Annotated in this window: 49 protein-coding genes, 2 pseudogenes and 1 riboswitch (1 of these 52 running past the window's edge); of the genes and pseudogenes, 23 read left to right on the top strand and 28 right to left on the bottom strand. The window is 67.7% G+C overall.

Going from position 1 to position 57,671, the window contains the following annotated elements; all coding sequences use genetic code 11:
• Window positions 1-53: 53 nt before the first annotated feature.
• From ACFXN1_RS20055 to ACFXN1_RS20085, 7 genes and pseudogenes are all read right to left on the bottom strand, one after another.
• Entirely contained in the window at window positions 54-224 is a 171-nt protein-coding gene (locus tag ACFXN1_RS20055; protein WP_379398545.1) for a hypothetical protein, read from the bottom strand.
• A 304-nt stretch (window positions 225-528) separates the two neighbouring features.
• A riboswitch (M-box (ykoK) riboswitch) is annotated at window positions 529-698 on the bottom strand.
• A 576-nt stretch (window positions 699-1,274) separates the two neighbouring features.
• Window positions 1,275-1,724: a Fur family transcriptional regulator gene (locus ACFXN1_RS20060; protein WP_379438446.1), complete on the bottom strand. Its 450-nt coding sequence runs from the start codon at window positions 1,722-1,724 to the stop codon at window positions 1,275-1,277.
• Window positions 1,696-2,559, bottom strand: a complete 864-nt coding sequence (locus ACFXN1_RS20065; protein ID WP_379438447.1) for a metal ABC transporter permease — start codon at window positions 2,557-2,559, stop codon at window positions 1,696-1,698. The genes ACFXN1_RS20060 and ACFXN1_RS20065 overlap by 29 nt, the downstream gene beginning before the upstream one ends.
• Window positions 2,556-3,467 carry a metal ABC transporter permease gene (locus ACFXN1_RS20070; RefSeq protein WP_379438449.1) on the bottom strand — a complete coding sequence of 304 codons (912 nt, stop codon included), beginning with the start codon at window positions 3,465-3,467 and terminating at the stop codon, window positions 2,556-2,558. The genes ACFXN1_RS20065 and ACFXN1_RS20070 overlap by 4 nt, the downstream gene beginning before the upstream one ends.
• Complete coding sequence (locus tag ACFXN1_RS20075; RefSeq protein WP_379438450.1) at window positions 3,464-4,150, bottom strand: metal ABC transporter ATP-binding protein; 687 nt, start codon at window positions 4,148-4,150, stop codon at window positions 3,464-3,466. Before ACFXN1_RS20075 ends, ACFXN1_RS20070 begins: the two co-directional genes overlap by 4 nt.
• A gap of 52 nt (window positions 4,151-4,202) precedes the next feature.
• Window positions 4,203-4,370, bottom strand: a pseudogene (locus tag ACFXN1_RS20080) (hypothetical protein); the annotation flags it as partial.
• A complete protein-coding gene (locus ACFXN1_RS20085; RefSeq protein WP_379438452.1) occupies window positions 4,371-5,303 on the bottom strand; it encodes a metal ABC transporter solute-binding protein, Zn/Mn family in 933 nt (310 codons plus the stop codon). It lies immediately after the preceding pseudogene.
• 243 nt (window positions 5,304-5,546) lie between these two features.
• Between ACFXN1_RS20085 and ACFXN1_RS20090 the strand changes: the two genes are divergently transcribed.
• Together ACFXN1_RS20090 and ACFXN1_RS20095 are read left to right on the top strand one after the other, a co-directional pair.
• Entirely contained in the window at window positions 5,547-5,846 is a 300-nt protein-coding gene (locus tag ACFXN1_RS20090) for a hypothetical protein (protein WP_379438453.1), read from the top strand.
• Window positions 5,847-6,054: 208 nt separating this feature from the next.
• A complete protein-coding gene (locus ACFXN1_RS20095; RefSeq protein ID WP_379438455.1) occupies window positions 6,055-6,645 on the top strand; it encodes a DUF4291 domain-containing protein in 591 nt (196 codons plus the stop codon).
• 75 nt (window positions 6,646-6,720) lie between these two features.
• Here ACFXN1_RS20095 and ACFXN1_RS20100 read toward each other — a convergent pair whose 3' ends face one another.
• Complete coding sequence (locus tag ACFXN1_RS20100; protein WP_379438456.1) at window positions 6,721-7,002, bottom strand: hypothetical protein; 282 nt, start codon at window positions 7,000-7,002, stop codon at window positions 6,721-6,723.
• A 2-nt stretch (window positions 7,003-7,004) separates the two neighbouring features.
• On the opposite strand from ACFXN1_RS20100, the gene ACFXN1_RS20105 reads away from it, so the two are divergent.
• The 3 genes from ACFXN1_RS20105 to ACFXN1_RS20115 are packed head-to-tail and all read left to right on the top strand — an operon-like array spanning window position 7,005 to window position 9,285.
• Complete coding sequence (locus ACFXN1_RS20105) at window positions 7,005-8,354, top strand: carboxylesterase/lipase family protein (protein ID WP_379438458.1); 1,350 nt, start codon at window positions 7,005-7,007, stop codon at window positions 8,352-8,354.
• A gap of 29 nt (window positions 8,355-8,383) precedes the next feature.
• The gene (locus tag ACFXN1_RS20110) at window positions 8,384-8,713 is read left to right on the top strand and encodes an SDR family NAD(P)-dependent oxidoreductase (protein WP_379438459.1); all 330 of its coding nucleotides are present in this window, start codon (window positions 8,384-8,386) and stop codon (window positions 8,711-8,713) included.
• Complete coding sequence (locus ACFXN1_RS20115) at window positions 8,659-9,285, top strand: SDR family oxidoreductase (protein ID WP_379438461.1); 627 nt, start codon at window positions 8,659-8,661, stop codon at window positions 9,283-9,285. The genes ACFXN1_RS20110 and ACFXN1_RS20115 overlap by 55 nt, the downstream gene beginning before the upstream one ends.
• Before the next feature lie 223 nt (window positions 9,286-9,508).
• On the opposite strand, the gene ACFXN1_RS20120 is transcribed toward ACFXN1_RS20115, so the two are convergent.
• The 5 genes from ACFXN1_RS20120 to ACFXN1_RS20140 form a co-directional block, all read right to left on the bottom strand.
• Window positions 9,509-10,270 carry an SAVMC3_10250 family protein gene (locus tag ACFXN1_RS20120; RefSeq protein WP_379438462.1) on the bottom strand — a complete coding sequence of 254 codons (762 nt, stop codon included), beginning with the start codon at window positions 10,268-10,270 and terminating at the stop codon, window positions 9,509-9,511.
• Entirely contained in the window at window positions 10,243-12,078 is a 1,836-nt protein-coding gene (locus ACFXN1_RS20125) for a serine/threonine protein kinase (RefSeq protein ID WP_379438464.1), read from the bottom strand. Before ACFXN1_RS20125 ends, ACFXN1_RS20120 begins: the two co-directional genes overlap by 28 nt.
• Entirely contained in the window at window positions 12,071-13,732 is a 1,662-nt protein-coding gene (locus ACFXN1_RS20130) for a vWA domain-containing protein (protein WP_379438465.1), read from the bottom strand. Before ACFXN1_RS20130 ends, ACFXN1_RS20125 begins: the two co-directional genes overlap by 8 nt.
• Window positions 13,733-13,863: 131 nt before the next feature.
• Window positions 13,864-14,952 (bottom strand): KH domain-containing protein, encoded by a 1,089-nt coding sequence (locus tag ACFXN1_RS20135; RefSeq protein ID WP_379438467.1) that lies wholly within the window; start codon window positions 14,950-14,952, stop codon window positions 13,864-13,866.
• Window positions 14,953-15,110: 158 nt separating this feature from the next.
• The gene (locus tag ACFXN1_RS20140) at window positions 15,111-16,562 is read right to left on the bottom strand and encodes a hypothetical protein (RefSeq protein WP_379438468.1); all 1,452 of its coding nucleotides are present in this window, start codon (window positions 16,560-16,562) and stop codon (window positions 15,111-15,113) included.
• Between the two features lie 511 nt (window positions 16,563-17,073).
• On the opposite strand from ACFXN1_RS20140, the gene ACFXN1_RS20145 reads away from it, so the two are divergent.
• The 6 genes from ACFXN1_RS20145 (at window position 17,074) to ACFXN1_RS20170 (ending at window position 23,902) form a co-directional block, all read left to right on the top strand.
• The gene (locus ACFXN1_RS20145) at window positions 17,074-17,754 is read left to right on the top strand and encodes a hypothetical protein (protein WP_379438470.1); all 681 of its coding nucleotides are present in this window, start codon (window positions 17,074-17,076) and stop codon (window positions 17,752-17,754) included.
• Window positions 17,755-17,756: 2 nt separating this feature from the next.
• Window positions 17,757-18,746 (top strand): protein phosphatase 2C domain-containing protein, encoded by a 990-nt coding sequence (locus ACFXN1_RS20150; RefSeq protein WP_379438471.1) that lies wholly within the window; start codon window positions 17,757-17,759, stop codon window positions 18,744-18,746.
• A gap of 86 nt (window positions 18,747-18,832) precedes the next feature.
• Entirely contained in the window at window positions 18,833-20,311 is a 1,479-nt protein-coding gene (locus ACFXN1_RS20155; RefSeq protein ID WP_379438473.1) for a hypothetical protein, read from the top strand.
• Between the two features lie 261 nt (window positions 20,312-20,572).
• Entirely contained in the window at window positions 20,573-21,910 is a 1,338-nt protein-coding gene (locus ACFXN1_RS20160; protein WP_379438474.1) for a hypothetical protein, read from the top strand.
• A 52-nt stretch (window positions 21,911-21,962) separates the two neighbouring features.
• The gene (locus tag ACFXN1_RS20165) at window positions 21,963-22,340 is read left to right on the top strand and encodes a hypothetical protein (protein ID WP_379438476.1); all 378 of its coding nucleotides are present in this window, start codon (window positions 21,963-21,965) and stop codon (window positions 22,338-22,340) included.
• A 407-nt stretch (window positions 22,341-22,747) separates the two neighbouring features.
• A complete protein-coding gene (locus tag ACFXN1_RS20170) occupies window positions 22,748-23,902 on the top strand; it encodes a fatty acid desaturase family protein (RefSeq protein WP_379398523.1) in 1,155 nt (384 codons plus the stop codon).
• A 30-nt stretch (window positions 23,903-23,932) separates the two neighbouring features.
• On the opposite strand, the gene ACFXN1_RS20175 is transcribed toward ACFXN1_RS20170, so the two are convergent.
• Complete coding sequence (locus tag ACFXN1_RS20175; RefSeq protein WP_379398521.1) at window positions 23,933-24,418, bottom strand: peptidylprolyl isomerase; 486 nt, start codon at window positions 24,416-24,418, stop codon at window positions 23,933-23,935.
• Window positions 24,419-24,535: 117 nt separating this feature from the next.
• On the opposite strand from ACFXN1_RS20175, the gene ACFXN1_RS20180 reads away from it, so the two are divergent.
• Complete coding sequence (locus tag ACFXN1_RS20180) at window positions 24,536-25,426, top strand: DUF5995 family protein (RefSeq protein ID WP_379398519.1); 891 nt, start codon at window positions 24,536-24,538, stop codon at window positions 25,424-25,426.
• Between the two features lie 63 nt (window positions 25,427-25,489).
• On the opposite strand, the gene ACFXN1_RS20185 is transcribed toward ACFXN1_RS20180, so the two are convergent.
• On the bottom strand, window positions 25,490-25,912 hold the full coding sequence (locus ACFXN1_RS20185) for a hypothetical protein (protein ID WP_379438477.1): 423 nt from the start codon (window positions 25,910-25,912) through the stop codon (window positions 25,490-25,492).
• A 140-nt stretch (window positions 25,913-26,052) separates the two neighbouring features.
• Here ACFXN1_RS20185 and ACFXN1_RS20190 point away from each other — a divergent pair, with 140 nt between their 5' ends.
• Entirely contained in the window at window positions 26,053-26,850 is a 798-nt protein-coding gene (locus ACFXN1_RS20190) for an IclR family transcriptional regulator (RefSeq protein ID WP_364614864.1), read from the top strand.
• Between the two features lie 83 nt (window positions 26,851-26,933).
• Window positions 26,934-30,278 (top strand): annotated as a pseudogene (locus tag ACFXN1_RS20195) (NAD-glutamate dehydrogenase); the annotation flags it as partial.
• Between the two features lie 4 nt (window positions 30,279-30,282).
• Here the strand turns inward: ACFXN1_RS20195 and hutC are convergent.
• Window positions 30,283-31,038: a histidine utilization repressor gene (gene hutC, locus ACFXN1_RS20200; protein ID WP_379438494.1), complete on the bottom strand. Its 756-nt coding sequence runs from the start codon at window positions 31,036-31,038 to the stop codon at window positions 30,283-30,285.
• Window positions 31,039-31,235: 197 nt separating this feature from the next.
• Here hutC and hutU point away from each other — a divergent pair, with 197 nt between their 5' ends.
• From hutU to hutH, 5 genes are all read left to right on the top strand, one after another.
• Window positions 31,236-32,906: a urocanate hydratase gene (hutU, locus tag ACFXN1_RS20205; RefSeq protein ID WP_379398515.1), complete on the top strand. Its 1,671-nt coding sequence runs from the start codon at window positions 31,236-31,238 to the stop codon at window positions 32,904-32,906.
• A gap of 6 nt (window positions 32,907-32,912) precedes the next feature.
• A complete protein-coding gene (gene hutI, locus ACFXN1_RS20210; protein WP_379438479.1) occupies window positions 32,913-34,100 on the top strand; it encodes an imidazolonepropionase in 1,188 nt (395 codons plus the stop codon).
• Window positions 34,097-35,056, top strand: coding sequence for a formimidoylglutamase (gene hutG / locus ACFXN1_RS20215; protein WP_379438480.1), 960 nt, complete (start codon window positions 34,097-34,099; stop codon window positions 35,054-35,056). Before hutI ends, hutG begins: the two co-directional genes overlap by 4 nt.
• Before the next feature lie 117 nt (window positions 35,057-35,173).
• Window positions 35,174-36,583 carry an amino acid permease gene (locus tag ACFXN1_RS20220; protein ID WP_379398509.1) on the top strand — a complete coding sequence of 470 codons (1,410 nt, stop codon included), beginning with the start codon at window positions 35,174-35,176 and terminating at the stop codon, window positions 36,581-36,583.
• A gap of 64 nt (window positions 36,584-36,647) precedes the next feature.
• A complete protein-coding gene (hutH, locus tag ACFXN1_RS20225) occupies window positions 36,648-38,237 on the top strand; it encodes a histidine ammonia-lyase (protein ID WP_379438482.1) in 1,590 nt (529 codons plus the stop codon).
• 8 nt (window positions 38,238-38,245) lie between these two features.
• On the opposite strand, the gene ACFXN1_RS20230 is transcribed toward hutH, so the two are convergent.
• The 6 genes from ACFXN1_RS20230 to ACFXN1_RS20255 form a co-directional block, all read right to left on the bottom strand.
• Window positions 38,246-39,475, bottom strand: coding sequence for an acyl-CoA dehydrogenase family protein (locus ACFXN1_RS20230; RefSeq protein ID WP_379438483.1), 1,230 nt, complete (start codon window positions 39,473-39,475; stop codon window positions 38,246-38,248).
• 76 nt (window positions 39,476-39,551) lie between these two features.
• On the bottom strand, window positions 39,552-40,931 hold the full coding sequence (locus tag ACFXN1_RS20235; protein WP_379438485.1) for an alpha/beta fold hydrolase: 1,380 nt from the start codon (window positions 40,929-40,931) through the stop codon (window positions 39,552-39,554).
• A gap of 157 nt (window positions 40,932-41,088) precedes the next feature.
• Window positions 41,089-41,895, bottom strand: coding sequence for a class I SAM-dependent methyltransferase (locus ACFXN1_RS20240; RefSeq protein ID WP_379438486.1), 807 nt, complete (start codon window positions 41,893-41,895; stop codon window positions 41,089-41,091).
• A gap of 200 nt (window positions 41,896-42,095) precedes the next feature.
• Window positions 42,096-44,696: a DNA translocase FtsK gene (locus ACFXN1_RS20245; protein ID WP_379438488.1), complete on the bottom strand. Its 2,601-nt coding sequence runs from the start codon at window positions 44,694-44,696 to the stop codon at window positions 42,096-42,098.
• Window positions 44,697-44,912: 216 nt separating this feature from the next.
• Entirely contained in the window at window positions 44,913-47,765 is a 2,853-nt protein-coding gene (locus ACFXN1_RS20250) for a BTAD domain-containing putative transcriptional regulator (RefSeq protein ID WP_379438490.1), read from the bottom strand.
• Window positions 47,766-47,890: 125 nt separating this feature from the next.
• Window positions 47,891-48,508 (bottom strand): TIGR03085 family metal-binding protein, encoded by a 618-nt coding sequence (locus ACFXN1_RS20255; protein ID WP_379398495.1) that lies wholly within the window; start codon window positions 48,506-48,508, stop codon window positions 47,891-47,893.
• 247 nt (window positions 48,509-48,755) lie between these two features.
• Here ACFXN1_RS20255 and ACFXN1_RS20260 point away from each other — a divergent pair, with 247 nt between their 5' ends.
• Both ACFXN1_RS20260 and ACFXN1_RS20265 read left to right on the top strand, forming a co-directional pair.
• Window positions 48,756-49,145, top strand: a complete 390-nt coding sequence (locus tag ACFXN1_RS20260) for a DUF4189 domain-containing protein (protein ID WP_379398493.1) — start codon at window positions 48,756-48,758, stop codon at window positions 49,143-49,145.
• A gap of 38 nt (window positions 49,146-49,183) precedes the next feature.
• Window positions 49,184-49,744, top strand: coding sequence for a hypothetical protein (locus ACFXN1_RS20265; protein WP_364614829.1), 561 nt, complete (start codon window positions 49,184-49,186; stop codon window positions 49,742-49,744).
• A gap of 219 nt (window positions 49,745-49,963) precedes the next feature.
• On the opposite strand, the gene ACFXN1_RS20270 is transcribed toward ACFXN1_RS20265, so the two are convergent.
• On the bottom strand, window positions 49,964-51,949 hold the full coding sequence (locus ACFXN1_RS20270; protein ID WP_379438491.1) for a ribonuclease J: 1,986 nt from the start codon (window positions 51,947-51,949) through the stop codon (window positions 49,964-49,966).
• The gene (gene dapA, locus ACFXN1_RS20275; RefSeq protein WP_379398487.1) at window positions 51,946-52,854 is read right to left on the bottom strand and encodes a 4-hydroxy-tetrahydrodipicolinate synthase; all 909 of its coding nucleotides are present in this window, start codon (window positions 52,852-52,854) and stop codon (window positions 51,946-51,948) included. Before dapA ends, ACFXN1_RS20270 begins: the two co-directional genes overlap by 4 nt.
• 146 nt (window positions 52,855-53,000) lie before the next feature.
• On the opposite strand from dapA, the gene ACFXN1_RS20280 reads away from it, so the two are divergent.
• A complete protein-coding gene (locus tag ACFXN1_RS20280) occupies window positions 53,001-53,450 on the top strand; it encodes a hypothetical protein (protein ID WP_379398485.1) in 450 nt (149 codons plus the stop codon).
• Between the two features lie 4 nt (window positions 53,451-53,454).
• On the opposite strand, the gene ACFXN1_RS20285 is transcribed toward ACFXN1_RS20280, so the two are convergent.
• From ACFXN1_RS20285 to ACFXN1_RS20300, 4 genes are all read right to left on the bottom strand, one after another.
• Complete coding sequence (locus ACFXN1_RS20285; RefSeq protein ID WP_379398483.1) at window positions 53,455-54,501, bottom strand: hypothetical protein; 1,047 nt, start codon at window positions 54,499-54,501, stop codon at window positions 53,455-53,457.
• Window positions 54,488-55,810, bottom strand: a complete 1,323-nt coding sequence (locus ACFXN1_RS20290) for a sensor histidine kinase (protein WP_379398481.1) — start codon at window positions 55,808-55,810, stop codon at window positions 54,488-54,490. The genes ACFXN1_RS20285 and ACFXN1_RS20290 overlap by 14 nt, the downstream gene beginning before the upstream one ends.
• Window positions 55,774-56,472, bottom strand: coding sequence for a response regulator transcription factor (locus ACFXN1_RS20295; protein ID WP_354839345.1), 699 nt, complete (start codon window positions 56,470-56,472; stop codon window positions 55,774-55,776). Before ACFXN1_RS20295 ends, ACFXN1_RS20290 begins: the two co-directional genes overlap by 37 nt.
• Before the next feature lie 76 nt (window positions 56,473-56,548).
• Window positions 56,549-57,001, bottom strand: a complete 453-nt coding sequence (locus ACFXN1_RS20300) for a flavodoxin family protein (protein ID WP_354839343.1) — start codon at window positions 56,999-57,001, stop codon at window positions 56,549-56,551.
• Window positions 57,002-57,567: 566 nt separating this feature from the next.
• Here ACFXN1_RS20300 and ACFXN1_RS20305 point away from each other — a divergent pair.
• On the top strand, window positions 57,568-57,671 hold the beginning of the coding sequence (locus ACFXN1_RS20305; protein ID WP_379443030.1) for a cytochrome P450. Its footprint extends 1,084 nt past the window's final position; 104 of the gene's 1,188 nt are visible here — the first part of the coding sequence; the start codon lies at window positions 57,568-57,570; the stop codon falls past the right edge of the window.

Consider the following 57,671-nt stretch of genomic DNA (forward strand, 5'->3'; position numbering starts at 1 on the left):
GGGACGCCGCTCCCTGTGGCGGTCGCGGCCGAGGCTGTCGACCGCTGCGGGTGTCAGGCGTGGAAGGAGTGTCCGCCCAGGGAGGCGGTGTAGACCGCGCTACGGCCGCGGGCCAGGTGCAGGTTGTGGCGCTCCTGCTCGGACAGCCGGTGCCGCGTGACGTAGCGACGGACGGAATCGGTCAGCGAGACGTAACCCGAACGGGGGAATGCGATGACGGCCATGATGGGGGCTTCCTTTGCGAAAGGCCAACCGCTGCAATACATTCTGGGCACGACAAGGCACACCGAAGGCACGCATCGACCACGTCACGGACGACCGGTGTCGCCGTGGTCGATGCCTGATTTCGGGATGTCAGGCGGTTACAGTGTCGCAGCAAGCTGGGAACGAATGTTTTCGAACCGGACTCGGATACGGACTATCACCGGACTTCATGTCGTCCCTCACCTCCTTGCTGCCTGGACGCGCACGTCACTACGTTGAAATGTCAGAACATCAAGGGGAGAAAACCCGAATAAACTGTTCGGATTGGCACCCCTCTCGTCAGAGCTTCGGCACTGCACGACGTGATCCCTTGCGGGAAGCCACTTCGGGTGACCCCTTAATCCGGGGAAACCTGTCCTAACCCTGGGCGTCTCTCGACGTCGTCGGATCAGTGGCCTGTGTTCGTGCAGGAGCCTCGCCTAGCGAGGTGCTGACCGGAGAATACTGGGCTGTTTTCCGGCGAAAGTCAAATCGGGGCCGGTCGGTTTCTGTACGCGCCGGCCAGGACCGCGCCGGGCGTGGTCGTGCCGAAGCGAAAGCCGCAGTAGCACAAACACGTTCCAACTCAGGCCGCCGGCACGTCTACGGGGCCGGCCGGAGTATTGATCCGATGGAAGAACCGGATCAAGGCCATTCAGCGCTCGGTCGCGGCTGCGACCGGCCGATCATCGGCCCCGTCCACGTCCCGGACGGGGCCGTTTCCGAGATGTCTGCGCACCCGTGCCACCAAGGCCCCGGAGCAGCGCGATCAGCAAGATCACCAACACGATCGCCGAACCAACCCACACCTCGGTGTGACTGTATGCCGGGACATGGCCCGTACCGGCCCCGGCGATGATCGCCCACCCTGTGGGAATGCCCACAGCTTTCAGGCTAGCCGACCGGCGCGGGCCGCCATCGCTCACGCGTCGGTCGGCTGTCTCGGCGGCGGTCGGTTCGTTGAGGCACTGACCCGCACCGACTGTCATCCGCTCTCGCTCCCGGGCGAGGTCGTCGAGTCCGACTCCCGATCAGGGTTCTGCGAGCGGGTTCGCGGCCGCACAATCTGGGCAGGTGCCATACAAGTCGATGTGGTGTTCGAGGTCGATGTAGCGATGTTGGTGCGCGATGCGCTCGGTGTGGTGTTCCAGCTCGCTGACGGCGAATTGTTCGGCGCGGCCGCAGATTCGGCACAGCAGGTTGTGGTGGTGGCCGGTGGTGCGGCGGAGGCGGTAGAGGAATTCGCCGTCCTCGGCACGTTGCGTTTCGACCAGTTGTTGCTCGGTGAGCCGGTGCAGGATTCGGTACACGCTGGTGAGGCCGAAGCTGATGGACCCGTCGGCGCGTAGTTCGGCGTGCAGTTGCTGGGCGCTGCGGAAACGGTCGTCGCGGCCCAGCAGGGCCAGCACGGCACGTTGCCGCTTGGTGGTGCGGGGAGCGGCCCGATCGATGTCAGCTGATGGAAAGTTCCGTTGTCGCATGTGCTCGGTGGCGTCGGAAGCGGTCGAGGAGGAAAGCGCACAGATAGCAGCAGGTTGCGACGGCCATGATGGTGAAACTGGCCGGCGCGGCGGGTATTTCGTAGGAGAGCGTGATGCCCGCCCAGACGGCCAGGACGGCCAGCGCCGCGGACAACCAGAATGCCGTCCACGGCCGGCCCGTGAGCCGGGCCGCGGCGGCCGCCGGGGCGGCGAGCAGCCCGAGGACGACGACGGACCCGACCAGCGGGGTGGCCTCGGCGACGGTTGTTCCAACGATGGCCAGGAATACCGCGCCCAGCAGGCACGTGGGCACACCCGCCGCCCGGGCGACAGCGGGATCGATGGTCGCGAACAACAGCGGGCGCGAGACGCTCAGCAGCAGCGCGATCGCGACCGCGCCGACGAGCGCGGCAGTCGCGGCCGCCGCGGCATTGATCCCGAAGATGCTGCCGAACAGCACGTTCACGTTCGCATTGCCGTTTCCGCCGCTGCGGTGCGTGGTGTCGTAGGTCAGGAACAGCACGCCCAGACCCAAGATCCAGGAGAAGAACGACCCGATCGCGACATCGTCCGTGCCGCCGCGAATTCCGCCCAGGCCCAGCGTGAAACCGGCCGCGATGGCCGCCGCGAAGAGTCCGGCGCGAGGGTTCAGTCCCGCAGCCAAGGCCGCCATGGCGCCGGTGTAGGCGACGTGGCCGAGCGCATCGCCGGCGAAGACCTCGCCCCGTCGCACGAGGAAATATCCTGTCAGGCCGCACAATACGGCCACTGCGGTCCCCGCGAGGAACGCGTGCGCGATGAACGGATGCGCCAGCATCGCTGTCACGGCGTTCATGCGGCGACCTCCCGAGGCAAGTCGGCGGCTTGCGATGCGAGCCTCCGCAGCGGCACCCGGTCGCGCCATTTTCGCCAGGTCAGGCAGACCAGGTAGACACCGAAAGCGAAACTGCTGACCCAGAATCCGATCGGATACGGCGAGAAGAACGCGAAACCCATTCCCACCCAGGTGACCACGAGCGCGATCGCGACCGACGCCGCGATCCCTCGGCCCGGGTGACCGGTGAGCTGGTGTGCGGCCGCGGCCGGGGCCACCAGGAGAGCGAAGACCAGCAGACTGCCGGTGACCTGACTGGTGCCCGCCGCAGCGACACCCAGCAGCACCATGAAGGCTGCGGCCACAAAATGAGACGGAATACCCTGCACGGCAGCAGCTTCCGGGTCGATCGAGACCCACAGCAGGGGCCTGCCGAGCACCGCCAGCAGCAGCAGGCACGGCACCGCGGCGACCAGCAACAGCACGACCTGCTCATCGGTGACGCCCGCGATCGTGCCGAACAGCAGGTTCGTCAGCCCGGACAGAAAGCCCTTGTACAGGCTGACGAACAGCATTCCGGTGGCCAAGGCGAACGCCTGCACGATGCCGATCACGGCCGACTGTTCACCGCCACCGCGGGTCCGGACCGAGCGGGGCAAGGCGGCGATCACGATCGCCGCGCCGACACATGCTCCGAAATACCCATATCCGGAGGCGATTCCGAGCCACGTGGCCGCAGCCGCACCCGGAAACCCGACCACGGCCAAGGTATGGCCTGCGAAGCTCTCCCGACGCAATACCATCACCCAGCCGGCAGCACCCGCCACCACCGCGACGATGGTGCCAGCGCGCACGGCATTCACCATGAACGGATACGAGAGCATCTCGCGCAGATCCTGCACCAGATTCCAGGATGCCGCCGGGTTCATCGGGACTCCCCCGTATCGGGATTCGCGAGCACATGCCCGGCCGCGACATCGGGCTGCCCGACGACCACGAGCCGCCCGGTGCTGTCGCGCAGCACCTCGATCCGGATACCGTAGAGCGCCGACAGCCGCTCACCGGTGATCACTTCCTCGGGTGTACCCGTCAAGGAGGTGCCGTGCGCTAGATAGATCAGCCGATCCAGGTACGGCAGAATCGGATTCACGTCGTGAGCGACCATCATGACCGCGACTCGCTCCTGCCGGCAGACATCACGGATGAGCGCGCTGATCCCGGCCTGACTCGGCACGTCGAGACTGTCCAGTGGCTCATCGAGCAGCAGCAATCGCGGACGGCGAACCAGTGCCTGCGCGATCAGCAGCCGCTGCTGCTCGCCGCCGGAGCACTGTCCGATCGGCCGGTGCGCGTACGCGCTCGCGCCGACCAGCTCGATCACCTCCCGCAATCGCCGTTGTGTCGCCTGTAAGCGCTGTGGCGCAACGATTCTCGACAGGAACGGGATGGGTGTACCCCAGCGTGCGCCGTCGAGGCCGAGCCGGACGATGTCGATGCCACGGATGCGGACACTCGCGTCGAAGGCCCGACGCTGCGGCAGATATCCGATCCCGGCGTTGTGCCGGCCCGGTCTGCCACCGAGCACCTCGAGTGTCCCCGTATCGGTCGGCACCAGGCCGAGAATCGCTTTTCAGCAGTGTCGATTTCCCAGCACCGTTCGGGCCGAGCACCGCGACGAAATCCCCCGGCTCCACGTCCAGCGAAACCTTGGACCAGATCCGCTTACCGCCAACCGCTGCCGCGATCCCCCTCATATGGACCACGGTTTCCGGGTTTGACGGCGCCGGGTCCGCGACGGGGTCCGCCGCGGCCCGGGCCTTCACGGTGGTCATTTACTTGCCTGTCGCCTTGTGCAGTGCGTCTTCCAACGTCTGCAACTGAGCGGACTGCCAGTCCTGGAACGTCGCATCGGCCGGGGCGAGCGTCTCGGTGACGGTGCTGACCTCGATGCCCTGCTTCTTGACCGCGTCCACCTGGGCCTGGACGTCCGGGGTGCTGTTCTGGGTGTTGTAGACGTAGACCTTCAGCGCCTTGGTGGCGATCTGCTGATCGATGGCCGCCTTGTCCGCCGGCGCGGGATCGGTGCCTTCGCTGATCGCCTTCAGGAACGCGGCGGGCGTGATCAGCTCGAGCCCCAGCGCATCCGAGAGCGGCGAGAAGATCGATTCGCTGGCGCCGACCGGGGTGCCCGCGTACTTGGCCTTGATGTCGGCGACCAGGCCGTTGTATTTCGCCAGCGCAGTGCCGACGAACTTGGTGCGCTGATCGTCGAAGTATGCGGCATCGGCCGGATCGGCCTTCTTGTAGTCGGCGGTGATCGCATCCACGATCTTGGTGACCGAGGCCGGCGAGTACCACTGGTGCGGATTCCCGTCCTCGGCCACCCCTAGCTCCTTGCCCACGGTGAGCTCGGTGCGATCCTGGCCCGGGTTGGCCGCCAGCAGCTTGTCCGACCAGGCGTCATAACCGATTCCGTTGGAAATGAACACCTTCGCGCCTGCGACCGTACGCGCGTCGGCGGGCGAGGGCTCGTAGTCGTGCGGGTCGGTGTCGGGGTTGGTGATGATGCTCGTCTCGTGCACCTTGTCACCGCCGAGCTGTGCCGCGATGCTGCCCCAGGCATTGATCGTCGCCACCACCTCGAGCTTGCCGCTCGACGACTCCGACGACTTCGACGACGTGCTGCACGCCGTCGCTACCCCCACCACCGCCACCGCGCACGCGGCCGCCGCCATCGCGCGTTTGCTGAAAACCAGACCAGCCATCTTACAACCTTCACCAGCTCTTGAAATTGAAAATCATTAGCAACAACGTAACAGCCCTCCACCCCTTTTCCAAGCCGAATCCGAACCGGTCATCCATGCGAATCGGCAGGCCGCCGAGCACATCGGGCCACCTGAGAAATAGCTACCTATCAGCACATACGCAAAAGGATGCGCACATTATGATGTGAAATTGACAGCGGAAGGGAAGCACTCAAAGAGAGGCACGAGAAAGGAACGAGGATCATGACCACACCCGAGCATGCGGCGCACACCGAGCACGACCACCATCACGGCGAAGGTTGCGGACATGTAGCTGTTCCACACAACGGCCACACCGACTACGTACACGACGGCCACCTGCACCGTGCACACGGCGATCACTACGACGAGTGCGAACCGGCCGCGCACACCGCGCACGAAAGCCACGATCACGTTCACGGCGAGGGCTGCGGCCACACCGCCGTGCCCCATGGCGACCACGTCGACTACATCCACGATGGGCACCGGCACGCACCCCACAACGGGCATTACGACGAACACTGATGATCGTGCTCGGCGGATGCGGTTCGAACGTCCGGATATCGACAGCCGTAGGTGATCGGCGGACGTTCAGCCCTGAAAGCTGTTGTGGCGCAGGGGTGGCGATGGGAGGTCAGATGCAGCGTGGCTTCAACACCCTGCCTCGCAAACGCCAGTCCTGCGGGTAAAGCAGTGGCAACCACGGCGTGCACGGTCATACTCTGCGTTCGTTATGAATCAGTACGAGATCCGCGCAGACTTCGACCGCGACACGATCGTCGTCTACCAGGCCTTCAACGACGCCATCGCCTCCGCGGCTGTCGCAGCGCAGCGCTTGGTCGAGCCCTTCTCACTGAACCGCATGACGTGGATCAAGCCGTCCTTCCGATGGCTCATGCAGCGCAGCAACTGGGCCCGCAAGCCCGGTCAGGAACGCATTCTCGCCGTCCGGATCACCCGGACGGGATGGGAGGAGGCCCTCACTCACGCTGTCCTCACAAGTCCCGAGCGGCGTGTCTACGCTGACGCCGCACAGTGGCGGGCGATGTTCAAACAGGCGCTCGTCCATGTCCAATGGGATCCGGAATACTCGATCCACGGGGCGAAGCTGGACCACCGCAGTATTCAGGTCGGCCTGTCACGAAACATCGTCGAACGCTACGTCAGCGACTGGCCCGTAGAGATACGCGATTGCACTCCCCTCGTGCACCGGATCTCCGCACATCTGCGCGAGGGGCGGGCCGACCGCGCCAAGCGCCTCATCCCTCCGGAGAAGCTCTATCCACTCGGCGAAGAACTAGCGAGAATCCTTGGGGCCCTGTGACTTACATTCGAGCACAGGTGGGCGAACCCGGCGGCACCGCGACCGAGCTTTTGCAGCGACGATGTGAGACCAGCGTTAGCTTCGCCGGTGCCGTCGCCGCCTCCACCGTGGCGGTCGGCTGACCCGACCTGCCGTCGCCACCCGGTGCGCGCCTTCCACGAAGGCGCGCACGGCTACCCTCAACTGTCCGAGGCTCTCCCCCTCCTCGATCGCGTAGCCGGAGTCGTAGCCCAGACCGATCACAGTGTCGACCACACCGGCGACGGTGATCATCGCGCCGTCGTAGGAATGACCGGCCAGCACCGGGTTTGGGTCTGCGATTGTTTCCTTCGGCGGCACCGGCAGATTGGAGTTCATCGATGATCACAACGACGGACACGAAGAACGGTGTGCTGCGCGGGGCGGCCGAAGAGGGTGCCGTCGTGTTCCGGGGTGTGCCCTATGCGGAAGCCGTTCGGTTCTGTGCGCCTGGCCCCGTTCAGCCGTGGCGCGGGGAGCGGGACGCCACCCGGGACGGGCCGATCTGTCCGCAGTTGCCGTCGCGGCTGGAGGCGGTGATGGGCGTGCAGGAGGATCACGAACAGTCCGAGGATTGCCTGAACCTGACGATCACCACTCCGGCGGTCGATGATTCGCTGCGACCGGTTCTGGTGTGGTTCCACGGCGGCGGGTTCGTCACCGGGGCAGGTAATTTGGGCTGGTACGGCGGACATCGGCTCGCCCGTGAGGGCGATATCGTGGTCGTTGGGGTCACCTATCGCATCGGAACGCTCGGGTACCTGCGTGCGGCCGGAGTATCGGACGGGAATTTCGCTCCCGCCGACCAGCTCGCCGCACTGCAATGGGTTCACGAGAACATCGCGGCCTTCGGAGGCGATCCGGGTGCGGTGACGATCGCGGGTCAGTCCGCCGGGGCCCACAGTGTGCGTTGCCTGCTCGGAATGCCCCAGACCCGTGGGCTTTTCCGCCGAGCCATCATCCAGAGCGACCCGACCGGCGTGGTCGGGATCGGCAACGCCCGCATGGCGAGCCGCAGCGGCCGGCGTTTCGTGAACCATCTCGGTAGCGACCCGCGTCAGGCATCGATCGCCTCGATTCTCGGCGCACAGGGCAGGCTCATTGCCGAGTCCGGGGGCAGGCTGAAGCTGATCCCTGCCTCGGGTCACATGACCGTTCCCGGCGTCGGCGTCATGCCCACCCAGGCGCGATGGAACTCCGAGATCGATTCCCGTGCACAGGATCTGGACGTGATCATCGGCACCACCGCGCAGGAGATGACCGCCTTCCATCGACAGGTCCCATGGATGCAGCGACTGCGTGCTATTCCCGGCATCGGCCCGGCCCTGGCCACTGCGATCGAACAGACGATCAGGGCCCTGATGTTCGGAATCCCGAGCCGCCGCTTGGCGCGTCGGCTCAGCAGAGCCGGTGCCCGCGTATGGATGTACCGATTCGACTACCGCGCACCGGATTCCGGCTTCGGTGCCACACATTGCATCGAACTGCCGTTCCTCCTCGGCAGCGATGCCGCCTGGGCCGACGCGCCGATGCTCGCCGGAGCGGATCGACGCGAGCTCGACACCATCGGACGGCAGACACGTGCCGCATGGCTGAGCTTCGTGCGCACCGGCGCCCCCAGCGCCGACCCCGAATGGTCGCCGTTCACCGCGCCCAAGCCCTTCGTCCGGCACCTGGGCGTAGCCGGCTGAGCTTCACCTCTCGCGACAGACGGCGGTAATTGTCAAACTCGTGGCCGGTCAGGACTTCGGCAGGTGGCAGCCGGGGCATCGGACTGACCATCGGCCGGCGCGCCGCCGCCGACGGCGCCAACATCACCTTGATCGCCAAAACCGCTGTCCCGCAGCCGAAGCTGTCCGGCACCATCCACACCGCCGCCGCGGAGTTGGAGCGGGCCGGCGGCCGCGTGCTGAGTTTCGTCGCCGATATCCGCTTCGACGACCGGGTCGAAGCTGCGGTCCGCCAAACCGTCGACCGGTTCGGCGGAATCGTATCGTGGTCAACAACGCCTCGGCGATCGACCTGTCCCCCACCGATGAGATCGCCATGAAGAAGTACGACCTGATGCAGGACATCAACTGCCGCGGCAGCTACCTGCTCGCCCGGACCTGCCTGCCCGCCGTGCACGAATCAACTGTCGCCGAGCGCAATCCGCACATCCTGACGCTGTCGCCGCCGATCGATACGAACCCGCGCTGGGCCGGAGCACATCTCGGCTACACGATCGCCAAATACGGGATGTCGCTGACCGCCCTGGGCCTGGCGCACGAACTGCGCCCGGCGGGGATCGCCGTCAATTCCCTGTGGCCGCGCACCACCATCGCCAGCGCGGCGGTCGAGAATGTGCTCGCGGCAACGAGATGCTCTCCCGCTCACGCACTACCGAGATCTGCGCCGACGCCGCCTATACGGTGCTCACCTCCCCCCGCCGCCGAGACCAGCCGCAACTTCTTTCTCGACGAGGACGTCCTGGCCGCGGCGGGCGTCCCCGACTTCCGACAGGTACCGTGTCGCGCCCCGGCGGCGGCGACCTCCAGCTCGACCAGTTCCTGGACTCCTGACTCCGCCACGTGTCGCTCGCGGCCACTGTCCGCACTGTGCGCGGGCCGGGTCAGCAGATGATCCATCAATGCCCGCACCGCCGGGCCGCGCGGAGGTGTAGGTCGGCTCGTTGGAGAGCGTCGTAGGCGGCCTAGCGGAGGTGGGTGTGCAGGGCCGGGTGTGTGAGCGAGTAAACAGGTAAGCGTATCTGCAGTGGCCATAGCCGGGCTGGGCCGATCCCGCTACGGCCACCGGTGCAATCGCCAGCCTTTTCGATTGAGCCGACCGTACTGAGACCGGTCTGTCATGGCCGTTCATACCGCATATACAGAGGAGACGCGAGCACAACAGGAAAGGGCAACTGCGGGGGGTGAACGACCCCGGTGACTCGAGCGTGGCCCCCCAAGTAGGGCGCAAACTCTCGAAAGTCGGCACTGCACGCGACTTCTCGGAAGAAGGTAGTCAAGTTCTGGCGAAAGTCGGTGTCTTCGTTGGCCGGAGGGTTCAAGAAATGCCGGAGGCTGCGGACTGTGCCCGAGCCGCGCGCGGCGAAAAGTGCTTCGAGGATCTCTTTCGTGGCACCGAGAGATACCGAATAGCCTCCCGGCCGGTCAGCGGTTTCGGGCGCCAACCGGCTCGACGCGACGTGGCGCGCCGAGCCGTGCAACATGATGCGTGGCGTGGTGACCGTGATTGGTTCGGCCTCGCAGAACAGCGCAAGACCGGGGACCAACGGCGCGTCAAGGTGGGCGATGCCGATTCGGCCCTCGAACACGACCCATTGGCCGGGTTCGATATCGATATCGGTGTAGTCCACGGACGACTCTTCGAGATACTCGATAAGCTGCCGAATTCTCTCCTCACTCGCAACGACATCCGCAAGATCAACATCCAGGCCCACCTCGACCGGGGTGAATTTCGCTTTCGCCGATATCTTTCGCATTCGCATACGTTGCCACCACGAGGCCTTGACCGGAACGAACTGCTTCACCTTCGGGTCGGACAGATAGAGGAATTCGTGGTACAAGTCAGCACCCTTCATCTCGAGATCGCGGTCGTAGACCATCGACCGGCGAAGTCTTCGGCAGCGATCAAGACACGCCCTTCAGCGATCGCCCCGAGTTGTATACGCCACGCAGCGCCTACGGTCATCGCCACTCGGTGGCAAGGCCGGCCGGTAAGATGCTTCCAGTCGGGATCCGCACCGTCGAGCCAGCTGGTGACCCACAATCCGGTCGCACCTGCAGCAGCGAGTGTCATCCCGTCTCGTTGCCCGACGCAGGCCACGTCGATCACTTCACCGGGAACCGGAATTGTGCAGGTTGGCAACCACTCCCCGTACCGCCGTTCAAAGCCCATCAATTCACGGCGATCGGTCACCGAGGCAAAGCACACCGGCTCGCCCAGCGTATTCAAGCCAATGGTCGCGGACCGAATGTTACTGAGGCCCAAGCGTTTCACGGAGTCATCGACGATCGATAACAGTTCGCCGGTCGCGGAGACCGCGACAACCACTATCGTCCCGTCATGGTCCGCCAGAGCGGACAGCACCCGTCGCAGATACGGTCCAGAGCTGTGCCGATGAATCGTCCCGTCCACTGAGATCTCCACTGCGGTCAGGCGATCACGTATCGGGTCGACCACCTGCGCAAGCGCAGAGCCAGCTGCCGTGCGCGCCACCGCCAAGCCTGCACCCACCGACGCGCTACCGATATCCTGCCAGGCTCCATTCCGAGCGAGCATGAGCCGTCCCGCTTTGTCGATGACAAAGTCGACGTGGGTGCCCCTGCCATCGACCATCGATCGAACAACGACAGGGGCCGGGGGCGCACCGGCATCCGGCACCAGCGCCCACAGTGCGCCGGGGCCCAACCGCGCGTGGGTTATGGCCATGCTCGCGAGCGCACTGACCGTTGTGGTGTGTAGACCGTCGACCGCCACATCGAGATCGATGTACCGCAGTACAGCCGATGCGGGTCTCCCGAGATCCGCCAGCTGAGATGCCCAGCGCACCAACGATTCCGGCCGCGAATCGGGGTCCTTCGCCAGCAAGGCGGTCACGTGTGCAGCTAGTTCACTGGGGAAGCTTCGCCGGACGAGTTGGTCGTAGCACTCGATCGCGGCGGCCGCCGGCGGCGGGTTGCTGCCGGTGAGCAGGAAGAAGATTACTCCACCGAAGGAATACCGGTCGGCCGCCGGGCTGCCATGCCCCGTTACCGACGCCTCGGGCGCGGTGTAGCCCTTGTTGACGATGACGGTGACGGGACCGCTGCGGGTCGGCACGGCGTAGGTGAAGTCTATGAGCGACACGGTGTCGGCCTGCGGGTCAAACATGACATTCGACGGCGAGATGTCCCGGTGTACGACCTCCATTCTGCTGCACGCGATTCCGTCGACGATCGCGGCAAGCTTGGCGGCGACGGAGCACACCTGCTCGAAAGCGGGGTTCCGCTTGAGCCATTTGGTCAGATCCAGGCCATCGACCCAGGGCGAGACCACGTATAACGTACGCACCTCACCAGCCCGGCCCGGCGGATGCGGTGAGGGACCGGTGAAGACCTCGGCCGCGCCAACTACGCCGGCCACCTCACGTTGCAGCTGGCTGGTTTCGTCCCGCGCCTCCTGGGCACGCTGGTACAACCGCTCGAGCGCGTCGGCGGGCGATTCGTCGTGCGCCGCGGCCAAGTTCTCGGCGTGCTGGATCTTGATCGCCCAGCGGTGCTTGCCACCGTTGCGCCGCGGCGAGGTGGCCAACCATACGGATCCCTCGCCGCCCTGCCCGATCTCCTCCTCCAGCAGAAATTGATCAGGGTTTTCCGCGTTACCGACCCGGAACCCCGGTTGTGCGTCGAGGCCGTACGCGAGTTCAGTCACGGTAGGTGAATCTGCTTGTGACACTGGGCCTGTCCGGTTCGTGCTCATCTCGGCCCTCCGGTCGCATGTCGGCCAAGCGAACGCGCAGCTCGTCGGTCAGGTCGTGCACCCGTTGCATGAGAAGGACCTGGGCGCTCATGGGCGAGTCGACCGCGGCTCCGGTCAGCGTGCTCAACGCCTCGTAATCGATATCGGTACCGGCCAATTCGCCGAGCAATCCGCATAACGGCGCGAACTGCGGTTCGGTTCGGGTGACGGCCAGACCTCGCGACAGACTCGAGGCGAACGCCTTGACGTCGGTGACAGGCCGACCGAGTTCGCGACTAAGCAACTGCTGCAAAGTCAGAGGGCGCCAGATCGGCCGGCCGTACACGCGGGTCGCTTCGTCGTTGCAACCGATGAAGAGATCCGAGAGACGATCGCGCAGCTCGTCGCGCCGCCGGTCCCACTCGATCGTCTCGATCGCACGCAGACGCTCGAGCGCTGCCCTGGTCCGTTCGGGCAGGGGTCCCGGCCGGGCGGGCTCGGTGAGCCGCTCACCGACCCGGTGCAAGATGCCTGCGCCCAGCCCCGCGAAGTAGTCGGCCAACACGTCCAGGCCACCGACAGTTGTGGGATCGCCCCCGCCGACCTTGACCAGCTCCTCCAGAAGAGCATGGTTTGGGACAATGGCCTCATTGGGCTGGTATATCCCGCGTCGGTAGAACAGCTCGGCAGTGCTGATTCCTATGGCGTGCAGCCGAATCCCGACGTCGCGATGCAGGTGGGCGACAAGGCTCACCGGTTCCTGCACAGTGTGCACGACTTCGCCGGTGCCCTGGTCGCCCGTCGGCGTCCAGTTCGCTCCGTCGCTCACTAGCACGATGAGCTTCTCGTTGCCTGGGTGACCGTCCTGGTACAGCACATTCGCCGCGGCGTGCAGCGCATTGCCGATATCGGTGACGCCGTCCGGCCGCAGCACCGCGACGGCGTGGCGGAACTCCATCACCAGAGCTTCCGGTGAGCTTCCGTCCAGCTGCGTCATTCCGCCGGTGCGCGGGAATTTGTGCTGCACATTCTGATTGAACTCGAGCAGTGCCAGGCGCGAAACACGGCCCGAGACCTGCAGGCGGATGTCGAGCATGTCCAGCAGAGCACGTTTTAGGGCGTCTATCCGGGTAATCCAGTGGTTCGGCCGGCTGTAGTATCCCGGGCCTTCCTGGGCGGCTGGTATGTCGTCCACGGTCATCGAGTTGCTGATATCGGCGAGCACCACAATATCCACACCAGCACGCACCGAGGAGGCATACAGCTCTACGACGGAATCCTTGGTCAGGCATACCAGTCCGCCGCCACGGCTGATATCGATCTCCCGTACTCTATGGGGCACCCCATTGACCGGCACGAAGACGTCCGCACCGGTATCCGGTATCCACAGCAGCGCACCGGCGAGACCAGCATGCGCAACCTCTCGCGCGGCATCGACCGGGTCGCGCTCGGTAGGCAGTTCCAGCACGATTCGCCGGACCGGTTGGGGAACGACAGGATCAAAGCGCCACGGCCGCCGTTCCGCTGGATCGATGTCCCACATCGACGCGAGATCATCGCCGATGACCACGTGGTCGGCCGGTACATCCGGAACTTCGCTCGCGTACACGGCGATCCGGGTCGGCACCGGAGTGGATTGTATTTGCAGCAGGCCGGGTCCACCGGGCACGCCGACGGGCAAACCGATGCGGCACCCGGCGATCGGGCCGCCTGCCGGTACCGCCGCCAACCGGTGGGAAGTCGAATCGACCGGCACGGTCATCGTCGCCTTCCTTCGATCTGCACCTTGACGCCGAGCTCCTCGGTGTAGCGCTGGATGCTCTGACCGCGGGTACCGATGAAATGTCCGCGCAGGTGCTCCGGAACCTTCACGAAGAGCATTGCGGCCCTTACTTTTCCGTCACGGATGCTCGCCGCCTTGAATTCGGCCAACTCGATGACCTCGGCGATTTCGGGCCCGAATCGAGGGTTGTTCTCGACCACCAACTCCCGAAGCCGCTTCACCAACCGCTCCCCCTCCAGCGATGTCTGTGCTACCGCCTCGGCCTGCCGTTTCCATTCCGCCCGAGCCCGGTCGAAGGCGTTGGCCGACGCCTTGTTCCCGCGCACAGCGTGTCCTTCCGCTTCGAGCAATCGCTGAATGCCCGGATAATCGATGGCCAGATTCAGGTGACCGCAATTGCGCAGAGTGTGAGCGAAGCCCTGCAGGCTGGGCAACCGCTCCCGCCACCGGCGGCCCGACGCGCCGGCTATGATCCGGAAGATCAGCTCGTCCGGGGGCAACCCGCGCACCCGGGAATGAATTGCGCACAGGCCCAGTCCCATTCGCTCGCCGCCGAAAACTTGCCAGCGTGTCGCGTGCCGGGTGCACATCCGCAGGGAACACTGGGAGAACGATCGCGATACACACTCGCAACGAACGGTGCCGATGTCCTTGCATCCTGGCTGCTCACAACGAGGGAAAACATCCCCGTAGCACGACGGGCAATAAGCAACATCAGGGTCTCGCGGATGACGGCGGCGGTGCGCCCCGCACCACGCCTTCTCGCGACGGCAAGCCCTTCCCGCGCAACGGAATTCGGCCGGGTTCGCACACGTTTGGCAGGGCGGACGGTGGTCCTGGCAGGTCGGGGTCAGCGCACCGTCGAGAATCGCGACGTGGCGGTCGCAGACCCGATTGTCCTTGGCGTCGGGCGGGCAAGCCGAACAGATGAAAGGCGCGTACGCCTCGCAGTGCCTGCACCGGTATTGCACCCGTGGCCGCTCTCGCACGGCGACGATGCTGAATCGGGTTCCAGCGTCGATACTCCCGAGGCCCGGGGGCATCCACACCACCTCCAGCCGCACCTCACCGTCCGGGCTGTTGAGGGTGTGCACCGGTCCCTGACGCAGGGGGCGGCCATACAAGGCAGGCTCCAACTCCTCCCACAGCGCCGCGAACTCCTCGGGCGTCCCGGGTACGGCACGGAATTCACGCAGGTCGAGTATCAGTTCGACGGGCTCATTCATGATCGAGCAGTCCCCTCATCACCGCGCCTCCGCTTCGCGCCATGACCCCGAGCGCCGTCTTTCCTACCGCCGTTGGGGTCACCGCCCCGACGTCTGCCGTCCCGGTCTTCTCCTTGTTTCGTACGCCGATCCACTCGGGGCCGGCTGCCCGAAGTCTCGTCTCTGCTCTGACGGGGTCGTCCTTTGGTCGAGGTGGGCTGTGCATCGGCGATACGACTTCGCCAGGAGCCCAAAACGATCGAGGTCCGCCCAGGGATGGAATGTTGCAGCCACTCCAACAACGGGCCACCGGGGGTGGCGTCGGCCAATGCGCCGAGACATCGACCGAGTAGTTCCCCCTCGCCGTCGCCCGCCCAGCGCGTCAACATATCCGATTCGGTCGTTTCTCGTTTGACCCCGAGCTCCGGCAGATCGAGGGGTAGTAATACGGGGGCGAGTTCTGCGACGTCGGCATCGAGATTACGTAGTTCCACCGCCGCCGAGCGGATCAACGACCTTGCGACATCTCGCGCGTCCCGCATCGGCGGTTCGGACGCTTCCCGACGGTTCGCGACCTTCGACCGATCGGTCGCGCCATTCGGCCCTTGCCGCGCCGGTTGTCCCTCGTCAACGGCCAGTCGCGCGCGCAGTCCCTCTGCAACCGCACGAGCGCGGTTGTCCTCCAGCACTCGCTGCTGCGTATTACCGACCCGCCGACCGTCGCGAACCAATCGCCTGGCCTGCATTGCCAACGCCGCCAACAATAATGCTTGCGCACGGATCCCGGCCAGTGTCGCCGCCGCGTCCAGGCAGCGCACAGAAACGGTCAACGTGCCGTCCGGCTCGTGCGAGGGATATACGTCCATGCGGTCGAGCAACTCCACGCCGTCCCGGCGGCGCAATTCAACCTTGACTCGATCCAAGTGCTCGGGGGCTGTCGAGGCGAGGAACCTGGTCGCCAGATGCGAAGCCGAGCCTGCGAGCCATCGCGACCCGATGCGGTCCAGCGGCGCACCGGCCACAGTGATGCCACGTCCGAACAGCGCGACCAGCGCGGGTATCTGAGAGCGCAGCAGGTTACACAACACCTCCTGCTCCGCCGAGGAAAGTACCGCAAGGGTATGCAGGTCACCGCCGGAAATCGCTGTGCGCCATGATGTTCCGACCCCCGTCGGCACCAGCATGCCCCCGTTCCCTCGCACGCGCTCGGCCAACTGCCCGAAGGTGACCGCCAGCGCCGAGAAGGTTTCGTCGCGTGCGATACGCGTACCGAGCCAGACCATCGGCACACTTACCACGAATAGCCCGGGTTGCCCAGCGACCGGCAGAACCCGCGCGCCCGGTATCGAAGCAAAGGCATGATCCATGAGGGTCGGCTCCACACCGTGGATCGCGAATGCCTTGTCGAATCGCTGCCGTGTCGCCCCGATTCGGGTCAAACTCACAAGCACATGAATATGGTCGCCCAAGACGGCCACCTTTGTTACGCGTTTGCGCACAGCACACAGCCGACAGCTAAAGGCTCACAGCGCAGGAGGATTGGACCAACAAACAGACCGATAGTTACGTTGCTACCGAATACGGCTCGCCGACGAGTCTGGGATGGCCTACGAATCGTTACACGGAGCGGAGGTTCGAATCCTTTCGAGCACACGGTATTTCCATCCAACCGGCCGGTTTTACCTGTCCGCTTGGTCGGACGGTTCGACGAGAATTCAGGTGCAGGACCGGTTTCCCCGCGTTCCGATCAGCGAGTGGCCCGCCGCACGATTGGCTCCGTCGCCAGTGCGTGATCACCTGAAGGCGGGCACAGTTCTGGCAAATGCTCTCTGCCGGGAAATATTTCGACATCGGTTAGGCAACAAGGCTGTGTAATCCACCCGTCTAAGTCTGGATGGCGGGCCTACCGTATAGGTATCGATCGATCCTCGGGGTCTCGGGTAGGAGGGGCTCGCGAGAGAGCATCCGAAGGGGGCCCTCATGCCCGAAATCAAGGGAGTGTTGCTGCCCGCCTATGTGCTGGCCGACGAGTCGGGCTCGATGGGTCCGTTTCGCAGGGACCTGTACAACGGGCTGGTCTCACTGTGCGAAGGATTGCGCGCCGAGCCCATGATCGCCGCGAAGCTTCGGCTCGCGATTCTCGGATTTTCCGACGACGTGCAGGTACGCCTGGCCATCGCGGACATGCGGGTGCAGACTGCGCTCCCTCAGGTCATCATTCGCGGATTGACCAACTATCAAGCGGTGTTCGACGACCTACTACGCCGGATCCCCGACGATGTGCAGTGGCTTCGTGGGGAAGGCTACAAGGTTCACCGCCCAGTGGTGTTCATGCTCAGTGACGGCCAGCCGACCGACGGCGGCGCCTGGCGCGGCCCGCACAGCGTGCTGACCGACAAGTGCAGGACTCCCGCCGCCCCCAACATCATCATGTGCGGCATCGGGGACGCCCAGCCCACCACGATGGTCGAAGTAGCCACCCGCCCCGAGTTCGCGTTCATCGCCAAACCTGGAGTCGACATCGGCCAGGCAATCGCGGAATTCTTCCACGCACTGACCGCCAGCCTGGTCGCATCCGGCATTGCGCTGAATTCCGGTACGCCACAACTGGTTATCAATAGGCCTGACCAGTTCACCATGGCAATCGACGAGGTCGGCTAGCGATGTCGCCGCTCTGGCAGCGCAAACCCGCGGCAGACATCGGCCTCGCCGACGACAGCGACATCGGCCCCGCCACACCACATCCCGCCTCGGTCACCGCGGCGCAGGAGCCGTGGGAACCGATTGAAGTGGACGAGGCCGGTCCCGTTTTCGAGGCTCGCCCGCCGTCTGGTCCCGACTGCTTCGGCTTTCCAGACAGCGAATGCGATGGCTGGTCCACCACTGACCTGACCTTGCGCTATGCCACCGTCCGTGGCGCCCGGCATCGTTATCACCGCCAACCACGCCAGGATTCGGTGCGCGCCGCGCTGGACGAACGCTCCGGCACGATCGTGTTCGCGGTGGCGGACGGCGTATCCAGCGCCACACTGTCACATCGCGGTGCAAAGGAAGTATGCGAGGTCGCTGTCGGCCGGATGCTGGACCGTCTGTCCGATGACCCGCGCTGGGCCGACTTCGACGACCTGGCAAGGTGTGGCGCCGAGCGGCTGGCAGAAATTGCACGCTGGTGGCTGGGTGAAGCGCGGCCGACGCCAGCACAGGTCGCGCAACTCTACGCGACCACCCTGGTGGCGGGCCTGATCTGGTCACATCCGGAGGGGCCCGTGGCGGAACTTTGCCGGGTCGGCGACTCGGGGGCTTGGATCCTGGACCTCGCCGATGGGCGCTATCACTCGCTGTTCGATTCCGAAACCGACGCGCAATCCGACGTGGTGTCCACCGGTGTCACACCGCTGCCACATGTGCCGGATCGGATGGAACGAGTCAGCCGGCAACTGACTCCGTCGCAAGTTCTGCTGGTGGGCACCGACGGCTTCGGTCTCCCGCTGGGCGACGGCGACGGCCGGATCGGCGGTCTTTTCGCACACCATCTCGGGTCACCGCCGACGCCGACATGGCTCGCCCATGTGCTGGACTTCTCCCGCGCGACATTCGACGATGACCGCACTCTGCTTGCCGTCTGGCCCCGAATCCCGTCGAGGACACGATGACGTCGGCACCAGCACACACTGTCGACCACGCGAACCTCGTGCTTGGTCGGCGGGTCGGCCAGGGTGGGCAAGGCGCGGTCCACGAGGTGACCAACCGGAAGATCACCATCGGTGGCGGCCCTGGCTGGCCGGTGGTCTTCAAGGAATACGGCGCGGCATTGCTGCCACAGCTCGATGCCGCCGCGCTGATCGAGATGGTGAACCTACTGTTCGGGCTCAGCGCGACCGAAGGTGAATGGTTGTGCGAGCACGCAGCGTGGCCCTCGGCGGTCGTCGAACGCCACGGCCGGGCGTGCGGATTTCTCATGCGCTCGGTGCCCGACCGATTCCGGTTCGATCTGCGCAGCCTGTCCGGGACCACGTCGACCACCCGGCGGCTGACGAACTTCGAGTATCTGCTCAACGATGACGCCTACATCGCCGGAATCGGGTTGAGAATCAACGACACGGACCGGCTGCGACTGCTGGCCGACTTGGCCGCCACGCTGACCCGGCTGCATCGGCTCGGCATTGTCGTGGGAGATCTGTCACCGAAGAATCTGCTGTTCAGCACCATGCCGGACCCAGCCTGCTTCCTCCTCGACTGCGACGCCATGCGGCTGTATGGGGCAAGTGTGCTGCCACAAGCCGAAACCCCTGACTGGCAGCTACCGCGAGGCGAGGAGAAGGCTACTCGGCCCGGTGACGTATACAAGCTCGGGTTGCTCGCGATCCGACTATTCGAGCGCAACCAGACCACCACGGACCCGACGGCGCTCGACGCGATCACACCTGCCCTCGGCAATCTCGCGCAGACCAGTCTCTCCCCCGAACCCGAACGCAGACCGAGCCCCGCGCTGTGGACCGAAATGCTTTCTGCCGCAGTCCCGACCGTCCGCACAGCGCTGCCGCCCCCACCGGCCGTGGCGAGACAGGTGTCGAGCGTGGCCGGGCTACCCCGGACCCCCGCAATCAAGTGGCCGACCACTGGGATCCTCAGCGCCGCAGTGCTCGCCATCGCGGTGGTCGTGATTATCGCACTGGTGGTGGCGCTGGTGAACAAAGGTCCGAATTCCACCCGCGATACCAGCCTGCAGGCCGGGACGACAACCGACGAGCACAGCCTCTATTCATCGACAACAACGACCCGCGCTCCGGTAACCCAGGTCGGCGTCGTAACCATCGAATCCTCGCTAATCGGCGACCCGCGAGCGGTCGCGGTGGCCACCACGCTGAACACCTACTTCAGCGGGATCAACAGCCACGACTACGACGCGGCGCTGGGTGCGCTGGACCCGTCAGGCCCCTTCGACACCAGCAACCAACGAAGCCGGGCCAACTTCGCCGACAACCTGTCCACGACCTTCGACCGAAATATCGAGCTGATCGACCTCACACCCAATGGCGGGTCGACCGCGACCGCGGCCAGGATCACTTTTCAGAGTACCCAGGCCGCTGGCATGGGCCCCAAGGGACAGGAGTGGGAGACCTGCACGAATTGGGATCTGATGGACAGTCTCACGTCCACAGGCAGCACATATCTGATCTATCGCACCGCCACGGTCGTCCCGCCAAGCTCGTGCTGAGGCCGGAATTCCTTATACCCCAGAAGAATTAGCGAAATCGGAGGGGAGATGCCGACCTGGAGCAACAATCCGAACGGAGCCCTGCAGCCCACTTCGACCGGGGGCGCGGCGTCATCCGGCGGACCTGCGGCCACTTACGGCGGCGCTTCGACCCCGGCGGCCCCGGCTGCGCCACCGGGCACGCCCGGGGCGTCACAAGCCTCGGCACGAATATCCGCCGCGACCAGATATCTGTGTGTCGCCATGCATCTCGATAGCCGAATGGCACGGACGGTCATCGAATCCGTGCTCGAAGAACCTCGGCTGGCGGTGACCCGATCGCCGGCGGTGGACATGGTCACCGTCTGCTTGCACGCTGTGGCGGCGAGCCACAGACAAGCCATGCGCGACGGGCTGCTCGTCTGCACGTTGGTACTGGCGGCATTCGCGATATCCGGGTTTCCGGAACGGTTGCCATTGGTCGGGCTCGCGCTGGTGCTCGCCTGGGGCACCGTCTTCGCCGAAGCGTGCATCGCCTACTGGGGCGCCACGGCTCAGAGCCTTCGGAAGGACAACTTCCCGACCACCTCCCCGCCGCCCGCGCCGACCGTCCGCATCCGGCAGCAGATCGCCCACGTGGCGGCCCATGCCGCGGGCAATGTGACGGTTTATCGCGGGTACAACCCGTTCGGCGGTCACGGGTGGATCCGGGGCGGCTGGTCGCTCGCACTGGACACGACCAAACCGCAGGATCCGGCCGTGCCGATCGTGCCGTTCACGGCCGTGGAATTGAATGCCCGACTCGGCGCGGATCTCGGTAGGCTCGACATCCCCGACCTCACTGTCAGCAATCGACTGCTGGTCAATGGTGCTGACGTACACGACGATCGACGCTTCGTCCCCGATCCATATGGTGCACCGAAGCCGTGGACGGATCAGGCCACCCTCGCACAGTTGATGACTCGGCCCGAAGATCGTGCTCGACCATATCTCACCGTCGAGATCATCTGCTGGGACGGCGAATTGGTGTGGTCAGCGTTCATCCGGCTGGTGCTGAACGACAATTCGCTGTTCGTCGAGACGAACTACACAGTGCTGCCGCCGTACGCTCCCGACTACTACGCGATCGACGATCTGCTGGCTCGGCCGACCGCGGGTCAGATCCTGCGGCTGGGAGTGCGCTGCGGGGGCAGGTTGCCAAGGGCTTTGCTCGACTCCGTCCCCGGCGTCTCCTACCAGGCGTTCGCCGGGCTGCGCTGCTGGCGCAAGGACCGGCGTCAGCAGCGTCTGATCCGCGAACTGTCCCGTTTTCACCACGGTGCGCTGACCAGCCCCCGTGAGAACGCCGCGAACCGCGATGCGCGGGGCGGGATCGTCTATCACCGCTATTTCCAGAGCCTGGATGAGCAGATGGTCATGAAGATCGTCGACAAACGCATCTTCAACACTCTGGTCACCTTCCTGTCCGAGAAGAACGTCGATCCCGACGAGTTGAAGCGGCGCAGCGAGCACATCATCAACAACAGCGTCGCGATCGGAGGCGACGTGCACATGGTCAACTCGGCACTGGGCGGCGCGGCGGCCACGGTCAGGTCGTCAACTTTCTCAGGCGCCGTCTAGCCGTCGAAATACCAGCAGCACAACCGAATCCGTTCCTTCGAAAGGCGGCACGATGCAGCGGGACGAGCACTCCGCGGTGAACATCGGCGGCGACGTCACCATGACCGGTTCGGCATTGGCCGGCCGGGACGCGCATGTCGTGCAAGCAGGTCCCGGCGCAGCGGTCACAGTCGCGTCCGATCCGGCGGCCATTCGCCGCGCGTTACTCGACCTCGCCGAACAAATCCGCAGCGGCGAAACGGATTTGCCGGATCGAGATGACATAGCAGACACCGTCGACCGCGCCGCAACCGAGGTTGCCCAGGAGCGCCCCAATAGAACCTATCTCGCCGGACTGATGCAGGCTGTGGGCCGTGCCGTCGAGACAGTCGGCTCGTTGGCACGAGCCGTCACGGCCATCCAAGGCGCGATCGACGGTCTTTTCGGCTGATTTCCTGGTTCTCGCACCGATTAGGGCAAGAGCTCGCGCATCGTCGCCTCCCTGCCGATATCCGGACTCGCAGGGCCGTGCCGAGTTGAGCCCGAAGCCGACACCACGCACACACCCGATACTTCTTCCAGGACAGCGCCTTCCCGGCCTCGAGGACCAGCTGATCCGCAGCGGACGGTCGGCGTTCGGCCGCTGGATCGTGAACGGTCGCGAAATCGTCATGCAGATGTGTTGGTGCTTCGTATGTTCGTTCACCTGATGGTGGCCGCGGCGCGACACGCTGGTGCCGGGTGCGCGGGCCCGCTGGCGGTGCCGTGCGCGGCCCGGGCCGAATTCGGAATCCCGTGCGGCGGCGGGCGCTCGCGGAGCGATCGCTGGACACCACGACAGCAGGATGTGCAGAACCCTTGGTAATCGAGACGGTACGACACCGGCCGGCGGTGCAGGAGATCCCGCCACCGGTGATGGCCGAATCCGCGCCGACGCGTGGTAGTGAGTACGCGGCCTTGTTGCGGCAGGTACGGCAAGCGGGTCTGCTCGACCGGCGAATGCGGTATTACGGGTGGAAAACCGCGTTCACCGCAACGGCTTTCGCGGCCGGATGGGCGGCACTGTGGGTGATCGGCGACTCGTGGTGGCAACTAGGCACCGCGGTCTTCCTGGCCGCTGTATTCGCGCAGCTCGCGTTCCTCGGACATGATGCCGGGCACAAACAGATCTTCCGAACCCGTCGTGCCAATCATCTGTACGGGCTCATCGTTGGGAATCTCGCCACCGGAGTGAGCATCGGCTGGTGGACCAGCAATCACAACCGTCATCATGCGCACCCCAACACCGAGGGCGCGGACCCCGACGTCGCGGGAATCCTGGCCCACTCCGGCGAACGAGCGATCACCGGAAAAGGCTGGCGGCGCTTCGTCTTCCGCTACCAGGCCTGGCTCTTCTTCCCGATGCTGTTCCTCGAGGCGGGCAGCCTGCACAACTCGAGCGTGCGCGCCGTGTTGAAATGGCCCATCCCACACCGTATCCGGGAGGCCGCGTTGCTCTCCGCACACGCGATCGCCTACCCGACCGCGGTCTTCCTGGCGCTGTCACCGGTCAAGGCGCTGGCCTTCATCGCTGTCCAGCAGGGCCTGTTCGGCTTCTACATGGGCTGCACCTTCGCGCCCAATCACAAAGGCATGGCCGTTCTCTCCGCCGACGACAACACCGACTTCCTCCGCCGGCAAGTCCTGACCTCCCGGAACGTACGCGGCGGACCCCTGATCGACCTCGCGCTGGGCGGACTCAACTACCAGATCGAACACCACCTCTTCCCCTCCATGCCCCGGCCCGCCCTCCGCAGCGCCCAACCCCTGGTCCGAGCCTTCTGCGCCGAACTCGCCATCCCCTACGCCGAGACCTCCCTCCTCACCTCCTACAGCCAAGCCCTCCGCCACCTGAACACCGTCGCCCGCCACACCCGCTCCGCGAATAGCGCGGACCGATCTATCCACCCGCTTTCGGACGAGGCCCTGGCACAGGCGGCAGGTTCGCGTCTACCGGCGGACACCGCGGGGTGACGGTGGCAGACAGCGCGCCTACTTCGTACCTCAGTGGTCGTGGTCGTCCTCGCCGTGCGGGTGGCCGTGGGCGAGTTCGTCCTCGCTGGCGTCGCGGATGTCGACGACCTTGACGGTGAAGTGCAAGCGCTGACCGGCGAGCGGATGGTTGGCGTCGATGGTCACCTCGTCGCCGTCGACCTGGCGGACGGTGACGATCTGCGAATCGCCGTCCGGCGCCTCGGCGTGGAACTCCATTCCGGGCTCGAGCTCGTCCACGCCCTCGAACATGTCGCGGGGCACGGCGCTGACCAGTTCGGCCAGGTACTCACCGTAGGCGTCCTCGGGCTCCACCACGACGACCAGCTCGTCGCCGGTGTTCTTGCCCTCGAGGGCCTGCTCCAGGCCCGGCACGATGTTGTCCGCGCCGTGCAGGTACACCAGCGGCGCCTCGCCGACGGAAGTGTCCAGCACCTCGCCGTCATCGGCCTTCAGCGTGTATTCGATGGAGACAACCTTGTCAGCGGCGATCGACATGGCGGTAACCCTTTCACAGAGGAATCCGGACCGCGCAAATGTATCCCGTCAACTTTCCGGCGCCTGCTCGGCGTGTCCGCCGGGCGCTCGCGGGCCGCCACTGCTAAGAACCCCATCGTGCCCGATGCATTTTGGCATTTCGTTGCCGCACTGTCCGTTTCCGCCACCGCAGTGGTCGCGCCCGCGACCGCACTCGCCGCACCACCGTCCACGCCGGAATGCGCGACCACCCTGTCCGCCGCCGAGAACGACGAGATCGCCCGGCTCGCCGATACCGGCACACTCGCCGGCGACGACGAACTCGCACTGCTCGAGGACGCCGTGTCCCGCGACCACCTGATCACCCGGATCCTCGAGCAGCACGCGGACCGCCGAGGCAGCTTCGCCACCGGTCTGGACGTCGTCGAGCAGCAGGCGGTGCTGCCGCTGCAGCGCGATCCGCAAGCGTTCGCCGACCCGGAGTACGCCCACCGGGTCAGCTTCGATCTGTTGCGCCGGTTCCTCGACAATGTGCATGCCGAGTTCGGCGGCGGCACGCCGGAACCACACTGGGCCAACTACTTCGCGCTCGCCGCGGACTGCGCGGCCTCACCCGGCCGCGTCGCGCTCGCCGGCTACAACGCGCATCTGATCGTCGATCTGCCACGGGCGGTCGCCGAGGCCGGATCGACACCGGCCGACGCCGGGGACTACTTCAAGATCGTGGCCAGCATCGCCCAGACCGGCGATGTCATCACCGAGCGGACCGACCGGATCTACCACGCGAACATGGGCCCGCTGTGGCGGTTCTACTTCTTCGGCGAAGGGCTCGATCAGGTGCTCGGCCAGGGCGTCGCCACCAAGCCGCTGCTGGTCGCCGCCGACCTCGGGGCCAATGTGACGATCTTCGCCAACGGACTCGCCCTCGCGAATCCCGCACTGACGACGGCGACGGCCGCGGAGATCGAACTGGAGCGACAGACCACGGAACGCGCGTTCGACATCCTGGCCCGGCTCAACGGAATCTGAGATCCCATCGAGAGGCGAAAGCAGCTGCCCGGCAGCGGCTTTCGCCTGGCTCGCGCTATCGGCTCACTGGGCCGAGAGGCTGCTGAGGAGTCCCGAGAGGGGGTTGGACGCGGAGGAGCCGGAGCCGCCACCCGACGGGGTGCAGTCGACGACGTTCACGGTGGTGGTCTTGGTGCTGACCACCTCCTGCGTCGCCTCGAGCGTGCGGGAACCGGTGGTGGTGGGCGTCCAGCTGAAGGTGGCCTGGCTGTTGGACACCTTGGAGTTGCCGACCTGGGTGTCATTGTCGGTCAGCGATACGTCGAACAGGAACGAGGTCGCGGTGACGGCGACGGTGACGGTGGTGGCCTGGTTGACACAGACCTGGCTGCCGCTGACCGTGATTCCGGTGACCAGCGCGCTCGCGTCGGGGGCGGTCAGGGCGGCGACGGCGGCCGCGGCGCCGAACGCCGTCGCGCCGATTCCGGCTCGGCGGGAATTCTTCATGGTGGTGCTCCTCACGTATCGCTCACGACAGCGTGAGCAATGAGAAACGATAACGCTTCACTGTTGCGATCGGAGTGGATGCCCGAGACCCACTTCGCCGTCGCCACTGCCGATTCGGCGTCGCTGGCAGAATCCGGGGCATGGCCCAATCTTCGGTTTCGACCACGTCGCCGGCGGTCGGTCGGGCGCTCGACATCCTCGTCCGATTGGCCCAGGGTCCGGGCCCGGTCCGGGCCGCGGCACTCGCCCGCGATCTGGGGCTACCGCGCTCGTCCGTCTACCACATCCTGTCGGTGCTGGTGGACCGCGGATTCGTGGTGTATGTGCCGGGCGAACAGGCCTACGGGCTGGGCGTGACGTCCTTCGAGATCGGTTCGGCCTACCTGCGCCACGAACCGCTGGAACGGCTGGCTCAGCCGATTCTGCACCAGCTGGCCAGGCAGCTCGGGCAGGCCGTGCATCTGGGCATTCTGCACGGCAACGAGACCGTCTACCTACTCAAGGAACGCCCCGGCTCCGGTCCGGCCGCGGAGGTCTCGCTGATCACCGATATCGGGGTTCGGCTGCCGTCGCATCTGACCGCGAACGGGCGGGCGATTCTCGCCTCGCTACCCGATGCCCAGGTGAAAGCGTTGTACGCCAAGCGTTCCGACTTCATCACCCGCACCGGGCGCGGACCCCGGACCTTGACCGAGCTGCGCCGGGACCTGGAACAGATCCGCGCCCGCGGCTGGGCCGAGGAGGTGGAACTGGTGACGGCGGGCCTGCGGTCGGTCGGCACGGCGGTGTTCGACCACAACAGCCGTCCGGTCGCGGCCCTCAGCACCACATGGCGCACGCTGTCCTATCCCGAGCCGGAGGTGGTGGGCCAGGCCCTGCGGTGGGGCGCGGAGCGCCTGACCTCGCGAATCGCGGGTCAGGCACCGGTAGCGCGGTGACTCGGCACCCCTGCTTGTGAGGCCCCTCACAGCGGTTGTATGTTGTTGTATATACAACCGCCGCAACGGGGAGATTTCCGACAATGACGCAGGACTGGGACGACGACCTCTACGCACGCATGGCAGACCACACCCTGGCGAAGGCGTACTCCCGGTCCCTGCCCGAGTGGTACAAACACGATTTCGACCCCGGCCGGGCCGCCGCCGACATCGCCCGCATCGAAACGCTGCACCCCGATTCGTGCGACGTGGCTCTGCACCCACCCACCGGACGGGCGCGCGGACGATTGCGGCTCACGCTCTACATCGCCGGTGCGGCCGTCTCGCTCAGCCGCATCCTGCCGGTCATCCAGTCCCTCGGCGTGGAAGTCCTGGACGAACGCACCTACCCGGTCGACGATGCGGCCGGAAACCAATGCTGGATATACGACTTCGGCCTGGCCTTCGACAGCGAACCGGCACCCGACGACGGCACGCACACCCGCTTCACCGAAGCCTTCGCCGCCGCCTGGCGGGGCGACGCCGAGAGCGACACCTTCAACCGCCTGGTGCTGGGCGCGGGATTGGCCTGGCGTCCGGTGTCGGTACTGCGGGCGTACGCGAAGTACCTGCGGCAGAGCGGATTCCCGTACAGCCCGGAACGGATCGCGGAAGTCCTTGCCGCACACCCCGAATCCGCGCGGCTGCTGGCAGACCTGTTCCACACGCGGTTCGCGCCGGACGGGCACTCCACATCCGCCGAGGCCGACGTGACCGACCGGCTCAACGACGCCATCGGCCGGGTCGTCGGGCTCGAAGCGGACCGCATTCTGCGCGCCCTCACCACGCTGGTGCGGAACACGCTGCGCACCAACTACTTCGTGCGCGACGGCCATGCGACGGCACTGTCGATCAAGCTGGACCCGCAGCGAATCGACGAACTCCCCCATCCCAGGCCACGATTCGAGATCTTCGTCTACTCGCCCCGGGTCGAGGGCGTGCATCTGCGGTTCGGCGCCGTGGCGCGCGGCGGCCTGCGCTGGTCGGACCGCAAGGAGGACCTGCGCACCGAGGTCCTCGGACTGGTCAAGGCGCAGGCGGTGAAGAACGCCGTCATCGTGCCGGTCGGCGCCAAGGGCGGATTCGTCGTCAAACAACCCCCGCGGCCCACCGGCGACGACGCGGCCGACCGCGCCGCCCACCTGGCCGAGGGCATCGCCTGCTACCGGCAGTTCATCGCCGGCCTGCTCGACGTCACCGACAATATCGACGCGGCCACGGGAGCCGTGCTCCCGGCCCGCGACGTGGTCCGCCACGACGGCGACGACACCTACCTGGTGGTGGCCGCGGACAAGGGCACCGCGACCTTCTCCGATATCGCCAACGATGTCGCAGCGGGCTACGGTTTCTGGCTCGGCGACGCGTTCGCCTCGGGCGGATCGGTCGGCTACGACCACAAGGCGATGGGCATCACCGCCCGCGGCGCGTGGGAGAGCGTCGAACGCCACTTCCACGAAATGGGCCGCGACACCAGCACCGCCGACTTCACGGTGGCCGGGATCGGCGATATGAGCGGCGACGTCTTCGGCAACGGCATGCTGCTCAGCGAGCACATCAGGCTGGTCGCCGCGTTCGACCACCGGCACATCTTCCTCGACCCGCAGCCGCGGGCAGCGATCTCCTACGCCGAACGCCGGCGACTGTTCGAACTGCCCCGCTCGTCCTGGGCGGACTACGATCCCACCCTCATCAGCGCCGGCGGCGGGGTGTGGCCGCGATCGGCGAAATCGGTGCCCCTCAGTCCCGAAGTCCGTGCCGTACTTGGGCTTCCGGAGTCGGTCACGGCGGCGCCACCGAACGAGGTGATCCGCGCGATCCTGCGCGCACCCGTCGACCTGCTGTGGAACGGCGGCGTGGGTACCTACGTCAAGGCCGCCGCCGAATCACACGCCGACGTCGGCGACAAGGCCAATGACGGCGTGCGGGTGAACGCCGCCGACGTGCGGGCCACCGTGGTCGGCGAGGGCGGCAACCTCGGATTCACCGCGCGCGGCCGCATCGAATACGCCTGCGGCGGAGGCAGAATCAACACCGACGCCTTGGACAACTCGGCCGGGGTCGACTGCTCCGACCACGAAGTGAACATCAAGATTCTGCTGGACGGCATGATGTCGGCGGGCCGGGTGGACCGGGCCGAGCGCGACGGGCTGCTGGCCGACATGACCGCCGAGGTCGGCCGGATCGTCCTGCGGGACAACCGTTCCCAGAACCGGGTCCTGGGCGTGAGCCGGGCCGACGCGGCCGCCCGCATCGGCGTGCACGCCCGCATGATCGCGCAGCTGGAGGCCCGACGCGGACTGGTCCGGGCCCTGGAGGCGCTGCCCGACGAGAACGAGCTCACCCGGCGCGCCGACAGCGGCCGCGGTCTGACCTCCCCGGAACTGGCGACCCTGCTGGCGCACGCCAAACTCGCGATCAAGGACGAACTGCTCGCCGGCGACCTGCCCGACGACCCCACGATGCACGATCACCTGCTCGCCTACTTCCCCGCCTCACTGCGAGAACGTTTCGGCGACAGCGTGTCCGAGCACCCGCTGCACCGCGAGATCGTGGCGACACAGCTCGCCAACGATGTGATCGACCACGGCGGAATCAGTGTCGTCTTCCGGCTGGCCGAGGACTCCGCGGCCGGCGGGCCGGACGTGGTGCGCGCCTATCTCGTCGCCGCCCGCATCTTCGGACTGCACCGCCTCTGGGACGACATCGCCGCCAGCGGACTGCCGGCGGCGGTGACCAACGGGCTCGTCCGCACCACGCAGCGGGTGCTCGACCGGGCGGTGCGCTGGCTGCTGGCCAACCGCCCGCAGCCGCTCGACATCGCCACCGAGACAGGCAGATTCGCCCCGCGACTGGCGGCACACGCGCACCTGGTCCCGGAATGGCTGCGCGACCGTGAACTGGCGGACCTGCACGGCCGCATCGCGGACTCGATCGACGCCGGGGTGCCGCACGAGCTGGCCGCCCGGGTGCACCTGCTGCTCGACCAGTTCGGGTTGCTCGACATCATCGAGGTCGCCGACGCGGGCGGTCACGAGGTGGCCGACGTGGCCGGGCTGTACTACGCGCTGAGCCAGCATCTGGGCACAGTGCGCCTACTGCAATCGGTTTCGCGACTGTCCACCGAGAACCGCTGGGGTTCGATGGCCCGGCTGGCCCTGCGCGACGACGTGTACGGATCCCTGCGCCTGCTGTGCCTGGCGCTCCTGGCGGACCGGCCCGATCCGGCCGAGCCGCCCGCCGACACCATCGCCCGGTGGGCGACCCGCAACGCCACCCGCATCCACCGGACCAGCTCCACCCTCACCGAAATCCTCGAGAGCCCGACCGCCGATGTGGCCGCCATGTCCGTGGCGGTGCGTCAGATCCGCGGCCTGGTCCGCACCGGGTAATCCCTCAGGAAGTCTGCGCGTCGAAGGTTCCCGCGAGCCGGTAGCGGGAACCGGGATGCAGCAGCCGTGCCGAACTGACCAGCCGGTCCTCCGACCAGGTACGACGGCGGATCAGCAGACACGGCTCCGACTCGGCGAGCCCGAGCAGGGCGCACTCGTCGGGGGTCGGCAGCACCGCCTCCACCACATGCTCGCCACGACCGAGCGGAGCCACCGACACCAGGTAGGTGTTGGGCGTCGTGGTCGTGAAGTCCTGTTCCAGATAGCGCGGCGCGAACTCGGGATTCACGAAGCGATCCTCCAGCTGGATCGGCAGTCCATCCTCGAAATGCACCAGCTTCGAATGGAAGACGGGACTGCCCTCGGCGACGCCGAGGTCCTGCGCGATCACCGAATCCGCCCGGCGCTCCTCCAGCGACACCACCTCGGCCCGATGCCGGTGGCCCCGGTCCCCGATCTCGTCGGCGATATTGCGCACCTCGACCAGCGCCGAACTGACCTTCCGCTCGGCCACGAACGTGCCGACACCGGTCAGCCGGACCACCAGACCGTCCGCACTCAACTCCCGCAGCGCGCGATTGATCGTCATGCGCGACAGTCCCAGCGCACCGACCAGCTGATTCTCCGACGGCAGCAGCTCGCCCTCCCGCCAGCGCCCCGAGACGATCTGCTCGGTGATCAGATCCTTGACGCGCTGATACGCCGGGGCTGCTCCACGGCCGCGAGCCCGATACAGCGACGCGATATCCACCTCGTCCATCGCCACATTCGTCACCTGTTCCACATCCTGCCCATCGGTGGACACCCGCCCGTTCGGGCCCAAGTGTATCGGCGCTCCGGCGACGCCCCGCAGCGGTCAGGTGTCTCGGATCCGAGAATCTCTCGCGCCGACGCTGTTCCAGGCGTCGAATCCGGGGTGTTATGGGCGTCACGATCAGCCCATACACAGGAGTCCCGATGACCACCAACCCCACGTCCGGCCCCCGCCCGGTCCGTGCGCCGCGCGGCACCGAACTGAACTGCCTCGGCTGGCAGCAGGAGGGCGCCCTGCGCATGCTGATGAACAACCTCGACCCCGAGGTCGCCGAGCGTCCCGACGATCTGGTCGTCTACGGCGGCACCGGCCGCGCCGCCCGCAGCTGGGATGCCTACGACGCCATCGTGCGCACGCTGACCACCCTGAAAGACGATGAGACGCTGCTGGTTCAGTCCGGCAAGCCGGTCGGCGTGATGCGCACCAGCGAATGGGCGCCGCGCGTCCTGCTGGCCAACTCCAACCTCGTCGGCGACTGGGCCAACTGGGAGCAGTTCCGCAAGCTCGAGGCCGAGGGCCTCATGATGTACGGCCAGATGACCGCGGGTTCGTGGATCTACATCGGCAGCCAGGGCATCCTCCAGGGCACCTACGAGACCTTCGGCGCGGTGGCGCGCAAGCGTTTCGGCGGCACCCTCGCCGGCACCATCACCCTGACCGCCGGCGTCGGCGGCATGGGCGGCGCGCAGCCGCTCGCGGTGACCATGAACGACGGCGTGGCGCTGTGCGTCGACGTCGACGTCACCCGCATCGATCGCCGCATCGCGCACGGCTACCTCGACACCAAGGCCGAAAGCCTCGAAGCCGCACTGGAACTGGCCGTCCAGAAGCGCGACGCGCGGGAACCGCTGTCCATCGGCGTGGTCGGCAATGCCGCGGAGATCTTCCCGCGCCTGCTCGCCATGGGCGCGCCGATCGACATCGTGACCGACCAGACCTCGGCCCACGACCCGCTGTCCTACCTGCCGATCGGCGTCGACGTGGCCGACTGGCACCGCCGCGCCGCCGAGGATCCCGCCTGGTTCACCACCGAGGCCCGCAAGTCCATGGCCGCTCACGTCGAGGCCATGGTCGGTTTCCAGGACGCCGGCGCCGAGGTGTTCGACTACGGCAACTCCATCCGCGACGAGGCCCGCAAGGGCGGCTACGAGCGCGCCTTCGAATTCCCGGGATTCGTGCCCGCCTACATCCGGCCGCTGTTCGAAGAGGGCCTGGGCCCGTTCCGCTGGGCCGCCCTGTCCGGCGACCCGAAGGACATCGCCGCCACCGACCAGGCCATTCTCGAGCTGTTCCCGGAGAACGAGCACCTCGAGCGCTGGATCACCATGGCCGGGGAGAAGGTCCACTTCGAGGGCCTGCCCGCCCGCATCTGCTGGCTCGGCTACGGCGAACGCCACCGGGCGGGACTCAAGTTCAACGAGATGGTCGCCTCCGGAGAACTGTCCGCGCCGGTCGCCATCGGCCGTGACCACCTGGACTCCGGTTCCGTCGCCTCCCCCTATCGCGAGACCGAGGCCATGGCCGACGGCTCCGACGCCATCGCCGACTGGCCGCTGCTCAATGCCCTGGTCAACACCGCGTCCGGGGCATCATGGGTGTCGATCCACCACGGCGGCGGAGTGGGCATGGGCCGTTCCATCCACGCCGGGCAGGTGTGCATCGCCGACGGCACCGAACTGGCCGCCCGCAAGCTCGAGCGGGTGCTGTCCAACGATCCCGCCATGGGCGTGATCCGCCACGTCGATGCCGGTTACCAGCACGCGGCAGATGTCGCCGCCACGCGCGGCGTCCGAATCCCGATGCAGGAGAACTGAACTCACATGCACAGCGAATCCGGGCAGTGGACGGTCATCGACAATATCGGCACCCTGGTGACCAATGATCCCGAGATCGGCGCGGGCCCGCTCGGCGTGATCCGGGATGCGGCGGTGGTGCTCGGCGACGGCCTGATCCAGTGGGTCGGCCCGCGGACGCACCTGCCCGAGGGCAGCGCCGGCACCCGGGTGAACCTGGAAGGCCGTGCCGCCCTGCCCGGATTCGTGGACAGCCACGCGCACCTGGTGTTCGGCGGTGAGCGGTCGGAGGAATTCGCGGCCCGCATGACGGGCGCGCCCTACAGCGCGGGCGGCATCCGGACGACCATCGCCGCGACCCGGGCGGCCACCGACTCGACGCTGAGCGCCAATGTCGCCCGGCTGGTCGCCGAGGCCCTCCGGACCGGAACCACCACGATCGAAACGAAGTCGGGCTACGGGCAGACCGTTGCCGATGAGTTGCGGAGCCTCGAGATCGCGGCCCGGCACACGTCGGAGACGACCCTGCTGGCGGCGCATGTCACGCCGCCGGAATTCGCCGGGCGCACCGACGATTACGTGCGGCTGGTCATCGACGAGATGATTCCGGCGTGCGCCTCGCACGCCGGCTGGATCGACGTCTTCTGCGAGGAGGGCGCCTTCGACGCCGACCAGTCGCGTGCCGTGCTCGAGGCCGGTATCGCGGCCGGGCTCACGCCGCGGGTGCACGGCAACCAGCTCAGCTACGGCGCCGGCGTCCAGCTGGCGGCCGAGCTGGGCGCGGCCTCGGTCGATCACGTCACCTACACCACCGGCGAGGACATCGAGGCGCTGGCGGCGAGCAGCACGGTCGCCACCCTGCTGCCGGGGGCCGACTTCTCCACGCGCAACAAATATCCCGACGCGCGGGCCCTGCTCGACGCGGGCGTGACCGTCGCGCTGGCCGCCGACTGCAATCCGGGCACCTGCTACACCACGAGCATTCCGTTCTGCATCGCACTGGCCGTGCGCGAAATGCACATGAGCCCGGACGAAGCCGTGTGGGCGGCGACCGCGGGCGGCGCGGCGGCCTTGCGGCGCAACGACATCGGCCACATCCGGGTCGGGGCGCGCGCCGATCTGATCGCACTGGACGCACCCTCGCACCTGTACCTGGCATACCGGCCGGGAGTGGCGCTGGTGCGCGAGATCTGGAAGGACGGACACCGGCTGTGACCGCTGTCGATCATCCGCCCGCCCCCTGGTCCGGTCGCGACGACGGCCCGGGCCCGGCACATCTGCGCTGGCACAGCGCGATATCCCCGTTCACCCCCGAAACCCCGCCCGGGGCAAGCGTTCTGGTCGGATTCCGCAGCGATGAGGGGGTCCGCCGCAACAAGGGGCGGACCGGAGCTGCCTCCGGCCCGGCCGCCCTGCGGCAGGCACTGTCGTCCATGGCGCTACCCCGCCCGGCACGCGTCATGGACGCCGGTGACGTGGCGGTCGAGGACGGGGATCTCGAATCCGGTCAGCGGCGACTGGGCGCGGTGGTGACCGAATTGCTCGACGGCGGGCATTTCGTGACGGTGCTCGGCGGTGGCCACGAGGTGGCCTACGCCAGCTATCTCGGCATCGCCGGCGGGGCCGCGGTCGCGGCCGGGGCGCGGCTGGGGGTGCTCAACCTCGATGCCCATTTCGATCTTCGCGCCGACCCGACGCCCAGTTCCGGGACACCCTTCCGGCAGATGGCCGAGGATGAGGCGGCAGCGGGGCGGGCGCTCGACTATGCGGTGCTCGGCATCTCGCAGCCGAGCAACACCGTGGCACTGTTCGACACGGCCGCGGCGCTGGGAGTGCGCTATCGGCTCGACGAGGACTGCACCGTCGCGGATCTGCCCGGGGTGCGGGGTTTCGTCGAGGAGTTCCTGGCCACCGTCGATGTCGTGTATCTGACCATTGACCTGGATGTGCTCCCCGCACCGGTCGCGCCCGGCGTCAGCGCTCCGGCCGCGTACGGCGTGCCGCTCGAGGTGATCGAGCGGGTGTGTGACCTGGTCGCGGGCAGCGGCAAGCTGGCGCTGCTGGATGTGGCGGAGCTGAATCCGGAGCTCGATATCGACCACCGGACCGCGCGCACGGCCGCTCGGCTGATCCACCGGATCGCGACTCGGCGCGACGGGCAACTAAATTAGTTGCCGTTGTGTAACTACCCGCTCTTGACACAGTTGTATAGACAGCCCTATACATATGTGAACGCACTCACAATCCCTGTCGGGCTGCGTTATGAACAACACCAGGGAGTCCGATCCGTGAAAGACATCTCCTCGACCCTGACCCGGGGTCTCACCGCCCGCCACATCCGATTCATCGCACTCGGTTCGGCCATCGGCACCGGCCTCTTCTACGGATCGGCCGAGGCGATCAAACAGGCCGGCCCTTCGGTGCTGCTGGCCTACCTGATCGGCGGCGCCGTGATCTTCATCGTGCTGCGGGCGCTGGGCGAAATGGCGGTCCGCAATCCGGTGTCCGGGTCGTTCGGTGAGTACGCCAGCCAGCACATCGGTCCACTGGCCGGGTTCATGACCGGCTGGACCTACATCTTCGAGATGGTCATCGTGCTGCTGGCCGACACCACCGCCTTCGGTGTCTACATGGGGTTCTGGTTCCCGGATGTCCCCCGGTGGATCTGGGTGCTGGCGATCGTCTTCTTCATCGGCGCGATCAACCTGCTCAACGTCAAGGTGTTCGGCGAGCTCGAGTTCTGGTTCAGCCTGATCAAGGTGGTCGCGATCATCGCCATGATCGCGGGCGGAACCGCCGTACTGATCTGGGGATTCGGCATCCATGACACCAGCACGGGCCTGTCCAACCTGCACGCCGGAGGCGGATTCTTCGCCAACGGCGTGGGCGGCTTCCTCGGGTGCTTCGCGATCGTCATGTTCGCGTTCGGCGGTTCGGAGATCATCGGCGTCACCGCGGGCGAGGCGGAGAATCCCGAGCAGACGATTCCGCGGGCGATCAATACCGTCCCCGCCCGCATCATGCTGTTCTACGTCCTGACCCTGACCGTGATCATGGCCGTCACGCCGTGGAACCAGATCGGCGACGAGGGCAGTCCGTTCGTGCAGATCTTCAAGAGCCTGGGCCTGGGGTCCGCGGCGACCGTGCTGAACGTCGTGGTGATCACGGCCGCGCTGTCGGCCATCAACAGCAATATCTTCGGCGCGGGCCGGATGATGTACGGCATGGCCCTGCGCGGGCAGGCTCCGGCCGTGATGCGGCGGGTCTCCCGCAACGGTGTGCCGTGGATGACGGTCGTGATCATGGTGTCGGCCCTACTGGTCGGCGTGATGCTCAACTACCTGATCCCGGACCGGGTCTTCGTGGTCATCGCCTCCATCGCCACCTTCGCCACGGTCTTCGTCTGGCTGATGATCCTGGTGTCCCACTTCCGCTCGCGGCAGCAGATGAGCGCGGAAGAGGCTGCCGCGCTGAAGTTCCCGGTGCCGCTGTGGCCCTACCTGCCGATCTTCGCCATCGCGGGCCTGGCCTTCGTGATCGTCCTGCTCGCCTTCGACGCCGACACCCGGGTGGCGCTCGTCGTCGGAGCCGTCTGGCTGGTCCTGCTCACCGCCGCCTATCGGCTGTGGGTCCGGCCCGCAACGCAACCCGCACCGGTGGCCCTCACGGACCCGGCGCCCGAAATCGCTCTTCCCTGACCGCACAGCTCTTCCTGAGCGCAGAGCTCTTCCCTGACCGCAGATTGGATTGGACAACAACACGATGAACGCGAACACCCTCCGACTTTCCGAGCAGCACGCCGCGGCGGCATCCGACACCGAAGTTGTCGTCGGCGTCGGCGCCCTCACCCCCGAGGACGTGGTCCGGGTCGCCCGTGGCAATGCCGCCGTGCGGCTGTCGGAGGACGCGCTCACCGTGATCGGGGCGAGCCGCACCCGGATCGAGGCGCTGGCGGCCGACCCGAAGCCGGTCTATGGCGTATCGACCGGTTTCGGCGCCCTGGCCACCCGGCACATTCCGCTGGAACTGCGAACTCAGTTGCAGCGCAGCCTGGTTCGCTCGCACGCGGCCGGTTCGGGGCCCGAGGTCGAGCGTGAGGTGATCCGTGCCCTGATGCTGCTGCGGCTGTCCACGCTGGCAACCGGCCGGACCGGCGTGCGCGTGGAGGTCGCCCAGGCGTACGCGGCGCTGCTGTCGGCGGGGATCACGCCGGTCGTGCACGAGTACGGCAGCCTCGGCTGTTCCGGCGACCTGGCTCCCCTGTCGCATGTCGCCCTCGCGGTGATGGGCGAGGGCATGGTCCGCGATGCGGACGGCACGCTCATGCCCGCCGCGCAGGCGCTGGCCGCGGCCGGCCTCGAGCCGATGGTGTTCGCGGAGAAGGAGGGCCTGGCGCTGATCAACGGCACCGACGGCATGCTCGGCATGCTCGTACTGGCCTGCCACGACCTGCACCGGCTCTTCCGCCTGGCCGACGTGACCGCGTCGATGAGCGTCGAGGGCCTGCTCGGCACCGACAAGGTGTTCGCCGCCGACCTGCAGGCCCTGCGCCCGCAGCCGGGTCAGGCGCTCGCCGCCTCGAATATGGTTCGGCTGCTGCAGGGTTCGGGCATCGTGGCCAGCCACGCCACCCCCGACTGCACGGTGGTGCAGGACGCCTACTCGCTGCGCTGTGCCCCGCAGGTCGCGGGCGGCGCGCGCGACACCCTCGCGCACGCCGAACGGATCGCGTCCTACGAACTGTCCAGCGCCGTGGACAATCCGGTGGTCACCCTCGACGGCCGGGTGGAGTCCAACGGCAATTTCCACGGTGCGCCGGTGGCCTACGTGCTGGACTTCCTGGCCATCGTGGTCGCCGATGTGGCCAGCATCAGCGAGCGCCGCACCGACCGCTTCCTGGACCGGGCCCGCAACCACGGCCTGCCGCCGTTCCTGGCCGACGATCCCGGCGTCGACAGCGGCCACATGATCGCCCAGTACACGCAGGCCGCGATCGTCTCCGAGCTCAAGCGCCTGGCCGCGCCCGCGAGCGTGGACTCGATCCCCTCCTCGGCGATGCAGGAGGACCACGTGTCGATGGGCTGGTCCGCGGCTCGCAAGCTGCGCCGCGCCATCGACGGCCTGACCCGGGTGCTGGCCATCGAGGCCCTCACCGCGGCCCGCGCCCTGGATCTGCGGGCTCCGCTGGAATCGTCCCCCGCGACCGCCGCGGTCCGCGACCGGATTCGTGAGGTGGTCGAGGGACCGGGCGCCGACCGCTACCTGGCACCGGAGATCGAAGCGGTCGTGCAGCTGGCGGCCTCGGGCGAGTTGCTGGCCGGCGCCGAATCCGTGGTGGGCCCGCTGTCCTGAGTGCGGGGTTACCCGCCGAGCAGGCCCTTGGCGATGTGGGTGACCTGAATTTCGTTGCTGCCCGCGTAGATCATGAGCGACTTGGCGTCGCGGGCGAGCTGCTCCACCTTGTACTCGGCCATGTAGCCGTTGCCGCCGAAGAGCTGCACGGCCTCCATGGCGACCTCGGTGGCCGCGCGCGAGGAGTACAGCTTCATGGCCGAGGCCTCGGCGAGGGAGACCTTCTCGCCCGCGGCGGTGCGCTCGATGGCGTTGAACACCATGTTCTGCACATTGATTCGCGCGATCTCCATCTCGGCCAGCTTGAGCTGGATGAGCTGGAACTGGGCGATCTCCTTGCCCCACAGCTTGCGTGACTTGGCGTAATCGACGCTGAGCCGGTGGCATTCGTTGATGATGCCCAACGCCAGCGAGGCGATGCCGATGCGCTCGGCGGCGAAAGACTCCTTGGCACTGTCCTTTCCGTCGCCCTTGGCCGGATTCTCGGTTTCGCCGAGCAGCCGGTCGGGGGTGATGCGGACATTGTCGAAGAACAGTTCGCCGGTGGGCGAGGAGTTCATGCCCATCTTCTTGAAGGCGGCGCTCTGGGTGAAGCCGGGCATGCCCTTGTCGAGCACGAAGGTGAGGACCTTGCGGTCGCGGCGGTCGGTGCCGTCCTCCTCGTCGAGCTTGGCGTAGACGACGGTGACGTCCGCGTACGGGCCGTTGGTGATGAAGGTCTTCCGGCCGTTGAGGATGTAGTCCTCGCCGTCGCGGCGGACGTAGGACTTCATGCCGCCGAAAGCGTCCGAGCCCGAATCGGGTTCGGTGATGGCCCAGGCGCCGACCTTCTCGAAGGTGACCAGCTCGGGCAGCCAGCGCTTCTTCTGCGCCAGGGTGCCGCGGCTGCGAATGGTGCCGACGGTGAGGCCGAGGCTCACGCCCATCGAGGCCACCAGGCCCAGGCTGATGCCGGCGAGTTCACTGTTGAGGATCACGCCCATGCTGCCCGATCCGCTGAACCCGCCGCCGGGCTTGCCCGGCTTGTTCTCGGCGCCACCCTCTTCCCGCGCAAAGGCCTTCTCCAGCCCTTCCCGGGCGAGCTCGTCCAGGCCGAAGGTCGCGTACAACTTGCGAATGGTGTCGAAGGGCGGCAGCGCACCACTTTCCAGCTGCTCGACGTTGGGTTTGATCTCCTTGTCGATGAATCCGCGCAGGGCGTCGCGGAACATCAGGTCTTCGTCGGACCACTGGTACATGTAGTGAACTCCCGAGGGCTCGCCGGAACGGTTACCCCCGAATATAGAACACGTTCTACTTCGGGCGTGGCGGAGCTCAGCCCGGGACTTCCGTGGGCGGGTTGGGGGTGGTGATGGCGGCGGCCGGAGCCGATGTGACGGCGACGTCGCCGGATTCGAGATAGCGGACAACCGCATCGTCGACGGGCGCGTTGCCGCGGCCGAACCAACCGTGGTCGGTACCGTCCACCCAGACCAGGGTGCCGTTCAGGGCGGCGGCCATGGCGGGACCGCCCGCGGCGGGGGTGGCGGTGTCGCGGGTGCTCTGCAGGATCAGTGGGCGGGTCGCCAGGCCGGTGCCGTCGACACGGATGCGGTCGGACGAGGCGGGCCAGGCTCCGCAGAACGCGCCGGAAGCCTGCAGGCGGGAGAAGAAGGCGAAAATGCTCGCGCCGGAGACGAAGTCACCGATCGCGGCCGGGACCGCGGCCGGGTCCGGGGTTCCGGTGTCCTCGTTGCAGGTGATCGCGTCGTACATCCACTGGCCGGTCGGATCCAAGGCGGTCCTCTTGGTCAGATAGGAGAGGAATTCGGTGTGTTGGGGGTCGGCGCGGTACCGGCGCATCCCCTCGGCGAGATCCGGCCACAGGTTGCGCGAGTACACCGCGGTCGAGGCGGCGGCATAGGTCGGACTGGTCGTGCCACTCGGATGCCGCACGGTCTGTACCAGATTCGCGATCCGCCCCGATACCTCGTCCGCACTGGGCGTCTGCCCCGGCGCAGTGAGCGCACCGCTCGCACCGCCGAGCGCCGGATCGAGCCGGGCCAGCCAACCGCCGCCCTGCGCATCAACCTGCCGAACCCATTCGGCGGCAACAGCATTGCGCGAATCGCCCAACCCGTAGACGGCGTCATTGGCGGCGATCCAATCGAACAGTTCGGTGAACCCCGCCTCCCGCGCCTGCCATCCCTGCGCGAACTGCTCACGCCAATCCCACTGCGGATTCACATTCCCGTCCAGCACCATGTGATCGACATGCGGACCGAACAGAGTCGCGTACGCGGCCCCCAGGAACGTGCCGTACGAACCGCCGTAGAAATCGATCCGATCGACACCGAGCGCCTGCCGCGCCTGGTCCAGGTCCCGCGCCAGGGTCTCGGTAGTGATAGTGCGCGGATAACCGGGATCAGCACTCTCACATGCAGATCGATCGGTCACCGGGATGATCACCGCCGTGGTCGTCTTACACCGCAGCGGCGTCGCCCACCGCAACCCACGCGGCTGCACCGCAATCTCATCGAACTCCCGATGCAACTCAGGCGCCGTCACATTTCGTGGCCCCCAAAACCCGAGAGCATCCGCCCCCGGCCCACCCTGCCCCGCAAACAACACCCCACGCTTGTGCACCGAATCGCCGGCCGGAATCCGACTCACCGTAATGTCGATACGCCGCCCATCCGGCACCGCATAATCCATCGGCACCGACAAACTCGCACACTCGGCGTCCCCCGCAAGACGCTGCTGCTGCTCGCCAATGGTTTCCTGGCTCGCCGCGGGCTGAAGAAAGCGCGACGGGAGGGACTGCTGGAATCGCTGTGACCGAGGGCCTCCCCGCGTCTTCCGGCAAGATGGCTCACTCCGAGAATCGGAGCAGGGTGAGTGAGGGCCGCAGCGCGCGCACGACCGGGGCACTCGCGACCCGGCGCAGCAGTGGAGAGGCCCATCGGCCCCGCCCGGGCGGCGGGATGAGGTCCTCGGACGCAACGACTCCCGGAATTCGGGTGGGCAGCCGGCGCGCCTGACGGAGGGACTGGCTGGACGGCATCGGTGGGGCGGTATAGCGGTCGCTGAGGCGCACCCTGCCCTTCATCGTCAGCGCGCTCATTAGGCGTGGGATGGAGTCGTAGAGGAGGATGCCGCCGGGAAAATGTCCGGCCAGGTCCGCGATGAGCAGGTGGACCTCGGCGGGCGGGAGGTACATGAACAGGCCTTCGGCGGTGACCACCGCGGGGCCGGATGGCACTTCGTCGAGCCAGGACCGGTCGAGCACCGAGCGGGCCAGGCGGGTGATCGCGGGGGCCGGAGGTAGCAGTCGCTGCTGGGCGGCAACCATTTCCGGCAGGTCGAGGGAGAACCAGGCGGCCGCGGGTTCACCCAGACGCCAGTACGTTGTTTGCAGGCCCTCACCGAGTGCGACCACCGGCCCAGCGGGGTGGGTGGCGAGGAAGCCGGCGATGATCTCGTCGATCACCATCGCGCGCAACGGGTGGACCTGGCTGGGTGGCCCGAATCGCTCGAAGTCCTCCCCGGCCAGCGCACGGTAGAGCCGGACCGCCTCGTCGTCGGCGTAGCCGGAATCCGAGCGCAGCGCCTCCTCGGCCCGGTTGCGCAACGTCCACAACGCTGTCTCGGGCACGCCCGTCAGTTCGGCTTGGGTCATCTGCCTTTCCTTCCCACCGTGCGTGTTTCGCAATGAAGGCCGAGAGGGGGTGCCGTGATGAGCGGCAGTGGCCGCATCAGCACCGCGGCGGCGCGTAAGTTATTGCCGGAAACAGTCATACGTGCACTATCCCGGCCGAGGTGTGTCGGTGGATTGGACAAATGTTCCCGGAGGGCCGGCGATCATGGCCTGCGCCGCGGCTAAACGCCCTCGGGCTCAGCGTCATCCGAGGCGGGCGGCGCGCCGTCGCCGCCTCGGATGGTCCAGAGGAGGCCGTCGAGTTCGTCGGGTTTGATGAGGACGTCTCGGGCCTTGGAGCCTTCCGACGGGCCTACGACGCCACGGGTTTCCATCAGGTCCATGAGGCGGCCGGCCTTGGCGAAGCCGACGCGGAGTTTGCGTTGCAGCATGGAGGTGGAACCGAATTGGGAGGTGACGACCAGTTCGATGGCCTGCAGGAGGAGGTCGAGGTCGTCGCCGATGTCGGGGTCGACGTCCTTCTTCTCGCCGGCCTTGGCGGCGGTGACGCCCTCCTGGTAGTCGGGTTCGGCCTGGGTTTTGGCGAAGTCGACGACGGCCGCGATCTCCTCGTCGGAGATGAAGGCGCCCTGCAGACGGGTCGGTTTGCTTGCGCCCATGGGCAGGAACAGGCCGTCACCCATGCCGATGAGCTTCTCCGCGCCCGGCTGGTCCAGGATGACGCGCGAGTCGGTCAGCGACGAGGTCGCGAAGGCCAGGCGGGACGGGACATTCGTCTTGATCAGACCGGTGACCACGTCGACCGAGGGCCGCTGGGTGGCCAGCACCAGGTGAATGCCTGCGGCACGGGCCTTCTGGGTGATGCGGACGATGGCGTCCTCGACATCACGCGGCGCGGTCATCATGAGGTCGGCGAGCTCGTCCACGATGGCCAGGATGTACGGGTAAGGGCGGTAGACCCTTTCGCTGCCCAGCGGCGCGGTGATCTGGCCGGACTTCACCTTCCGGTTGAAGTCGTCGATATGGCGGACCTTGTTGGCCTGCATGTCCTGATACCGCTGCTCCATCTCCTCCACCAGCCAGGCCAGCGCCGCCGCGGCCTTCTTGGGCTGGGTGATGATGGGGGTGATCAGGTGCGGAATGCCCTCGTAGGGCGTCAGTTCCACCATCTTGGGGTCGATGAGGATCATGCGGACCTCATCGGGGGTGGCCCGGCACAGCAGTGAGACCAGCATGGAGTTGACGAAGCTGGACTTACCCGAACCGGTCGAACCGGCCACCAGCAGGTGCGGCATCTTGGCCAGGTTGGCCGCCACGAACTCGCCCTCGATGTTCTTGCCCAGACCGATCACCAGCGGATGATGGTCGTTGCGGGTGCTCGAGGCCTTCAGCACGTCGGCCAGGCGCACCAGTTCGCGGTCCGCGTTCGGCACCTCGATGCCGACAGCCGACTTGCCCGGAATCGGCGCCAGCAGACGGACATTCTCGGTCGCCACCGCGTAGGCGATATTGCGGGCCAGGGCGGTGATCTTCTCGACCTTCACGCCGGGACCCAGCTCCACCTCGTAGCGGGTGACCGTCGGGCCGCGCACGAAACCGGTGACCGCGGCATCGATCTTGAACTGCACCAGCACCTCGGTGATGGCTTCGATCATGGATTCGTTTGCCGCACTGCGCTTCTTCGGCGGATCGCCGTCGGTGAGCAGCGACAGCGACGGCAGCGTGTAATCGCCGTCCACCTCGCGGTCGGTGACGAACTCCAGCTGCTGCGGCTCCGGCGGCGGCGGAGTCTGATCGACGACCTTCGCGACGGCCTTGCGCGGCTTGGGCTTCGGCTTCTCCTCCGGCGCGGCGATGTCCTTGGCGTCCTGCAGCGGCGGCTCGCCGATGATCTCGGTGACCGCGTCGGAACCCGAGAACTCGTCGGTCGGATAGTTCTCCGAGGGGGTGCGGCCGCGGCGCTTGCGCACCTCGGGACGGTGCATCGGGAAGCCGTCGGCGTCATAGCTGTCGGCGTCGTAGAGGCCGTGTTCCTCGGAGTAGCTCTCGTATTCGTCGCCGCCCGCGCCGGTGCCGAAGATCTCCCGCAGCCGGGCGGGCACATCCCGCACCTGGGTGCCGGTGATCAGCAGCAGCCCGAAACCGATGGCCAGCATGAGCAATGGCACCGCCAGGAAGGCGCTCAGCCCCTCACCCAGCGGACCACCCACCACATAGCCGACGAATCCGGCAGCATGCGCGCGACCGTGCGCGTCGGACGGCGAACCCGCCGCCAGATGCCACAGACCCAGCACCGGCAGCCCGGCCAGCAGACCGCCCAGCACCAGCCGGGGCCGGATCTCCGGCTGCGGCTCGGTCCGCATCAGAATCACCGCGATGGCCACCGCCACGAACGGCAGTGCCGCCGAGGCGGATCCGGCCACCGCGCGCACCACGGCATCCACCCAGTGCCCGACCGGACCGCCCGCCGACATCCACACGGCCGCCGCGATCACGAAGGCGAAAGCCACCAGCCCCAGCGCGATCCCGTCGCGCCGATGCCCGTGCTCGATCTCCCCGGCCCGGCTGACCGCCCGCGTCGTCGCGCCCAGCCCCCGCGCCATCACGGTCCAGCCGCTGGTGACGCCCCGCCGAACCACCGCGAGCGGTGCGGTATTCGACCCGCGCCGCGGAGCGGGCCGCCGTGCCGGCGCCTTCCGTCCCGCTCCCCCGCGCCCCTTCGCGGGGGTGCGTGGGCTGCGAGCGCGGGCCTGTGCAGGAGCCTGCCCCCGCGTAGCCGCCGCTCGCGAACGTGACGTTCCGGTGCGGGCCTTACCTGCCATGCGTCCCAGGCTAGCCGCAACAGCACCACCCGGACCATCCGCAACACCCGGCCCACCCGAATCAGAAACTGTGGCGCTCACAACCAAAAACCCGCGCCGACGGCGCGATCACCCGCCTCGAAGCGGCCCGAAACCACCCGTCACACTACGTCGCGCCCCGGCTGTACCGGCCCATTCGCGCGGCGGAAAACCGCCACGGCCTGCAGCGCGGCTGGATCAGCGGGTCGCGGGGAGGGCGGTCCAGGTGGTGAGGGCGGTGTCGAAATCGGGGATCTGAGTGCTCGCGGTGCGGTAGCACTCGGCGGCGTCGAGAGTGCGGCCCAGGCGGCGCAGGGCCGTGTAGCGGACCAGCAGGTTGTGGGTGTGGGCTGCGCCCCCGGCCGAGATCCGGGTGGCCTCGGCGCGTTCGGCGTGCTCGGCGGCCTGGGCGTAGCGACCGGCTGCCAGGTCGGCGCGGGCGGCCCGGGCGTGGATCACCGATTCGAAGCGGGTGTTGCCGAAGCGGCGGGCGGTGACCAGGGCGGCATCGAAAAGGCGTGCGCCGCGCTCGGCGTCGCCCTCGCTGCTGAGAATCCAGGCGGCCTCGGTCAGGCCCCACACCACATTGCGGCGCACCCCGGACTCGTCGTCGCCGACCACCGCCCGGGCCGCAGCGGCCAGGGAGTCGCGGTTGCGACCGGCCGCCGAATAGGCCCGGGCGAGCAGCGAATACGCGACGCGGACGCACTCGGAGCTGTCGGCGCGTCGGTAGTAGGTGAGGGCGGTCGCGAAATGGGTTGTGGCGCGGGCCGGGTCGCCGTCGTGCAGGGCGAGCACGCCCGCGAAGCCCTGAATCGCGCCGGAGGTCCAGGGATCGATATCCGGATCGTCGTCGGCGAGCAGCCCGCGCACGTGCACGGCCGCCCCGTGCGGCTCTTCCAGTTCCGCGGCCAGCGCGAAGACCAGCGCCAGCCGGGCCCGGCGGGCGGCCACGATGTCACCGTCGGAGGTGATGGCCTGCACCAGCTCTTCGAGGACCTTGACCAGGTCGACGGTGGCGTCACAGGCCAGTCCCGTCTCGGCCACGGTCAGTGCCAGGTCCGCCGCCAGCACCCGATGCCGGGGCGTCCCCGCGACCGCCAGCCGGTAGACCGCGGCCAGATTACGGCGCTCGATGGTGAGGAAGTCGCGGGTCGAGTCCAGATCGCCGAGGCGGGTGCCGGGGTGCCCGGTGGGCGCGAGACGCAGCCGCAGACCCGGATGCCGCACGCGCAGCACCGTTTTCATGGTGGCCAGGTAGTAGTCGAGCAGGCGGGCGGTGACATCGAGTTCGCGCTCGCGGTCGGGCCGGCCGAGCGCGAACAGGCGCATCAGATCGTGATAGTGGTAGCGGCCCCGGCCGACCGATTCCAGCATGCCGCGGTCCACCAGCTCCTCGCACAGGTCCTCGGCCACCGATTCGACGGTGTCGAGGACCGCGGCGGTGGCGGCCAGCGAGAGCTCGGGCAGATCGGCGACGGCGAGCAGCCGGAAGGCGCGCGCCGTATCCGGCGGCAGTTGCTCGTAGCCCGCGCGGAAGGCGGCCGTCAGCGCCAGGTCCCCGGCCCGGAAGCGGTCCAGGTCATGGCGTTCGGCCGCGAGCCGGTCCGCCTCGGAGACCACCGTCCACTGCGGCCGGGCCGCCACCCGCGCGGCCACGATGCGCACCGCCATGGGCAGCAGGCCGCACAGCTCCACGATGCGGCGTGCCGCCTCGGGTTCGGCCGCCACTCGCACCGCGCCGACGATGCGGGTGAACAGGGTGACGGCCTCCTCGGGTTCGAGCACCGTCAGCGCCGCGGACCGCACACCGGGGAGGGCGGTGAGCGGACCGCGCGCCGTCACCAGCACCGCGCAGCCGGAGTCCCCCGGCAGCAGCGGCGCGACCTGCGCTGCGTCGCAGGCATTGTCGAGCACGAGCAGCAGGCGGCGGCCGCTACTGGCGGACCGGAACAGCGCGGCCCGCTCGGCGACGCCGACCGGAATCTCCTTCTGCGCCACCCCCAGTGCGCGCAGGAACGCGCCCAGCACATGCTCCGGTTCGGCCGGCGTCGCACCGGCGCCGAACAGATCCACGTACAGCTGGCCGTCGGGGTACAAGTCCCGGATCCGGTGTGCCACATGCAGAGCCAGCGCCGTCTTGCCGACCCCGCCCATACCGGAGATGGCCACGATCGGCCGGGTCGCGCCGAGCACGGCGCACAACTCCCGTACCAGATCATGACGGCCGGTGAAATCGGCTGTGTCGGGCGGCAATTGGGCCGGCCTGGGCGCGACGACGGCGATCGGCGCGGTCTCCGCTGCCACGGTGGGCAGCTCGTCGGCCAGGATCTGACGGTGCAGCTCCGCCAGCGCCGGACCCGGCTCGATGCCCTGTTCGGCCACCAGCAGCCTGCGAATGCGCTGGTATTCCTCGAGCGCCTCGGTGCGGCGGCCCGCCCGGTAGAGGGCCGTCATCATGAGCCCGCGCAGCCGCTCGCTGTGCGGATCACCGGTGATGAGCGCGGCCAATTCGGCCATGGCGTGCGAGAAGTCGCCGCGTTGCACGGTGAGCTCGAGAAGATCCTCGGTGAGGACGCGATGCAGCCGCCGCAGCCGCGCACGCTCGGCCGCGGCCCACGGCCCGGGCACACCGGTCAGCGGATCACCGCGCCACGCGCCCAGCGCGTCACGCAGCGCGACGTCGGCGGTCTCCAGGCAGCCGGCAGCGCGCGCCTCGGCCGCCTCGCCACGCAACCGGTCGATGCGGTCGACATCGAGGTGCAGCGGCCCGTCCAGGCGATAGCCGCGCGCTTCCGACGACAGCAGCACCGTTTGCTGCGCGGCCAGATGCTTGCGCAGCGCCCACGCGTAATTCCGGAGCGCGCCCACCGCCGAGTTCGGCCGTTCGGCACCCCAGATGCCGTCCACCAGTTCCTCGACCGACACCGTGCGCCCGCGCGCACACGCCAGCATGGCCAGCGCCGCCTGCTGTTTGGGCGGCATGGGCGGAATCGGCACGCCATCGGCCGTCAACTCGACCGGTCCGAGAACCGTCAGTTGCCAAGACATTGCCTACCACCTCATCACACACGGGCCGCTGCCGAGGACGCAAGCTACCGCTCGACGCGTGATCGTTTCATGACCGGTGTGCGCGCTGCCACTCCCGCCGGGCGGGCGGTCGCGAGGGCGGCGGGTCAGACGCTGCGGTCGAGGGCGTGCACCAGCGCCACGTCGTCCGGGGCGCCGGTGGCCTCGAGCCGAACGGCATTGCGGCCGAACGCATGCAGCAGCAGCTCGGACGGCGGCCCGGCCAGCACGACGGTACGGTCGCCAGCCTGGCGGGCGACGGTGCGGCGGCCGTCGGGCGTGGAGAGCGCGACAGTAACCGGCGATTTGCGATATGCCATGCGCGCCAAGCCCGTCAGCATCTTCCAGAGCTGGTTCTCATCGGCGGCGGACAGCGTGCGCGGCTCCCAGCCGGGCGCGGCGCGGCGGACGTCCTCGTGGTGGACGAACATCTCGGTGGTGTTCATCAGCGAGTCGACAGGGCGCAGGAGAAACGGCGGGCCGCTGCGCACCTCGTCGAGCAGGTCGGCGAACGGGCGCTGGGTGACCTTGCGCTGCACGCTGTCCAGATAGGAGGCGAAGGGCTTCAGCAGGATGCCGGGGGCGGCGTCGGGGCGGCGTTCCCGGACGACCAAGTGCGCGGCCAGGTCTCGGGCGGTCCATTCACCACACAGGGTGGGCGCGTCCGGGCCGGCTTCGGCCATCGCTTGAACCAGGGCCTGGCGCTCCCGTTGAGCCAAAGTCATAAGGGGAACCTTAGTCGGGGATGTCGGAACGCGCACGACAGCGTTAAGGAAACCACCCGGTCGTTCATAAGGACGGGAGTTGATCGTGATCGCGGCTTCCGGTTGTGTCAGTGCGGCCGGCCGCGACGCCGCACTCGAGGACACTGCACAAAACACAGATCCGGGTTGGCGTCAACCTTTCCGTATCGGTAGCTTGATCCCTCGGTCCATAGGGTCGTGGATCCGAAAGCACAAGAAGGGCAACACTTTGAAGAAGATTGTCAGCGGCGCAGCCGTGATGGTCGCGGCCGCCGGCTCCCTGCTGGCCGCGACCGCGGCTCCGGCCAATGCCTACCAGGACTACTACTACGGCGCCATCGCGCTGTCGCCGTCCACGGGTCATATCGGCTACTCCTACGACTATTCCGACAGCCCCTCGGCGCAGAACGCCGCCATGAGCTCGTGCCCCCAGGCCGACTGCCACATCGTGGCGCGCTTCGCGAACGGCTGCGGCGCGATCGCCTACTCGTCGCGCGACGGCTACTACACCTTCGGCGCGGCCTCCTCGCGCAGCGCGGCCAAGAGCCAGGCGCTGGGCCGGAACTCCGGCGACGCCACCATCATTCACTGGAACTGCACCACCGGCTACCAGCTCTGATCCGACGGCGCCATTCCAAGACAACGGGGAGAATTTCGTTGAAGCACACCATCTTTCGCGCGACCGCCGCGCTGATGCTGGCCACCTCGGCCTTCGGCCTGGTGGCCTGCAGCAAGTCCGATGACAGCACCAAGGCCGCGTCCACCACCTCCGCGGCCGCCCCCGCCGGCAAGTTCGACGGCAGCACCGAGGGCGACGGCAAGATCACCGGCGCAGCCCCCGCCCCCACCACGGTCGCGGATCTGCCCAAGCCGAGCGTGCAGGAACTGAACGACAAGGTCACCAAGGCGTTCGACCCGTCCATCGACTCCAAGACCAAGACCGACTGGATCGAGGACGCCGCCCTCGACCCGCAGCTGGCCCAGAAGCTGGTCGACGCCGCCAAGGCCAACAACGTCACCATCAAGATCACCAATGTCGGCGACCCGGCGAACGGCAAGCTCAAGGCCGACGCCGACGTCACCATCGACGGCAAGCCGGTCCAGAACGCCACGGTCTCCTTCGTCGCCGACGGCAGCGACTGGAAGATCGACCACAACTACGCCTGCAGCATCGTCAAGGCCGCGAAGCTCGATTCGGCCGCCTGCCAGGACAAGTAGAAACTCTTGTAGTTCCCGCCCCGGGCGGAGTGCCGCCTCCGGCGGAGGACCCCCGGCGGAGGAACACCCTGGCGGGAGAACCGCCCAGTTTTGCCGCCCCCGACAGCAGAACCGTCGGGGGCGGAGCTGTGTTCGCAGCGGATTCGGCCGTGCGACAGGCGAAACCGCCCGAGCAGCGGAATGCTGCTCGGGCGGTTGGGTTTTCGGTTGTGCGCCGGGTCAGACGCCGATGACCGTGGGGACGATCATGGGGCGGCGGCGGTAGGTCTCGGCCACCCAGCGGCCCACCACGCGGCGGACGGACTGGGCGATGCGGTGGGTGTCGGTGACACCCTCGACCGCCAGGCGGTGCAGTTCGTTCTCGACGAGTTCCTGAGCGCCGGCGAGCGCCTCGGGGTCATCGGAGAAGCCGCGGCCGCTGACCTCCGGTGTGCTGACGGCCTTTCCGGTGGCCGAGTCGACGGCGACATTGATGGAGACGAAGCCGCCCTCGCCCAGGACCAGGCGGTCGGAGAGGGTGGACTCGCCGACGTCGCCGACCGAGAGGCCGTCCACGTAGACCTGGCCGACCGGGACGCGGCCGGAGATGGTGGCGATGCCGTCCACCAGGTCCACCACCACGCCGTTCTCGGCCAGGATGACCCGCTCCTCGGGCACGCCGGTGGCCACCGCGAGCGCGCCGTTGGCGCGCAGGTGCCGCCACTCGCCGTGCACGGGCATGGCGTTGGTCGGGCGGACCGCGTTGTAGAGGTAGAGCAGCTCGCCCGCCGAAGCGTGGCCGGAGACATGGACTTTCGCGTTCTGCTGGGTGACGACCGTGGCGCCCAGGCGGGCCAGGCCGTTCACGACCGCGAAGACCGCGTTCTCATTGCCCGGGATCAGCGAGGAGGCCAGCACCACCAGATCGTCCGGGCGGATATTGATCTGGCGGTGGTCGCCGCGCGCCATGCGCGACAGCGCCGACAGCGGCTCGCCCTGCGAGCCGGTGGAGATCAGCACCAGCTTGTGCACCGGCAGGTTGGCAGCCTGATCCAGGTCGACCACCAGGCCGTCCGGGATGTCCAGGTAGCCGAGGTCCTGCGCGATCTGCATATTGCGGACCATGGACCGGCCCACGAAGCACACCCGGCGGTCGTAGCGCTGCGCCACATCCACCACCTGCTGGATGCGGTGCACGTGAGAAGCGAAGGAGGCCACGATGACCCGGCCCTTGGCCTTGCCGATCACATTGTCGAGCACCGGGCCGATCTCGCGCTCGGGCGTCACGAAGCCCGGCACCTCGGCATTGGTGGAGTCGACCAGGAACAGGTCCACGCCCTCGTCGCCGAGGCGGGAGAAACCGGCCAGGTCGGTGAGGCGGCCGTCGAGCGGCAGCTGATCGAGCTTGATGTCACCGGTGTGCAGCACGATGCCCGCGGGCGTGCGGATGGCCACCGCGATGGCGTCCGGGATCGAGTGGTTGACCGCGAAGTACTCGCAGTCGAACGCGCCGTGCTGGGTGCGCTCACCCTCGGTGACCTCGATCAGGTTGGGCTGCAATCGATGTTCGCGGCACTTGGCCGCCACCAGCGCGAGGGTGAACTTCGCGCCGATGACCGGAATGTCGCGCCGCAGGCGCAGCAGGAACGGCACCGCGCCGATGTGATCCTCGTGACCGTGGGTGAGGATGACCGCGGCGATATCGTCCATGCGGTTCTCGATCGGACCGAAGTCGGGCAGGATCAGGTCGACGCCGGGCTGCTGATCCTCCGGGAACAGCACTCCGCAGTCGACGATCAGCAGCTTGCCGTCGTACTCGAAAACGGTCATGTTGCGGCCGATTTCACCGATGCCGCCGAGCGCGAACACCCGCAGGCCGCCCTTGGGCGCCTTGGGCGGGGTGCCCATCGCGTGCGGGTCGCGCGGGGCCGGGGCCGGCTCGCGATCGCGGCCACCCTGCCGGGACCGGCTGCCACCGCGGCGGGTGCGGTCACCGCCGCGGCCGCCGCGGCCGCCGCGCTCCCGAACCGGTTCGGCCGCAGCCGATTCCGTGCGCGGGGCGGCGGCTTTCACCGATTCCTGCGGCGCGGCAGCGGTGCTCGCCTGGGCGGCGGGTTCCGCCTGGGCCGGAGCCGGCGCGGGCTGCACGGGAGTCTCCGCAGCCGGGGCGGGCGCACCGGCGGCGCGGCTGGCGGTACGGCGGGGGCGACGAGCGGGGCCGGTCATGCAATCACCCCGGCCGCGCGCAGGTCCACCGCGAGTTCGTCGAGTTGATCCTGGGTCGGCATGAGTTGTGGCAGCCGTGGTTCCCCGGTCTCGACGCCGAGCAGGCGCAGCGAACCCTTGGTCATGGCGACGCCGCCGAGGCGGGCCATCGCCCGGTTCAGCGGGGCCATGCTCACATTGATCTCTCGGGCCCGCTGCACGTCGCCGGCGCGGTAGGCGTCGATCAATGCGCGCAGGCGGTCCGGCACGAGATGGCCGATGACGCTGATGAATCCGGTCGCGCCGACCGACAGCCACGGCAGGTTGAGCACATCGTCGCCGGAGTAGAAGGAGAGCCCGGTCTCCGCGATCAGCTCGGCGCCGGCGCCCAGGTCGCCCTTGGCGTCCTTGACCGCGACGATGCGCGGGTGCTCGGCAAGCCGGCGAATGGTGTCGGTGGCAATGGGAACCACTGAGCGCGGCGGAATGTCGTAGAGGGTGACCGGCAGGTCGGTCGCGTCCGCGACGGCGGTGAAGTGGGCGAACAGGCCGTCCTGGCTGGGACGCGAGTAATACGGGGTGACGACCAGCAGGCCGTGCGCGCCCGCGCGCTGCGCGTTGCGGGCCAGTTCGATGCTGTGCGCGGTGTCGTAGGTGCCGGCGCCCGCGATGACGGTGGCACGGTCGCCCACGGCGTCCACGACGGCGCGCAGCAGATCGAACTTCTCGGACTCGGTGGTGGTCGGCGATTCCCCGGTGGTACCGGAGATGGCGAGCAGATCGACGCCACCGTCGATCAGGCGGGCGGCCAGCGCGACACCGGCATCGACGTCGAGCTTGCCTTCGGCGGTAAAGGGGGTCACCATCGCGACACCTACTGTGCCGGACGCGTGCAGCTCGATTCGCGTCGATTCACCGTTCGTCATAGTCAGAAGGCTACAGCCTTGCCCGAACGGGATTTGCATCGTTATACCCGAACCGTGCCCGGCGCGATGGTGATTCGCGTCAAGCGACCACTTCTGGCGTCAGAAGTTTCCTTGAATGACGTCAATGACGGCGTCACACTGGTGTCATGGATCTCAACAAATACACCGCCCAGCTGCGCGAGAACCTGATTGCCGCCGCGGCACTCGGCGATGAGAAAACCCAGGCTACGGCCGCCGCTCTGGCCGCCGCCACCGAGAACTCCGCCCGGCTGGTCCTGCTGGCCGCGCTCTCGGAACTGGCCGCCGAGGTGAGCACGACCCTCCCCGACCGCACGGTGCACGTGTCGGTCGACGGGACCGACGCCCACATCGACGTGCGCAAGACCGCGGGCGAGGAGGACCACCCCACCTTCGACGAGGTCACCGGTGACATCAGCCGGGTGACACTGCGGCTGGTCGAGCAGATCAAAGCCCGTGCCGAGGAGGCGGCCGCGCAGAGCGGGCAGTCGCTGAACTCGTGGCTGTCGACCACCGTTCAGTCCGCGCTGCGGGACCAGATGAAGCGGGGTGGCCCCGGCCGCTGCGACGCCCCGTGACCGATCAATCGGTGATGGTCGTGACCTTGCCGTCGGTGTCGATCTCGGTGCGGCGATCCTCGTCGGGGGCCGTCGCCAGCACCGTGGCCAGTACGTGACGGCCCAGCGGCAGCACCCGGACCGTGATGCGGCCGGCGTTGATGGCGTCGAGTTCCCTTGTGGCGGCATCGATCACGCGCTTGCGCACCCATTCGGGGACGCCCGCGAAACCGCCGTCGTCGAGGAGCACCACCTCCACGCCGCGCGCCCGCGCACCCCGGGCCGCGCCGCTGAGCTCGTCGGTGACCAGCTGCGGTGCGCGCAGGCCGTCGCGGAGTTCGGCCTCCAGCAGCCGGCATTCCTCACGTTCGGCGGCAGTCAGCTCCGCGCCGTCGGCGATGCGTTCCAGGATCGGCCGGGCCACCCGGTCCAGGCGGGCGAGCTGACGCGTGCGCTCACTGTCCGCGGCGGCCATGGTGGCCTCGGCCGCGGCCCGCATCATGGCGTCCTCGCGCAGGATGCGCAGTGACCGCTGCATGGGGCGCATGACCGCGGTGAACACCGAGATGGCGGTGACGGTGCCGACCGGGACCAGCGAGCCGACCAGGGTGCCGGGATGCAGATGCGAGCCCAGGCCGAGGGCCACCAGCACCGTCGCGACGGCGATGACGCCGAGCCACGCGGTGCGAATCCGCCCGCGCAGCACCAGGACCGCGAGGACATAGGACGAGGCGAAGGCCGACCACACCGACTCGTTCGGCAGATCGTGGGTGGGGGTCATGACCGTCAGGGCAGTGGCGACCGGCGGCGCGGCGGCCGCGTACAACGCCACCGGAATCGGCAGCGGGTCCACCGGAATCGCGGTGACCAGTGCGCCCGCGCTGAGCATGAGAACCAGACTCGCGAAGGCCGCCCACGGCGGTGACTGGCCGAAATTGCGCATCATGTACAGCGCGATGACGGCCTCGAGAATGAGCAGGAACAGCCAGGCGGTGCTGCCGCGCAGCCCGAGCAGATCGCGCAGCCCGAACCGGGGTTCCAGGTCGATACCGGAGCTGTCAGCGTGAGCCATCGCCACCCCATACCAGTGTCACGGTGGTGCCCTCGCCCGGCTGGGATTCCACAAACGCCGAGCCGCCGGCCAGCTGGCGCATGCGGCCCAGGATGCTCATGGAGATGCCGAGGCGGTCGGCGGAGACGGCGGCCAGGTCGAAACCCGCGCCGTCATCGCTGAAGACGATGCGAATGCTGCCCGCGCTGACCGTGGCGGTGACGGTGCGGCGCACCTCCCGGCCCGGAACGGCGGCGTGGCGCAGGCTGTTTCGCACCGCCTCGGTGAGCGCGGCGGCAATGGTGCTGGCCGAGTGCACGGGCATGCGCAGGTCGTCGTAGCCGGGCCAGGTGCGGGTGGCGAAGCGGATGCTCGGATTGATCTCCTGCACCGCGGCCCGCAGGAACAGCACCGCGGAGCGGGCGTCGAGCAGATCGGGATCGCGCTGGGCGCCGCGGCATTCGTCGAGCTGCTCCAGGGTGCGTTCGGCCTGACGTTGCAGCACATCGGATTGGGTGCCGGCCCGGGACGCCTCGAGCAGCGTGGAGAGCACAGCGTCGTGGATGAGGGCGGCGAAGCGGGCGCGCTCCCGGTCGCGGGACTGGGCGGCGGCCTGGGCGGCGGCGCGGCGGCTGGTGATGGCGGATTCGCGGTCGACCCGGGCCGCGGCGCCGGTGGCGGCGGTGCCGCACCAGACGAACAGGGCCGCCAAACCCGCTGAGCGCAGGAAGTTCTCGGTCACATGCTGCGGGGTGACCGAGCTGAGCGTGTACACGGTGGCCAGGGCCGCCGAGGTCGCGGCGGCCAGCAGATAGATCACGGTCACCCGGCTGGACCAGGCCAGCACCGCCGCGGTGACCGCCAGCGCGGTCACCCGGTACGGCCACACCGTGGTGGCGTCCACGGTGTGAATTTCCAGCCCGAACGGGATGGAGGCCAGGGCGCCCAGGAAACTCAGTGCCGCACAGCCGCAGACGAAGCGGATGGCCCGCGGACCCGACACCGCCGACACCACGGCGATGATCGGATACCAGCCGAAGGCCAGCACCACCGCGGTCACCGTCCACCAGGCCGGCGCGTAGCGGCCCTGTTCGGCCACCTCCGGCAGTTCGACGCCGCCGACGATAATGCCGGCGATGCCGATGGAGATGCCCAGCCGCCGCATGATGCGGTCGTAGGCGGCGGTGGCCGGGTCCTCCCGCATGCTGAGGCGGGCGCGCAGGCGCTGGGTGTATGCCGCGAGGGACGGCATCGGCCGGGGTGCGGCCGGGGATTCCAGGGTGCCCGAGGCCGTCATGTCCGCGGATTCCGCTCGGGAACGGGCAGCCACCCGTCCTCGACGGCCCGCTTGTACAGATCGGTCTTGGTGGGGGCCGGGCGGCCGGCGTCGGCGTACTTCTGCCGGATGCGGCCCAGATAGTCGTTGACGGTCTGCTCGGACAGGCCGGTCATGCGGGCGACCCGCGAGGCCTTCTCCCCCGACGCGTACAGCTGCAGCACCTGCTGCTGGCGCGGGCTCAACCCGACATCGGACAGCTGCGGGTCGCCGTCGATGGCGGCGGCCCAGTCGGTGGTCACCACCTGTTCGCCGTGCGCGGCCCGGCGTACCGCCGCGACCACCGTCGGCATGTCCTCGGACTTGCGCACCACACCCAGCACGCCCGCCCGCGCGGCCGACCGGACCAGGAACGGATTGTCCGCCCCGGTGAACACCAGCACCTCGATCCCCCGCGCCCGCAGCGCCCGCACATTGTCATCGGGCGAGGACCCGTCCGCGAGCCGCAGATCCAGCACCACCAGATCCAATCGCGGTCCCGCCGACAGCAATTCCGCCACGGTCCCCGCCGTGATCACCAACTCCAGATCGGCTTCCGGGGCCAGCATCGCCGACAACCCGATTGCCACCGACTCATGGTCCTCGACCAGCCCGATGCGGCGTATCCCCGACTCTTGCGCCTCCACGGCGGCCGTCACCTCTTCCCACACTCCCAAGTGACGTTCCCCGAGAACGCCCACTCGAGTATGACGGGCGAGCCGCCGAATGTGTCAGCCACCAGAAATCGGGGGCTCAGCCCATCAGCTGGGCGGCGATGGTGGCCCCCAATTCCCAGCAGCGCTCGATCTCCGCCTTCTCCGGCTTCCCCAACACGATCACCGGCGCGGCCGCTTTCTCCCAGCCGAGTCCGGTCGTCGCGCTCTCGACACTCCGCTCGGCCCCCTCGGTCCCTTGATTCCCGTGGATGTACAGCCCGTAGGGCCGGCCCCGGGTCGAATCCAGGCACGGGTAGTAGAAGGTGTCGAATGCGTGCTTGAGCGCTCCGCTCATATAGCCGAGATTCGCGGGCGTCCCCAGCAGATACCCGTCCGCCGCGAGCACATCACTCGCCGTCACGCCCAGGGCGGCCCGCCGTACGACGTCGACCCCTTCGATCTCGGGATCGGTGGCGCCCGCCACCACCGCCTCGAACATCTCCTGCATGAACGGCGACGGCGTGTGATGAATGATCAACAGAGTCGGCACGTCCCGAGCCTAACCCTCCTCTGCCGCCCAGCCCGGCCCCTCGGCCGTCTGGCGGCGGCCCCGATCCGAGCGTCGGTCGAGGCCGCGAGAGTTTGTAGTTCACATAGTGGTGAACGCGCTGCAACATCGGTCTGAACGTCTAAGCCGTTGTGGCCGAGCCGGTGTCGGACTCCATGTTCCCGCGCCTCGGCAATTGGCCGCGGCAGCGGCCGTGACCGGGGGCGATGACGGACACAACCGTCCACCTCAGAGTTCGCTGCGACTTCATCGAGGATTGCGGTAAGATTCCCGCATCACCGAAACACGTTCCAGCGAAACACATCTCGCAGGTGAATGTGTCCGGGAAGTGAACGCTGATCATTGACTCGAAGCTGGAGTGCTGCTGGCGAACTGAAGACGGCATCGATGTATCCGATTGCCCGGCAAGTGGATACGCGCCACCAGCATTCCAGCAGCAAAACCGACCGTTCTCGATCCTGTGTGATCGTTGCACCGAGGGCCGTGGAACTGGTCGCACCATCCGTCCATGGGAGCTACATCTTGGTAACTGACGTGTTCGAGGCCGCATGAAGCTGTATTCGCCCGAGTTCACCGCCGACCCCCGCACCGCGTACGACCGTATGCGGCGCGAGCACGGCCACCTCGCCCCGGTCGAAGTGGCGGCGGGAGT

The sequence above is a fragment of the Nocardia sp. NPDC059154 genome (assembly GCF_042755705.1).
Taxonomy (GTDB): domain Bacteria; phylum Actinomycetota; class Actinomycetes; order Mycobacteriales; family Mycobacteriaceae; genus Nocardia.

What these genes read in the sequence shown, in the direction of transcription:
- ACFXN1_RS20055 (WP_379398545.1), bottom strand. Translation starts at nt 224, where the DNA reads ATGGCCGTCATCGCATTCCCCCGTTCGGGTTACGTCTCGCTGACCGAT.
- ACFXN1_RS20060 (WP_379438446.1), bottom strand. Translation starts at nt 1,724, where the DNA reads ATGCGACAACGGAACTTTCCATCAGCTGACATCGATCGGGCCGCTCCC.
- ACFXN1_RS20065 (WP_379438447.1), bottom strand. Translation starts at nt 2,559, where the DNA reads ATGAACGCCGTGACAGCGATGCTGGCGCATCCGTTCATCGCGCACGCG.
- ACFXN1_RS20070 (WP_379438449.1), bottom strand. Translation starts at nt 3,467, where the DNA reads ATGAACCCGGCGGCATCCTGGAATCTGGTGCAGGATCTGCGCGAGATG.
- ACFXN1_RS20085 (WP_379438452.1), bottom strand. Translation starts at nt 5,303, where the DNA reads ATGGCTGGTCTGGTTTTCAGCAAACGCGCGATGGCGGCGGCCGCGTGC.
- ACFXN1_RS20090 (WP_379438453.1), top strand. Translation starts at nt 5,547, where the DNA reads ATGACCACACCCGAGCATGCGGCGCACACCGAGCACGACCACCATCAC.
- ACFXN1_RS20095 (WP_379438455.1), top strand. Translation starts at nt 6,055, where the DNA reads ATGAATCAGTACGAGATCCGCGCAGACTTCGACCGCGACACGATCGTC.
- ACFXN1_RS20100 (WP_379438456.1), bottom strand. Translation starts at nt 7,002, where the DNA reads ATGAACTCCAATCTGCCGGTGCCGCCGAAGGAAACAATCGCAGACCCA.
- ACFXN1_RS20105 (WP_379438458.1), top strand. Translation starts at nt 7,005, where the DNA reads ATGATCACAACGACGGACACGAAGAACGGTGTGCTGCGCGGGGCGGCC.
- ACFXN1_RS20120 (WP_379438462.1), bottom strand. Translation starts at nt 10,270, where the DNA reads ATGGTCTACGACCGCGATCTCGAGATGAAGGGTGCTGACTTGTACCAC.
- ACFXN1_RS20145 (WP_379438470.1), top strand. Translation starts at nt 17,074, where the DNA reads ATGCCCGAAATCAAGGGAGTGTTGCTGCCCGCCTATGTGCTGGCCGAC.
- ACFXN1_RS20150 (WP_379438471.1), top strand. Translation starts at nt 17,757, where the DNA reads ATGTCGCCGCTCTGGCAGCGCAAACCCGCGGCAGACATCGGCCTCGCC.
- ACFXN1_RS20160 (WP_379438474.1), top strand. Translation starts at nt 20,573, where the DNA reads ATGGCACGGACGGTCATCGAATCCGTGCTCGAAGAACCTCGGCTGGCG.
- ACFXN1_RS20165 (WP_379438476.1), top strand. Translation starts at nt 21,963, where the DNA reads ATGCAGCGGGACGAGCACTCCGCGGTGAACATCGGCGGCGACGTCACC.
- ACFXN1_RS20175 (WP_379398521.1), bottom strand. Translation starts at nt 24,418, where the DNA reads ATGTCGATCGCCGCTGACAAGGTTGTCTCCATCGAATACACGCTGAAG.
- ACFXN1_RS20185 (WP_379438477.1), bottom strand. Translation starts at nt 25,912, where the DNA reads ATGAAGAATTCCCGCCGAGCCGGAATCGGCGCGACGGCGTTCGGCGCC.
- ACFXN1_RS20190 (WP_364614864.1), top strand. Translation starts at nt 26,053, where the DNA reads ATGGCCCAATCTTCGGTTTCGACCACGTCGCCGGCGGTCGGTCGGGCG.
- hutC (WP_379438494.1), bottom strand. Translation starts at nt 31,038, where the DNA reads ATGGACGAGGTGGATATCGCGTCGCTGTATCGGGCTCGCGGCCGTGGA.
- hutU (WP_379398515.1), top strand. Translation starts at nt 31,236, where the DNA reads ATGACCACCAACCCCACGTCCGGCCCCCGCCCGGTCCGTGCGCCGCGC.
- hutI (WP_379438479.1), top strand. Translation starts at nt 32,913, where the DNA reads ATGCACAGCGAATCCGGGCAGTGGACGGTCATCGACAATATCGGCACC.
- hutH (WP_379438482.1), top strand. Translation starts at nt 36,648, where the DNA reads ATGAACGCGAACACCCTCCGACTTTCCGAGCAGCACGCCGCGGCGGCA.
- ACFXN1_RS20230 (WP_379438483.1), bottom strand. Translation starts at nt 39,475, where the DNA reads ATGTACCAGTGGTCCGACGAAGACCTGATGTTCCGCGACGCCCTGCGC.
- ACFXN1_RS20235 (WP_379438485.1), bottom strand. Translation starts at nt 40,931, where the DNA reads ATGGATTATGCGGTGCCGGATGGGCGGCGTATCGACATTACGGTGAGT.
- ACFXN1_RS20240 (WP_379438486.1), bottom strand. Translation starts at nt 41,895, where the DNA reads ATGACCCAAGCCGAACTGACGGGCGTGCCCGAGACAGCGTTGTGGACG.
- ACFXN1_RS20245 (WP_379438488.1), bottom strand. Translation starts at nt 44,696, where the DNA reads ATGGCAGGTAAGGCCCGCACCGGAACGTCACGTTCGCGAGCGGCGGCT.
- ACFXN1_RS20250 (WP_379438490.1), bottom strand. Translation starts at nt 47,765, where the DNA reads ATGTCTTGGCAACTGACGGTTCTCGGACCGGTCGAGTTGACGGCCGAT.
- ACFXN1_RS20255 (WP_379398495.1), bottom strand. Translation starts at nt 48,508, where the DNA reads ATGACTTTGGCTCAACGGGAGCGCCAGGCCCTGGTTCAAGCGATGGCC.
- ACFXN1_RS20270 (WP_379438491.1), bottom strand. Translation starts at nt 51,949, where the DNA reads ATGACCGGCCCCGCTCGTCGCCCCCGCCGTACCGCCAGCCGCGCCGCC.
- dapA (WP_379398487.1), bottom strand. Translation starts at nt 52,854, where the DNA reads ATGACGAACGGTGAATCGACGCGAATCGAGCTGCACGCGTCCGGCACA.
- ACFXN1_RS20280 (WP_379398485.1), top strand. Translation starts at nt 53,001, where the DNA reads ATGGATCTCAACAAATACACCGCCCAGCTGCGCGAGAACCTGATTGCC.
- ACFXN1_RS20285 (WP_379398483.1), bottom strand. Translation starts at nt 54,501, where the DNA reads ATGGCTCACGCTGACAGCTCCGGTATCGACCTGGAACCCCGGTTCGGG.